General features: G+C 68.8%; 61 protein-coding genes, 1 tRNA gene and 2 pseudogenes (1 of these 64 only partly in view). 34 read left to right on the plus strand and 30 right to left on the minus strand.

Annotated features, from left to right (window positions below; translation table 11 throughout):
- Positions 1-117: 117 nt before the first annotated feature.
- Positions 118-1,608 carry a cryptochrome/photolyase family protein gene (locus tag AU195_RS02640; protein ID WP_082702944.1) on the minus strand — a complete coding sequence of 497 codons (1,491 nt, stop codon included), beginning with the start codon at positions 1,606-1,608 and terminating at the stop codon, positions 118-120.
- 313 nt (positions 1,609-1,921) lie between these two features.
- On the minus strand, positions 1,922-2,275 hold the full coding sequence (locus AU195_RS02645) for a hypothetical protein (protein WP_059157518.1): 354 nt from the start codon (positions 2,273-2,275) through the stop codon (positions 1,922-1,924).
- Positions 2,276-2,544: 269 nt separating this feature from the next.
- On the opposite strand from AU195_RS02645, the gene AU195_RS02650 reads away from it, so the two are divergent.
- From AU195_RS02650 to AU195_RS02660, 4 genes are all read left to right on the plus strand, one after another.
- Positions 2,545-2,618 (plus strand) — tRNA-Pro (locus AU195_RS02650).
- A gap of 226 nt (positions 2,619-2,844) precedes the next feature.
- A complete protein-coding gene (locus tag AU195_RS02655; protein WP_059157615.1) occupies positions 2,845-3,303 on the plus strand; it encodes a transglycosylase family protein in 459 nt (152 codons plus the stop codon).
- A gap of 73 nt (positions 3,304-3,376) precedes the next feature.
- Positions 3,377-3,580 carry a hypothetical protein gene (locus tag AU195_RS25575; RefSeq protein WP_157531003.1) on the plus strand — a complete coding sequence of 68 codons (204 nt, stop codon included), beginning with the start codon at positions 3,377-3,379 and terminating at the stop codon, positions 3,578-3,580.
- Positions 3,581-3,789: 209 nt separating this feature from the next.
- Positions 3,790-5,016, plus strand: a complete 1,227-nt coding sequence (locus AU195_RS02660) for a serine/threonine-protein kinase (protein ID WP_286149109.1) — start codon at positions 3,790-3,792, stop codon at positions 5,014-5,016.
- 16 nt (positions 5,017-5,032) lie between these two features.
- Here the strand turns inward: AU195_RS02660 and AU195_RS25580 are convergent, their stop codons facing one another.
- Positions 5,033-5,170, minus strand: a complete 138-nt coding sequence (locus tag AU195_RS25580) for a hypothetical protein (protein ID WP_157531004.1) — start codon at positions 5,168-5,170, stop codon at positions 5,033-5,035.
- 206 nt (positions 5,171-5,376) lie between these two features.
- Between AU195_RS25580 and AU195_RS02665 the strand changes: the two genes are divergently transcribed.
- Positions 5,377-6,054, plus strand: a complete 678-nt coding sequence (locus AU195_RS02665) for a DUF305 domain-containing protein (RefSeq protein WP_059157520.1) — start codon at positions 5,377-5,379, stop codon at positions 6,052-6,054.
- A 3-nt stretch (positions 6,055-6,057) separates the two neighbouring features.
- On the opposite strand, the gene AU195_RS02670 is transcribed toward AU195_RS02665, so the two are convergent.
- The 3 genes from AU195_RS02670 to AU195_RS02680 are packed head-to-tail and all read right to left on the minus strand — an operon-like array spanning position 6,058 to position 8,695.
- Positions 6,058-7,227 (minus strand): sensor histidine kinase, encoded by a 1,170-nt coding sequence (locus AU195_RS02670; RefSeq protein ID WP_059157521.1) that lies wholly within the window; start codon positions 7,225-7,227, stop codon positions 6,058-6,060.
- Entirely contained in the window at positions 7,224-7,967 is a 744-nt protein-coding gene (locus AU195_RS02675) for a response regulator (protein ID WP_172800453.1), read from the minus strand. Before AU195_RS02675 ends, AU195_RS02670 begins: the two co-directional genes overlap by 4 nt.
- Positions 7,968-8,020: 53 nt before the next feature.
- Positions 8,021-8,695 (minus strand): VldE C-terminal domain-containing protein, encoded by a 675-nt coding sequence (locus tag AU195_RS02680; protein WP_059157616.1) that lies wholly within the window; start codon positions 8,693-8,695, stop codon positions 8,021-8,023.
- A gap of 131 nt (positions 8,696-8,826) precedes the next feature.
- On the opposite strand from AU195_RS02680, the gene AU195_RS02685 reads away from it, so the two are divergent.
- The 5 genes from AU195_RS02685 (at position 8,827) to AU195_RS02705 (ending at position 12,478) form a co-directional block, all read left to right on the plus strand.
- The gene (locus AU195_RS02685) at positions 8,827-10,149 is read left to right on the plus strand and encodes an acyltransferase family protein (protein ID WP_059157523.1); all 1,323 of its coding nucleotides are present in this window, start codon (positions 8,827-8,829) and stop codon (positions 10,147-10,149) included.
- Complete coding sequence (locus AU195_RS02690) at positions 10,140-10,697, plus strand: SAM-dependent methyltransferase (RefSeq protein ID WP_502687308.1); 558 nt, start codon at positions 10,140-10,142, stop codon at positions 10,695-10,697. Before AU195_RS02685 ends, AU195_RS02690 begins: the two co-directional genes overlap by 10 nt.
- 29 nt (positions 10,698-10,726) lie before the next feature.
- Positions 10,727-11,338, plus strand: a complete 612-nt coding sequence (locus AU195_RS02695; RefSeq protein ID WP_059157524.1) for a hypothetical protein — start codon at positions 10,727-10,729, stop codon at positions 11,336-11,338.
- Between the two features lie 25 nt (positions 11,339-11,363).
- Positions 11,364-12,161 (plus strand): glutaminyl-peptide cyclotransferase, encoded by a 798-nt coding sequence (locus AU195_RS02700; RefSeq protein WP_059157525.1) that lies wholly within the window; start codon positions 11,364-11,366, stop codon positions 12,159-12,161.
- Positions 12,162-12,250: 89 nt separating this feature from the next.
- Complete coding sequence (locus tag AU195_RS02705; RefSeq protein WP_286149110.1) at positions 12,251-12,478, plus strand: hypothetical protein; 228 nt, start codon at positions 12,251-12,253, stop codon at positions 12,476-12,478.
- Between the two features lie 10 nt (positions 12,479-12,488).
- Here the strand turns inward: AU195_RS02705 and AU195_RS02710 are convergent, their stop codons facing one another.
- Entirely contained in the window at positions 12,489-12,935 is a 447-nt protein-coding gene (locus AU195_RS02710) for an STAS domain-containing protein (protein WP_059157527.1), read from the minus strand.
- A 548-nt stretch (positions 12,936-13,483) separates the two neighbouring features.
- Between AU195_RS02710 and AU195_RS02715 the strand changes: the two genes are divergently transcribed.
- Positions 13,484-14,293 carry an RNA polymerase sigma factor SigF gene (locus AU195_RS02715; RefSeq protein WP_059157528.1) on the plus strand — a complete coding sequence of 270 codons (810 nt, stop codon included), beginning with the start codon at positions 13,484-13,486 and terminating at the stop codon, positions 14,291-14,293.
- A 7-nt stretch (positions 14,294-14,300) separates the two neighbouring features.
- On the opposite strand, the gene AU195_RS02720 is transcribed toward AU195_RS02715, so the two are convergent.
- The gene (locus AU195_RS02720) at positions 14,301-14,939 is read right to left on the minus strand and encodes an SOUL family heme-binding protein (RefSeq protein ID WP_059157529.1); all 639 of its coding nucleotides are present in this window, start codon (positions 14,937-14,939) and stop codon (positions 14,301-14,303) included.
- Between the two features lie 181 nt (positions 14,940-15,120).
- Between AU195_RS02720 and mbp1 the strand changes: the two genes are divergently transcribed.
- On the plus strand, positions 15,121-15,375 hold the full coding sequence (mbp1, locus tag AU195_RS02725; RefSeq protein WP_059157530.1) for a microaggregate-binding protein 1: 255 nt from the start codon (positions 15,121-15,123) through the stop codon (positions 15,373-15,375).
- A 61-nt stretch (positions 15,376-15,436) separates the two neighbouring features.
- Here mbp1 and AU195_RS02730 read toward each other — a convergent pair whose 3' ends face one another.
- The 6 genes from AU195_RS02730 to AU195_RS02755 form a co-directional block, all read right to left on the minus strand.
- Positions 15,437-16,894 carry an AMP-binding protein gene (locus AU195_RS02730; RefSeq protein WP_286149111.1) on the minus strand — a complete coding sequence of 486 codons (1,458 nt, stop codon included), beginning with the start codon at positions 16,892-16,894 and terminating at the stop codon, positions 15,437-15,439.
- 20 nt (positions 16,895-16,914) lie between these two features.
- Positions 16,915-18,096, minus strand: a complete 1,182-nt coding sequence (locus tag AU195_RS02735; protein ID WP_059157532.1) for a PP2C family protein-serine/threonine phosphatase — start codon at positions 18,094-18,096, stop codon at positions 16,915-16,917.
- On the minus strand, positions 18,093-18,893 hold the full coding sequence (locus AU195_RS02740; protein ID WP_059157618.1) for an alpha/beta fold hydrolase: 801 nt from the start codon (positions 18,891-18,893) through the stop codon (positions 18,093-18,095). Before AU195_RS02740 ends, AU195_RS02735 begins: the two co-directional genes overlap by 4 nt.
- 197 nt (positions 18,894-19,090) lie before the next feature.
- The gene (locus AU195_RS02745) at positions 19,091-20,767 is read right to left on the minus strand and encodes an acyl-CoA synthetase (protein WP_059157533.1); all 1,677 of its coding nucleotides are present in this window, start codon (positions 20,765-20,767) and stop codon (positions 19,091-19,093) included.
- Positions 20,768-20,799: 32 nt separating this feature from the next.
- Positions 20,800-21,222, minus strand: a complete 423-nt coding sequence (locus AU195_RS02750) for a hypothetical protein (protein WP_059157534.1) — start codon at positions 21,220-21,222, stop codon at positions 20,800-20,802.
- A 76-nt stretch (positions 21,223-21,298) separates the two neighbouring features.
- Positions 21,299-21,676, minus strand: a complete 378-nt coding sequence (locus AU195_RS02755; RefSeq protein WP_059157535.1) for an Rv0313 family protein — start codon at positions 21,674-21,676, stop codon at positions 21,299-21,301.
- A gap of 74 nt (positions 21,677-21,750) precedes the next feature.
- Between AU195_RS02755 and AU195_RS02760 the strand changes: the two genes are divergently transcribed.
- The 3 genes from AU195_RS02760 to AU195_RS02770 are packed head-to-tail and all read left to right on the plus strand — an operon-like array spanning position 21,751 to position 23,396.
- Positions 21,751-22,569, plus strand: coding sequence for a nuclear transport factor 2 family protein (locus AU195_RS02760; RefSeq protein ID WP_059157536.1), 819 nt, complete (start codon positions 21,751-21,753; stop codon positions 22,567-22,569).
- 9 nt (positions 22,570-22,578) lie between these two features.
- On the plus strand, positions 22,579-22,770 hold the full coding sequence (locus AU195_RS02765; RefSeq protein WP_059157537.1) for a hypothetical protein: 192 nt from the start codon (positions 22,579-22,581) through the stop codon (positions 22,768-22,770).
- Between the two features lie 53 nt (positions 22,771-22,823).
- On the plus strand, positions 22,824-23,396 hold the full coding sequence (locus AU195_RS02770) for a hypothetical protein (protein WP_059157538.1): 573 nt from the start codon (positions 22,824-22,826) through the stop codon (positions 23,394-23,396).
- Positions 23,397-23,453: 57 nt separating this feature from the next.
- Here the strand turns inward: AU195_RS02770 and AU195_RS02775 are convergent, their stop codons facing one another.
- Both AU195_RS02775 and AU195_RS02780 read right to left on the minus strand, forming a co-directional pair.
- The gene (locus AU195_RS02775) at positions 23,454-24,224 is read right to left on the minus strand and encodes an SGNH/GDSL hydrolase family protein (protein ID WP_059157539.1); all 771 of its coding nucleotides are present in this window, start codon (positions 24,222-24,224) and stop codon (positions 23,454-23,456) included.
- A gap of 10 nt (positions 24,225-24,234) precedes the next feature.
- Positions 24,235-25,287: an alpha/beta hydrolase gene (locus AU195_RS02780; RefSeq protein WP_059157540.1), complete on the minus strand. Its 1,053-nt coding sequence runs from the start codon at positions 25,285-25,287 to the stop codon at positions 24,235-24,237.
- Positions 25,288-25,361: 74 nt separating this feature from the next.
- Between AU195_RS02780 and AU195_RS02785 the strand changes: the two genes are divergently transcribed.
- From AU195_RS02785 to AU195_RS02800, 4 genes are read left to right on the plus strand one after another with little or no spacing between them, the layout of a single operon-like run.
- A complete protein-coding gene (locus AU195_RS02785) occupies positions 25,362-25,919 on the plus strand; it encodes a type 1 glutamine amidotransferase domain-containing protein (protein WP_059157541.1) in 558 nt (185 codons plus the stop codon).
- A 3-nt stretch (positions 25,920-25,922) separates the two neighbouring features.
- Complete coding sequence (locus tag AU195_RS02790) at positions 25,923-27,245, plus strand: NAD(P)/FAD-dependent oxidoreductase (protein ID WP_059157542.1); 1,323 nt, start codon at positions 25,923-25,925, stop codon at positions 27,243-27,245.
- A gap of 32 nt (positions 27,246-27,277) precedes the next feature.
- Entirely contained in the window at positions 27,278-27,469 is a 192-nt protein-coding gene (locus AU195_RS02795) for a hypothetical protein (protein WP_059157543.1), read from the plus strand.
- A 21-nt stretch (positions 27,470-27,490) separates the two neighbouring features.
- Positions 27,491-27,964: an NUDIX hydrolase gene (locus AU195_RS02800; RefSeq protein WP_059157544.1), complete on the plus strand. Its 474-nt coding sequence runs from the start codon at positions 27,491-27,493 to the stop codon at positions 27,962-27,964.
- Between the two features lie 43 nt (positions 27,965-28,007).
- Here the strand turns inward: AU195_RS02800 and AU195_RS25015 are convergent.
- The 3 genes and pseudogenes from AU195_RS25015 to AU195_RS25020 all read right to left on the minus strand — a co-directional run.
- Positions 28,008-28,427: pseudogene (locus AU195_RS25015) on the minus strand (nuclear transport factor 2 family protein); the annotation flags it as partial.
- Positions 28,397-29,272 carry an LLM class F420-dependent oxidoreductase gene (locus AU195_RS02805; protein WP_059157545.1) on the minus strand — a complete coding sequence of 292 codons (876 nt, stop codon included), beginning with the start codon at positions 29,270-29,272 and terminating at the stop codon, positions 28,397-28,399. The gene AU195_RS02805 and the pseudogene AU195_RS25015, both read right to left, overlap by 31 nt.
- A 26-nt stretch (positions 29,273-29,298) precedes the next feature.
- A pseudogene (locus tag AU195_RS25020) lies at positions 29,299-29,516 on the minus strand (serine/threonine protein kinase); the annotation flags it as partial.
- Positions 29,517-29,585: 69 nt separating this feature from the next.
- On the opposite strand from AU195_RS25020, the gene AU195_RS02810 reads away from it, so the two are divergent.
- Positions 29,586-29,930 (plus strand): DUF7882 family protein, encoded by a 345-nt coding sequence (locus AU195_RS02810; RefSeq protein WP_059157546.1) that lies wholly within the window; start codon positions 29,586-29,588, stop codon positions 29,928-29,930.
- A gap of 3 nt (positions 29,931-29,933) precedes the next feature.
- Here AU195_RS02810 and AU195_RS02815 read toward each other — a convergent pair whose 3' ends face one another.
- Positions 29,934-31,040 (minus strand): PDR/VanB family oxidoreductase, encoded by a 1,107-nt coding sequence (locus tag AU195_RS02815; protein ID WP_059157547.1) that lies wholly within the window; start codon positions 31,038-31,040, stop codon positions 29,934-29,936.
- Positions 31,041-31,940, minus strand: coding sequence for a metal-dependent hydrolase (locus AU195_RS02820; RefSeq protein WP_059157548.1), 900 nt, complete (start codon positions 31,938-31,940; stop codon positions 31,041-31,043).
- A 94-nt stretch (positions 31,941-32,034) separates the two neighbouring features.
- On the opposite strand from AU195_RS02820, the gene AU195_RS02825 reads away from it, so the two are divergent.
- From AU195_RS02825 to AU195_RS02835, 3 genes are read left to right on the plus strand one after another with little or no spacing between them, the layout of a single operon-like run.
- Positions 32,035-32,880 (plus strand): lysophospholipid acyltransferase family protein, encoded by an 846-nt coding sequence (locus AU195_RS02825; protein WP_059157549.1) that lies wholly within the window; start codon positions 32,035-32,037, stop codon positions 32,878-32,880.
- A 10-nt stretch (positions 32,881-32,890) separates the two neighbouring features.
- The gene (locus AU195_RS02830; RefSeq protein ID WP_059157550.1) at positions 32,891-33,325 is read left to right on the plus strand and encodes an SRPBCC family protein; all 435 of its coding nucleotides are present in this window, start codon (positions 32,891-32,893) and stop codon (positions 33,323-33,325) included.
- A gap of 36 nt (positions 33,326-33,361) precedes the next feature.
- On the plus strand, positions 33,362-34,153 hold the full coding sequence (locus AU195_RS02835) for an SDR family NAD(P)-dependent oxidoreductase (protein WP_059157551.1): 792 nt from the start codon (positions 33,362-33,364) through the stop codon (positions 34,151-34,153).
- A 2-nt stretch (positions 34,154-34,155) separates the two neighbouring features.
- Here AU195_RS02835 and AU195_RS02840 read toward each other — a convergent pair whose 3' ends face one another.
- Together AU195_RS02840 and malQ are read right to left on the minus strand one after the other, a co-directional pair.
- Positions 34,156-34,566 carry a hypothetical protein gene (locus AU195_RS02840; protein ID WP_059157619.1) on the minus strand — a complete coding sequence of 137 codons (411 nt, stop codon included), beginning with the start codon at positions 34,564-34,566 and terminating at the stop codon, positions 34,156-34,158.
- A 92-nt stretch (positions 34,567-34,658) separates the two neighbouring features.
- Positions 34,659-36,809, minus strand: a complete 2,151-nt coding sequence (gene malQ, locus AU195_RS02845) for a 4-alpha-glucanotransferase (protein WP_059157552.1) — start codon at positions 36,807-36,809, stop codon at positions 34,659-34,661.
- Between the two features lie 127 nt (positions 36,810-36,936).
- On the opposite strand from malQ, the gene AU195_RS02850 reads away from it, so the two are divergent.
- Positions 36,937-38,136, plus strand: a complete 1,200-nt coding sequence (locus tag AU195_RS02850) for an MFS transporter (protein WP_059157553.1) — start codon at positions 36,937-36,939, stop codon at positions 38,134-38,136.
- Here the strand turns inward: AU195_RS02850 and AU195_RS02855 are convergent.
- Positions 38,105-38,428, minus strand: coding sequence for a DMT family transporter (locus tag AU195_RS02855; RefSeq protein WP_059157620.1), 324 nt, complete (start codon positions 38,426-38,428; stop codon positions 38,105-38,107). The genes AU195_RS02850 and AU195_RS02855 overlap by 32 nt on opposite strands.
- Complete coding sequence (locus AU195_RS02860; protein ID WP_059157554.1) at positions 38,428-38,772, minus strand: DMT family transporter; 345 nt, start codon at positions 38,770-38,772, stop codon at positions 38,428-38,430. The genes AU195_RS02855 and AU195_RS02860 overlap by 1 nt, the downstream gene beginning before the upstream one ends.
- Positions 38,773-38,841: 69 nt before the next feature.
- On the opposite strand from AU195_RS02860, the gene AU195_RS02865 reads away from it, so the two are divergent.
- From AU195_RS02865 to AU195_RS02890, 6 genes are all read left to right on the plus strand, one after another.
- A complete protein-coding gene (locus AU195_RS02865; protein ID WP_059157555.1) occupies positions 38,842-40,413 on the plus strand; it encodes a carboxylesterase/lipase family protein in 1,572 nt (523 codons plus the stop codon).
- 37 nt (positions 40,414-40,450) lie between these two features.
- Positions 40,451-41,389: a sterol desaturase family protein gene (locus AU195_RS02870; protein ID WP_059157556.1), complete on the plus strand. Its 939-nt coding sequence runs from the start codon at positions 40,451-40,453 to the stop codon at positions 41,387-41,389.
- A gap of 29 nt (positions 41,390-41,418) precedes the next feature.
- Positions 41,419-41,943: a cation:proton antiporter regulatory subunit gene (locus tag AU195_RS02875; protein ID WP_059157557.1), complete on the plus strand. Its 525-nt coding sequence runs from the start codon at positions 41,419-41,421 to the stop codon at positions 41,941-41,943.
- Between the two features lie 3 nt (positions 41,944-41,946).
- On the plus strand, positions 41,947-43,101 hold the full coding sequence (locus AU195_RS02880; RefSeq protein ID WP_059157558.1) for a cation:proton antiporter: 1,155 nt from the start codon (positions 41,947-41,949) through the stop codon (positions 43,099-43,101).
- A gap of 9 nt (positions 43,102-43,110) precedes the next feature.
- A complete protein-coding gene (locus AU195_RS02885; RefSeq protein ID WP_059157559.1) occupies positions 43,111-44,517 on the plus strand; it encodes an NAD(P)/FAD-dependent oxidoreductase in 1,407 nt (468 codons plus the stop codon).
- 119 nt (positions 44,518-44,636) lie between these two features.
- On the plus strand, positions 44,637-45,311 hold the full coding sequence (locus AU195_RS02890; protein ID WP_059157560.1) for an Rv1815 family serine proteinase: 675 nt from the start codon (positions 44,637-44,639) through the stop codon (positions 45,309-45,311).
- 3 nt (positions 45,312-45,314) lie between these two features.
- Here the strand turns inward: AU195_RS02890 and AU195_RS02895 are convergent, their stop codons facing one another.
- The gene (locus AU195_RS02895; RefSeq protein ID WP_059157561.1) at positions 45,315-45,755 is read right to left on the minus strand and encodes a nitroreductase/quinone reductase family protein; all 441 of its coding nucleotides are present in this window, start codon (positions 45,753-45,755) and stop codon (positions 45,315-45,317) included.
- A 104-nt stretch (positions 45,756-45,859) separates the two neighbouring features.
- On the opposite strand from AU195_RS02895, the gene AU195_RS02900 reads away from it, so the two are divergent.
- From AU195_RS02900 to AU195_RS02910, 3 genes are read left to right on the plus strand one after another with little or no spacing between them, the layout of a single operon-like run.
- The gene (locus AU195_RS02900) at positions 45,860-46,558 is read left to right on the plus strand and encodes a TetR/AcrR family transcriptional regulator (protein WP_059157562.1); all 699 of its coding nucleotides are present in this window, start codon (positions 45,860-45,862) and stop codon (positions 46,556-46,558) included.
- 45 nt (positions 46,559-46,603) lie between these two features.
- Entirely contained in the window at positions 46,604-47,101 is a 498-nt protein-coding gene (locus AU195_RS02905) for a VOC family protein (protein WP_059157563.1), read from the plus strand.
- On the plus strand, positions 47,098-48,579 hold the full coding sequence (locus AU195_RS02910; RefSeq protein WP_059157564.1) for an FAD-binding protein: 1,482 nt from the start codon (positions 47,098-47,100) through the stop codon (positions 48,577-48,579). Before AU195_RS02905 ends, AU195_RS02910 begins: the two co-directional genes overlap by 4 nt.
- Positions 48,580-48,633: 54 nt before the next feature.
- On the opposite strand, the gene AU195_RS02915 is transcribed toward AU195_RS02910, so the two are convergent.
- From AU195_RS02915 to AU195_RS02930, 4 genes are all read right to left on the minus strand, one after another.
- Positions 48,634-49,173: a universal stress protein gene (locus AU195_RS02915; RefSeq protein WP_059157565.1), complete on the minus strand. Its 540-nt coding sequence runs from the start codon at positions 49,171-49,173 to the stop codon at positions 48,634-48,636.
- Positions 49,174-49,341: 168 nt separating this feature from the next.
- Positions 49,342-51,249 (minus strand): ABC transporter ATP-binding protein/permease, encoded by a 1,908-nt coding sequence (locus AU195_RS02920; RefSeq protein WP_059157566.1) that lies wholly within the window; start codon positions 51,247-51,249, stop codon positions 49,342-49,344.
- Positions 51,250-51,294: 45 nt separating this feature from the next.
- Entirely contained in the window at positions 51,295-53,169 is a 1,875-nt protein-coding gene (locus AU195_RS02925; RefSeq protein ID WP_059157567.1) for an ABC transporter ATP-binding protein/permease, read from the minus strand.
- A 12-nt stretch (positions 53,170-53,181) separates the two neighbouring features.
- A complete protein-coding gene (locus tag AU195_RS02930) occupies positions 53,182-54,813 on the minus strand; it encodes an FAD-dependent monooxygenase (protein ID WP_059157568.1) in 1,632 nt (543 codons plus the stop codon).
- Positions 54,814-54,886: 73 nt separating this feature from the next.
- Here AU195_RS02930 and AU195_RS02935 point away from each other — a divergent pair, with 73 nt between their 5' ends.
- Positions 54,887-55,455: the 5' portion of a GNAT family N-acetyltransferase gene (locus AU195_RS02935; protein WP_059157569.1), read on the plus strand. Its footprint extends 283 nt past the window's final position; 569 of the gene's 852 nt are visible here — the first part of the coding sequence; it begins with the start codon at positions 54,887-54,889; the stop codon falls past the right edge of the window.

Here is a 55,455-nt window from a genome sequence, read left to right on the forward strand (position 1 = left end):
CCTCGACCGCAACACACGATTCGAACCCACAACACTCCTCAATCAGAAGGGTGTTGCATCGACCGCTTGAAACCGCCCGGCGATTTCCCGCAATGAGCGCACGTTGGGCGCGGGGGTTCAGAAGCGGGTTCGCGCCTTCTCCTGCGCGAGGACGTCCTCGAGGTCACCGAGCCGGTCCAGGCCCTGGACCGCCCGCCGGGTGCGCATGTTGCGCTCGAGCAGGTCGCGGTGACGGTGCACGAAGGCCCAGTAACCGGCGGTGAACGGGCACGCGTCCTCGCCCACGCGCTTCTTTGGGTCGTACGCGCAATCGCCGCAGTGATCGCTCATCTTGTTGATGTACGCGCCGCCGGAGGTGTACGGCTTGGTGGCGAGCTTGCCCCCGTCGGCGTGCTGGCTCATGCCGACGACGTTAGTGGGCATGACCCAGCGGAAGCCGTCCACGTAGGCGGTGGCGTACCACTCGGTGAGTTCGCGAGGGCGGTAACCCCGCTGAAGGGCGTGGCTGCCGAGGATCATCAGGCGCTGGATGTGGTGCGTCCAGCCGCGGTCGCGGAGGCCCATCAGCGCGTGGCGCAGGCACTCGGCGGTGACGGCGTCGGCGTCGAGGTCGGCCCACCAATCCGGAAGCGGCGTGTGGGCCGCGAGTTCGTTGTTGTCGACGTAGCGTTCGCCGAAATGCCAGTAGAGATGCCACATGTACTCGCGCCAGCCGAGGATCTGGCGGATGAAGCCCTCCACGGCGGCCAACGGCGCCTGCTCCCGGCGGTAGGCCTGTTCGGCGGCATACACGGCGTCGAGGGGGTGCAGGACGCCGAGGTTGAGCGGGACCGACAGCAGCGAGTGCGACATCGCCCAGTCCTCGCCCATCATGGCGTCCTCGTAGCGGCCGAAGGTCGGAAGGCGGTGCTCGATGAACCGGGTCAGGGCGCGTTTCGCCTCGGCCGGGGTGACGGCGAACAGGCGAGGGCCGTCGACGCCGACGGTGTCGAGATCCATGCGGTCGAGGTCGCGACGGACCTGCTCGTCGATATCGTCCTCGCGGGGTTTGTAGGGGGCGGGCACGTCGAGGGTGCGCTGCTTCTTCGGAGGGGACTCGCGGTTCTCCTCGTCGTAGTTCCATCGATTGCCGATCGGGTCGGCACCGTTCATCAGCACGTCGAAGCGCCGGCGTTGGTCGCGGTAGAAATCCTCCATGCGGAAGCGGGTGCGGTTGCCGGCCCACTGCTCGAAATCCTTGCGCGGCAACGCGAATGTCGGCGTGGGCAGGACCTCGGCGACCAGGCCCTGCTGTGCGAGGCGCTGCACGAATCTCTCGGCGGCGAAGGACGTCGGTTCGTGGACGAGCACGGGCCGGCCGAAGCGTTCCAGCGCGTCGGTGTAGGTCTCGGACCGGATGAGCGTGGCGCGATCGCCGAGATCGCGGTCGGCGTGGCGCAGGGCCGACAGCACGATGTGCAGCTTCTGGCGGTGGTAGCGGCGCTTGCGCAGCGCATGCTCGGCCTCGATGAGCAACACCTCGCGGTGGGCGTGCTCGCCGCCGTGGACGGCCGGGCCGAGCTGATCGGCGAACAGCCACAGTGGGGTGTCGTCACGCGTATCGGTCACCAACCCGAGGCTACGAGCGTTGTGGCGCCGCCACGTGCGACTTCCTGCAGCGTCAGCGATGCGTCACGCGCGAAGCACCCTCGACGGGCACGAATGATTTCCGCATGCAAGGGTATGCGGGTCATGACTGCGCGTGTGGAGAAGCGATGAGTGTTGTGTTGTTGGGACCGATGAGCCGATGTGGGAACTGCCGCCGTGTTCCCCCGGACGGGAACCGCTGGCCGTATGTGGCCGGCAGCGACCGTTTCTGCAGTCTGGACTGTCTGTACGGGTTGCACCCCGAACTGGAGGAACAGGCGCAGTAGCTCGCCGTTCAGTCGGCTTGTTCGACGACTTCCTGGTACTGGCTCATGACCTCGGCGAGTCCCTCGTCGACGAAGGCGTCGCAGACTCGCAGGTGTGACACGGCGAGTTGGACGCGGTTGATCAGTTGCCGGTACTCCTTGCTGCGGCGAATCCCGTCGAGGTTCGCAGCGCTGCCGCGCGCCAGGATGAACCCGTTCAGATCGCCGGTAGGCGTGAGGACGGTGATGTCGAAGCGCTCGATCTTCCCTTCTTTCTGGAGACGCCCCCAGTACTCCACCGTGTCGGCGTAGACCTTGAGGGCTTGCTTCTCCCGGCCGGGTACGGGCGGTCCGAACACTGTGCATAGTGCGGCCTCGGCCATGATTCCTTCCCTTCCTCTTGACCCCCCAGTGGTCGATTATCGGCGTCTCGAGTGCTGGTTATCGGGTTTCATCTGAGGCGCAGACGATGCGCTGTCCTGATCAATCAAATGTGGGACGACCACATGGTTTTCGCGTTCACCGGCCGGTGTGCGGCTGGGCGCCGCGGCCATCGGAAACGGGAGATCGCGGCAGGTGGCGCGGGCGGTTGGGATCGGCGGCCGTCGGTGCGGTAGGCTCACGTGCTGCCGCAGGAGCAATCCCGCGGCAACGGGCTGTGGCGCAGCTTGGTAGCGCACTTGACTGGGGGTCAAGTGGTCGCAGGTTCAAATCCTGTCAGCCCGACCGAGTTCCTCGAGGTAGAAGGCGGTTTCCGAGAAATCGGGAGCCGCCTTTCCACGTTGGGGGCGAGCAGCGGACACGGTGCGGGCCTATCTGAACCTTGTGAACAACTATCACCGTCTCCTCAATGTTCACAGTGATATCACGAGTAACAATGGCCGTCATCGAAGAACGACCACTACGTCGGGGCGCTTCTCAGCGTTCGGCGGAGAAGGGGATTCGAGTGCACATAGTCAAGGGATTGGGTGTGGCCCTGACCGCAGCAGCTCTGTCGGCGACGTCGATCGCGGTCGCGACGCCGAACGCTCAAGCCAGCACGGTGAATTGGGATGCGATCGCGCAATGCGAATCCAGCGGCAACTGGGCGATCAACACCGGCAACGGGTTCTACGGCGGCCTGCAGTTCCTGCCGGCGACATGGCGGGAACACGGCGGTGTCGGCTCTCCGGAGCGGACACCGCGCGAGTATCAGATCCTCATCGCCGAGCGTGTCCTGCGCACCCAGGGAATCGGGGCGTGGCCTGTCTGCGGCGCGTACGCGCTCTCCCCGAGATCTACGGCACCTCCCGGCACGGGCAGCGCATGCCGCGTCATGTCCGGAATGCTGCTGGGTGTCGTCAACCTCAACAGGATGTGCGTCGCGCTGACGAGCCAGGCCCGCACAGTCGCATCCGTTCTGGCAGGCTGATCGGCGCGTAAATCTGAGAAGTCGGATCGCGGGAGGCGTGATGTCGGCGAAGTCGCGGGCGTAACCTGCGGTCATGAGCGAAGCGGCGCTCGGTTGGGCCGTCACGGCCGTGCTCCTCGCGATGCTCGCCATCCCGTTCATCGTGGGCTTCAGGCGCAGTAGAGAAAAGCGCCTGGAACGACTGCGCCGGTGGGCGGGGGGCACCGGAAGTGCGTCCGAACCCTATGGCACAAGCGAAACGTATGACAGTGGTGACTGCGGCGGCGGCGCAGACTGATCCCCCTGCCGCAGTGCGCAAGGCCAGCGCGACGAAGCGCCTCAGCAGTTTGGCTGATTGAGCAGTCGGCCGACGTCGGCCCACGCCCTCCGCTGATAACGCGTCAGGGCGCCGAGGGGATACTCCTCGGAGGACCGAACAGCGTGATCGAGTGCGGAGTGCGCACCACCCGCTGTCACCGCGATGATGGGTTGGGCAAGGCTATGGACGTGACTGGGCACGATCTGTTCGCGGGGCGCTACGTGCTTCGCGGGCTGCTCGGCGCCGGCGGTATGGCCGAGGTGCGTGACGCCTGGGACACCCGACTCAACCGCGCCGTCGCGATCAAACTCCTGCACCCCGCGATGAAAGCGCAGCCGGAAACCCTCGACCGGTTCCGTGACGAAGCGCGGTCGGCGGCCATGCTGTCGCACCCGAACATCGTCGCTGTGCACGACTACGGCGAGCAGGACGGCACCCCGTTCATCGTCATGGAGAGATTGCCCGGCCAGACACTCGCCGACGTCACGGCCCACGGTCCGATGCCGCCTGATCGTGTGCGATCCATGCTCGACGAGGTCCTGGCCGCCCTGACCGTCGCGCACTCCGCAGGTGTGCTGCACCGCGACATCAAACCGGCGAACATCCTCGTGTCGGCCACGGGGGACAGCTTCACCGTCGCGGACTTCGGCATCGCGAAAGCCGGTGGGGCGGCCGCCCACACCATGACCGGCCACATCGTCGGCACGATGGCCTACATGAGCCCCGAGCGCGTCGGCGGGGCTGCGGCCTCGGCGGCCGACGACCTCTACGCGGTCGGCGTCGTGGGATATGAGGCGATCGTGGGTCACCGAGCGTTCCCGCAGGACACGCCGGTCGCCGTGGCACGTGCCATCATGGACGACCCGCCGCGGCCGCTGAGAGAGATACGGCCCGACCTCGACCCTTCACTGGCCGGCACGATCGACCGCGCCATGGCCCGCGACCCCGGCCGACGCTTCCGCGACGCCGCCCATATGCGCGCCGCGCTCAACGGCGATCCTCAGGCATTGTTCGCCGGTGCGGCACCCGCGACGGCGGCGCCGCCGCGGCCCGCGACCAGGGTCCTCGAGCAGCCGTTGCCCCCGTCGGCTCACTACGTCATGCCGCCACCCGCGCCGTCGCGTTGGCGCCGGTTGCCGGGGCGCACCCGCAAGGCGATCTTTGCGGCCGCGATCCTCGCCTGCCTGACCATCGCCGGTCTCGCGGTGGCCGCCGACCCGTTCTCCACCGCACCATCCACAGGTCCGGCCGGCACCAGCACAACTCCCGCGCCCACGTCGAGCAGCGCCCCCGCATCGTCGGCGCCGTCGTCCGTCGTCCAACAGCCGCCACAAGAGCCCGGTGGCAAGAAGGACAAGGAAGAGAAGAAGCGGGAGCAGGAGGAGAAGAAGCGCGGCGGCGGAAACGGCCCCTAGTCCTGCGGCGAGCTCCTCACGCTGCCGGGGTGAACCCCAGATCCAGGTACGGATCGCGGCCGGGATGCGCCGCCGCAGCGACCACGTCGTTCGCGCACAGCGCGCAGTACTTCACGTCCAACGTGGGATATCCGCACGCCCTGCACACAGCCATACGTGGTTTCTCGGCGAACCAGCCCGTACCCATGACGTCAATCCCTTCGTCGATGGGGCACGTTTACCCGCCGCGGGTCAAGATCACGCAACCGTCACGAATCGGTCTCCTCCACGCACCTTGACGAGATCTTTACGTCACCTCGAGCCAACCCACATCCGGCACGCCAAGAATCGGCATCGCTACGGACGACGAAAGGGCAGGCAATGCACAACAGGCGGTACGGCTACCTGGCAGCAGCAGCGGTGACATCGATGCTCACCCTCACCGCGTGCGGTGGCTCGGGGACCGATACCCAGCAGCCGGGGACGACGTCGCAGTCGGCCTCGCCCACCAGCAGCAGTGCCGCCGCTGCGTCCGCACACAACGATGCCGACGTGATGTTCGCGCAGATGATGATTCCGCATCATCAACAGGCCGTCGAGATGAGCGACATGCTGCTGGCCAAGCAGGGAATCGACCCGCAGGTGGTGGCACTCGCGAACGAGATCAAGGGCGCTCAGGCGCCCGAGATCGAACAGATGCGCGGTTGGCTGGATGAGTGGGGCGTCTCAGGCGCGCCTGCGTCGTCGGGTGCGACGACACCCGGTCATGACATGCCAGGGCACACCATGCCGGGCGGGGGCGACATGCCCGGAATGGGTGCAGGCGGCCACGGGATGATGTCGCAGCAAGATATGACGGACTTGCAGAACGCGCAGGGCGTGGAGGCCAGCAGGCTGTTCCTCACCCAGATGATCGAGCATCACAGGGGTGCGATCACGATGGCCCAGCAGGAGATCGATGGCGGGAAGTTCCCCCCGGCAGTGCAGATGGCACAGGCGATCGTCTCCTCGCAGCAGGAGGAGATCACCACCATGGAGCGAATCCTGAAGGAGCTGTGACCCTCAGGGGCGCGCCGCCGGTTCGGAGGGAGCAGTCCTGCGGGGTGCGGGTTGGCGGACGGGCATCGTCACCGTGAAGACCGTCCCGCCGCCGGGTCCGCTGCTGCTCGCGGTGATGGTGCCGCCATGGGCCTCGACGAGTGCTTTGGCGATGGCCAACCCGATTCCGGCGCCGCCGTTTCGCCGGGCCCTGGCGGCGTCGGCTCGGTAGAAACGCTCGAAGACGTGGGGTAGATGCTCGGCGGCGATGCCTTCTCCGTTGTCGGACACGCGGATCGCGACGCAGTGTCCGTCATGCCGGGCGCCGACCTCGACGCGTCCACCGGATGCGGTGTGGCGCAAGGAATTGTCGAGCAGATTGCCCAGCACCTGACTCAAGCGCAGCTCGTCGCCCCAGAGTCGAGGCACGTCGGCGTCCACTGCGGTGGTGAGCTCGACGCCCTTGCGGGCGTATCCGGTCTGCGCCGCCGCGACGCACCGCCGTATCAGCGACTCGGTTTCGATCAGCTCGCACTCCAAGGATGCCGAGCTTTCCTCGGCCCGTGCCAAGGCAGCGAAATCGTTGGCGAACCGCACGAGACGTTCGGTCTGGTCGCGCAGCATGGCGGCGGTCTGCGGTGTGAGGCTGCGGACCCCGTCCTCGATCGCCTCGACGTACGCCTCCAGCACAGCGACCGGTGTGCGGATCTCGTGGGCGAGGTCGCTGAACAGGCGGCGACGGGTGACCTCGACGGACTGCAGTTGCGACGCCATCTGATTGAACGCGTCCGCCAGGGCGTCGAAGTCCTCACCGAGGTGAGGAGGTGAGACTCGGATGTCGTACCTCCCGTCGGCGACCGCGGTCGCCGCCGAGGCGACCTCGGTGACCGACCGCTGAAGCCGGCGGCTCAGGTACCAGCTGACGGCCAGCGCGGCGAGGGCCGAGACGGCGAGCGCACCGCTGATGGCGATGGCGGTGGCGTATCCGTAGGCCTCCTCGGCGTGCATCTCCTCCAGTGAGTTCGGCGGCACACCGGCCTGGTGTAGGTGGTCGCGGAACAGAGGTGGTCCGACGATCGCGGCGGCCATCGCCGTGGTGGCAGCGCCCACGGTGAGAACGATGGCCTGTGCGGCGAACAGGCGCGCGCCGATCCCCGGGCGCAGCCCCCGTGCCGTATGCGGGCGCCCGGTCATCGGGCAGGTCCCATCCGGTAGCCCACACCTCGGACGGTGATGATGAAACGGGGGTTGGCCGCGTCGTCTCCGAGCTTGCGCCGCAGATGGCCGATGTGCACGTCGACGAGGTGCTCGTTGCCCACCCACGGCCCCTCGCGCACCAGGTCGAGGAGCTGGCGGCGGCTCAGCACCACCCCGGGCCGTGCGGACAGCGCATCGAGAAGGTCGAACTCCGTGCGGGTCAACAGGATTGCCTCCCCGTCCAGGCTGACCTCACGCGCGGCCACATCGATGCTCAGCGGGCCGAGCAGTCGTGGCGGCGGCCTGTCCGCGGGCAAACCGACGCCCGCCTCGGGAAGGGTGCGGGGTCGCCGGAGCATGGCTCTGATGCGGGCGACGAGTTCCCGAGGACTGAACGGTTTCGTGAGGTAGTCGTCCGCACCCACGGTCAATCCCAGAACCGTGTCGATCTCCGCGTTGCGGGCGGTGAGCATGACCACGTAGGCGTCGGAGAACGTGCGCAACTGCCGGCACACCTCCAGGCCGTCGATTCCCGGCAGACCGATGTCCAGGATGACGACGTCGGGATCGAGACCGCGGGCGACGGCGATGGCGTCGGCGCCGTTGCCGACGACGGAGGCCTCGAACTGCTCGCGCTCCAGATAACTGGCCACCACTTCGGCCAGCGCTGTCTCGTCGTCGACCACCAGAGCGCGGTAGCCGTGCCGATGAGCCGTTGACCCGGTCGACTGTTCCATGAAACTCATGGTGCCCGCTGTAGTCGGCGGGTGGACCGCACACCGAGCGGAAGTCAGGCCGGCGGCGCCGGGCGCATCGATTCGAGGTAGTAGGTCTCGCGCCCGGTGGGGAAACCGCCACCGTTGGTGGCGATGTGGACGTGGTCGTAGTGATTGGCCGTCTCGTTGCCGTAGTCGGCCGTCCAGCTCGGCGCCCCGATACCGGGGTAGAAGCCCTGCCGCCAGATGACGTGCAGCACTCCCCACCGGCGGGCGTTGGCCAACGCCAGCCCGGCGATCTGGTTGCCGAGCTCGATGCCCTCGTCACTGCCGTGGTCGGGAATCATCACGTCGATGGCCAACCCGTTCGGGTGCCACTTCAACGGATCCTGGCGATACCCACCGATGGTCTTGATCTCCGGGAACATCACGCTGATGGCGCGGGCCGCCCAGATCGTCTTCACCTGCAGGCCGCCCTCCGGCGCGACACCGCTGGGCAACTCGAACTTGAAATCCCGCGCGGCGACGGGTGCGCTCGCTGCCAGCAGTTCGGCCTCGGCGGGGGCCGCGATGGACAGTGGGGCCTCGGGCACGGACGTCGGGGCGGCCGCGGCCGCGGCCGGGGGAGTCTCGCCGGCGACCGCGGGCGCATCGGTGTCCTGGGCGTAGACCATCGCCGCGGAGACGGCCAGCGAGGCGGCGAGCGCCATCCAGCGGCCCGTCCCCTTCGCTGAGATCCTCCACCCCATGCGCAGCACTCTAGAGTCGCAAGCAGTGCGGCACGGGTATTCCGCGCCGATTCGGCGAATAGAAATCCTCGATCATGATTGCAGGTAGTCCTACGCATCCGCCGAACACGCTCGGCGGGGAAGCTGGAGTCATGCCGGAACTCGACATGCGTCCGACCGAGGACGCGGTGCGACGCCGCGACCGTGCCGTGGACGTCGCCCGCCTCGCGGCCCTGGTGGTCGTGATGTTCGGCCACTGCGCGCTGTTGCTGGCCACCATCGACTCCGGTGGAGTGAGGATCGGCAATCTGCTGGGCGAGGTGCCCGCCATCGCCCCGGTCACGTGGGTCGTCCAGGTGATGCCGCTGTTCTTCCTGGCAGGCGGGGCTGCCGGCGCCTACGGCTGGCACGCCGGTACGGCGTGGGGTACATGGCTTTTCACCAGGGCGCAGCGGCTGTGCCGGCCCGTGTTCTGGTATCTGGCGGCGTGGGTCGTCGGACTGCTCGTGGTTCGCATGTTCCTGGGCGCGGAGTCGGCGGACGCGCTCGGCCGCGAAAGCGTGGCGCTGCTGTGGTTCCTGGGCGTGTATGTGATCGCTCTTGCCTTCGTGCCCGTGCTGACCCGTCTGCGATCGGGCGCCGTGGTGGCCCTGGTGGTCACCGCCCTGCTCGCGGCCGCATGGGCCGTCGACGGCATCCGATCCGCCGTCGGCACACCCGAGGCCGGCGTCGTCAACTTCCTGGTGGTGTGGCTGATCCCGGTGGTGATCGGCGTTGCCTACGCACGCCGGTTGATCGGCCCGCTCGCCGCGTTCGCCGGCACGGTCGCCGCCTTCGCGGCGCAGTGTGTCCTCGCCGTCAGCGGCGCCTACGAGGTCGCGCTCGTGGTGACCGGTGTCGAGCAGGTGTCGAACACCTCACCGCCGACGTTGCTGCTCGGACTGCACTGCACGTGGATGTCGTGTGCATTCGTGGTCGTCGCGACGGGGCTGCGCCGGTGGGCGGAGCGGCCTCGGGTCTGGCACGTCGTGGCGGTGGGCAACGCGGGAGCCATGACGCTCTACCTGTGGCACATCCCCGCGATCGCGATCTCCGCTTTCTCGCTGCACGCCGTCGGCCTGGACGCCTACGACGTGGATGCGCCGAATTTATGGGGGCTGCTCGCGCTTCGGGCGGTCGTGTTCGCCGGCGTCATGGCGCTGCTGTTCCGGTTCCTCGCACCGTTGGAGCACCGCCCGCTCCCGTGGTGGGACGATCCGGCCGCGGCCACCGGCGTCCGGGCGGGCTGCGCGGGCGTACTGGTCTGCGTCGCCGGCGTCGCCTCGGTGCTGATGGCCAAGCAGGGGCTCGCCGGTGCCGACGGATGGGCCGCGCTCGGCGGTTTCCTGGCCGCGGCGGTGGCCGCCCGGTTGTGCGCCGGTTCCGCGGCCGGGGATCGCAAGCGCGTGGAGCCGGAGGCCCGCGGGTGGCGGTGACCGACAGCGCCCACTGGGACCGCAGGTGGGCAGAACTCGGCCCCTCGGCGGCCGCGTCGATCGGCCCGCCGGATGCCTTCGCCGCTCACGCTGAACTCTTCCCGACTGCAGGGTTCGCGCTCGACATCGCGTGCGGGCCGGGTCGCACCGCGGTGTGGCTGGCCCAGCGCGGCCTTTCCGTGAGGGGACTCGACATCTCCGCGGTCGCGATCGACCACGCCAGGGCCGCCGCACGGCAGCACGATGTGGCCGACCGCTGCCGGTTCGAGGTGGTGGACCTCGACGGCGGGCTGCCTTCAGGGCCACCCGTCGATGTCGTCGTCTGTCACCTGTTCCGCGACGAGCGTCTGGACCGGGCCGTGGTGGCGCGCCTGGTGCCCGGCGGTCTGCTCGCCGTCGCCGCGCTGAGCGAGGTCGGCGCCGCGCCGGGCCGTCACCGGGTGCCACCCGGTGCGCTCATCGATGCGTTCTCCGACCTCGACATCCTCGCGGCGGACGAACGGTCCGGTACGGCGTGGTTGCTCGGCCGCCGGACCGCGTCATATTGAGATTCGCCGAGCGTGGGTAGTCAGCCCGTATGTCTGAGACTCTGGGGACGCTGCCGTCCGCTGTGCGCTCGACCGTCTCCGGGGTGCTCGGCGACCCGTTGCGGCTGTTCGCCGAGCCCGGCCCGGTGTACGAGGCCGACGTGACCTTCGACGACGAGGCACAGACGCCCGGGCTGACGCAGTTGCTGCGCCCCGGCCGGCGGTACACGACCTTCGTGCGTGTCGCGCCGACGAGTACCGACGCGGTGGTCCGCACCGTCTGCGTCAAGTTCCCCGACGCCTACGGCCCCGGACGCGACCAGGACTTCCTGTTCGCGTCCTCTGGCGACGGCGCCCCGCTGCACCACTTCACGTTCCCGAGATCGCGCGCCGACGACCAGCTCTACTCCTCGCTGTGGCTCTACCTCGCCGGCGTGCGTCCCGTCGTCTTCGGCGCCTCCGCCCCGGCCGGTTCGCGGTCAGGGGTGCTGGGCCGCGGCGATCGGCTCGACTTCCTCGTCGGCGGCGTGATCGGCCGCTTCCGTCGGGTGGGCGACATCCAGCTCGGCAGCGAGATCCCGCAGGCGGCGGTGTCTTTTGCGGCGGCCAACAGCGGGGGAGGACTGCGCCCCCTGCCGCCGGCGATGTTCTACCGCGGCTGAACACCGTTGCGGGGGATGGGGCACGATGTCGGTGATGAGCGGGTTACGTGTGCTGACCGGGTTGGGCCTCACCGCTGCGCTGGTGGCGGCGGGTTGTGCCGACGCCCACGATGCCGTCGCGGCGCCGGACGCCCAGTCGGGACTCCGCATCACCGTCCTCGGCGAAATACCCCATGACACCTCGGCATTCACCCAGGGTCTCGAATTCGACGGCGCCGCGCTGTTCGAGACCACCGGACTCGTCGGGCAGTCACAGTTGCGGGAACTCGATCCCGCCACCGGCGCGGTCCGCCGTTCGACGCCGCTTCCCGGCGGGTACTTCGGTGAGGGTATGACCGCGGTGGGCAACCGCATCTGGCAGGTCACCTACCGCGATGGTGTCGCCATCGAATGGGACACAACGACTTTCGAGCCGGCGCGCGAGGTGCCCATCGACGGCGAGGGGTGGGGTGTCTGCTTCGACGGTGACCGGATCGTCCGCAGCGACGGCACCGACCGGTTGCGGTTCGTCGCGCCCGCCGACTTCACCGAGACCGGCGGCGTCAGCGTCACCCGACCCGACGGCGCGGCGGTCACCGGTCTGAACGAGCTGGAATGCGTTGACGGCCAGGTGTGGGCGAATGTGTGGCCGACCGACGAGATCATCCGGATCGACCCCGGCACCGGCGCGGTGACTGCCTCGGCCGACGCTTCGACTCTGCGACGAGGAGAGTCAGATGCCAATGTGCTCAATGGAATTGCCTATGCCGGTGACGGGCAGTACCTGGTCACCGGAAAGAACTGGTCGACGATGTACCGCGTGCGCTTCGACGCGGCCCAGTAGTCTGTGACCAAGGTCACTAAACGGTATCGATCTGAGACACGACGGCGTGAGGTCCCGGCGAACGGCCGTGGGCACGTGAGACTTTTCGCATGCGGGTTGAGGAAACCATGTGGGATGTGCTGCTTCCGAAGGACGTTGACGATCGCTGCGGGTATGCACCGCGCGCCGCGCTGGCCGAGTTGGTGGCCAAGCGACTGCCGTCATACAAACGCCTGCTGCGGGTGGTGACGTGGTCACCGGACGCGGGACATCTTTTCCGGCCCACGCCGAACTTCCGCCGGTATGCGGTGTGCTACGAGGTCGAACTCGCGACCTGAAGAAGTCGGGTCAGCCTGCCCATGAGATGGGTTGGCGCCGGCGCGTGACCCGGTCGAGTCGCGCGCGAGCCGACTCGACACTGTCGGCGAGTGGCAATTCCCCCTGCGGGTCGCAGATCCGCAGCAGTCGGCGCACCTCCCCGCCCGGCACGATCACCCAGTCGACGTCGATCCTCGTGCAGCTGACGCTCATGTAGTGCAGCGCGCTGAAACCCTGCGAGCCGAAGAACGTGACCCGGCTCAGATCGACGATCAGCTGTGTCGCCGAGGCGGTGTGGCGTTCGACGTAGCGCCCGAGCTCACGGCCGTTGGTGGCATCGACCTCCCCGGCCGCGGTGATCACCGCGAGGGTCGGAGAGAGTGCCGTGATCGAGAAGACGGCGCGCCCGCGCTGCTGTGGCGCTTCGGTTGCGGAGGGGTCGGGACGGAAAACCCGAACGGTTCCGACGTCAATCATGGGTGGAACTCCCTCGATTGTGTTGCCCCGACAGGTTGTGCGGTCACCCCTGCAATGGACCCGCACGCCGCCAGGGGATAGCCGGCATGCCCTGCGCGAATGACCTCGCCGCTGGCTGCTCTTCTCAACCTGTGACGCAGATTACTACGGAATGCGTCGTATTACTACAAGCTTAAGGAGGTTCTCAGGTACGCCTCTACCTGCATGTTTGCCCGCGCGTTTCGCATCGCGTCGTCGAATTAGCTGCGGACGCAGCTTCGCCACGACTGATTACGTAGTTATTCGGATTGGTTGCGTCGCAACAACGACGGAGCCGGTTCGGAGGAGTAGAGTGAACCTCATCCCGTTCGGGAGGCGTCACCGTTTAGTTCAAAGCGGACCGCTGCAGGCGGTAGTCCGATCGAGCCAACGGTCTCATTCCGCCGATCTCCCGCTGCCAGGTGAAAAACCCTCGGCCGCAGCAGCCCCGCCGTCCCCCGGATAAGCAGGCACGCGTCGCCTTAGTTGGCGTTGTCTTCGCGTCCGCACCGAGTCCGGAAGGACCCGCGATGACGATCATTGATGACACTCTCCAGACCTCGGTCAGAAGGCCGTCGACCCGTACCCAGGACGACTACTCAGACGTCCCCGACATGTTCCGGCTCCTGGCAGCGCTGTCCGCCGATGCTCCCGAGCACGGACGGCAGCGTGAACGCATCGTGACGCGATGCCTTCCGCTGGCCGACCACATCGCGTTCCGCTATCACCGCAAGGGGGAGAACCTCGACGATCTCGTGCAGATCGCCCGGGTGGGACTGATGCATGCGGTCAACCGCTTCGACCCGGAAAACGGCGCCAACTTCCTGTCGTTCGCGGTACCCACGATGCTCGGTGAGATCCGGCGCCACTTCCGGGACAACGGGTGGGCGATGCATGTCCCGCGCCGACTCAAGGACCTGCACGTGCAGATCACCCGGGCCACCCCGCGTCTGACGCAGTCGCTGGGCCGTGCGCCCACCGCCACCGATCTGGCCGCCGAGCTGGGGGCCGACCGGCAGGAAGTGGTGGAGTGCCTGGTGGCCGGCGATGCCTACAGCCTGCGGTCCATCGACAGTCCCATCTCGTCGGCGGACGATACGACCCGTTCGCTCGCCGACACCCTCGGCGAGGTCGACGCCGACATGGAACACATCACCGATCGCGAATCACTGCGTCCGTTGCTGGCGGCGCTCAGTGAACGCGAGCGGACCGTGATCAGCCTCAGGTTCTTCGCCTCGATGACGCAGACACAGATCGCCGAGCAAATCGGTGTGTCGCAGATGCAGGTCTCACGCATCCTGGCCAAGACACTGCAGCAGTTGCGGGACGGGATGAGCTGACGCCCGGTCAGCCCGCGGTGCGCTCCCGTACGGCGATCGCGATCTCGTTGCGACGCCGGAACGGCAGCGTCCACGGCGGATCGTAGAACCACGCCGCCGGTTCGCCGACAGGATCGAAATCGCTGTCGCGCAATGCGTTTCGAAGTTCTTCGGTGCGTCCAGCGACGGCCCCCGGCCCGCGGTCGCCGGTGAAGGTGAGCACTGCGACCGTTTCGGGGGGCACCACCGTCAACCGCACGCGTTCGTCGTTCGGGGTGGGAAGCGTGTCCATGGTCCACTTGGACGGCATGAAGAACCGGATCGTCCACTCACCGGCGGCGCCCGCCGACTGCGCCACCGGAGCAGTCATGGCGATGGTGGTTCCGCGCTGCTGGGTGACGGGCGCCGTCATCGCGATCTCGGTGTCGTGACGGTTGCCCCCGAAGATGTACCCCGCGAGGCGACGGAATCCTTCGTTGCGCGAGGCTTCCTCGTCGGCCGAGACCGTGGTCTCCGCGGCGATGCGCTGGTCGTAGCGACGGATCTCGACCGACGCCGAGAGGCGCTGCGTCGTGTGCGCAGGCTCCTCGGTGCCGTGCCGGATCCCCACGAGAGCCCCCACACCTTCGGCCACCTGGCCGGCAACCCGAAACACTGAATCGAACACGGTGACCGTCCCTTCGTCGGGGGACGGTTAGCCGGTGGCGATCGGCGGCAAACGGAGCCGGGCGGGGTGTCACGAACGCGACACCATCGGCGGGATCACACCAGGTTTGACACATGATCACTTCTGGGAACAGAGGTCCCGACGCCTCGACGTGAGGCTGTGACCAGGAAGGACCAGCGCAATGGCTGACGACAACAGCGGCAACACCGGACCCGAGGAAGCCGTCAAGGGTGCGGTCGAAGGGGTGAAGGGCAAGGCCAAGGAGGTCGCGGGCGCAGTGCTCGGCCGTGACGACCTCTACCGGGAGGGGCAGGCGCAGCAGGACAAGGCCGACGCCCAGCGCGACGCCGCCAAGAAGGAGGCCGAAGCCGAGGCCGCGCGCGGATCGGCCAAGGTCGCCGAGGAGCGGCAGAAGTCGGAACAGACTGAGAACTGACCGACGCGCACAGACGGCCGGCCCGCACCCGCGCACGGTGCGGGCCGTTCGTGTCCGCGGGTCATGTCAAGGCCGTGCGAGCCAGGTGACGGACCCGGTTCTTGTCCACCTTGCCGTTCGTCGTCAGTGGCAGTGCGTCGACGAACAGCACGTGGCGGGGCCGCTTGAACCCGGTGAGCCGGGCCCGAACATGCTCGATGAGCGCGGATTCGCTGGGCCGTCGACCCTCGACCGCGACGACGACCGCGCACACCGCCTCGCCCCAGTACTCGTCCGGCACACCGACCACGGTGGCCGAAGCCACGTCCGGGTGGCGGCTCAGGACGTCCTCCACCTCGCGGGAGGACACGTTCTCCCCACCGGTGACGACGATGTCCTTGCGGCGGTCCACCACGTACAACCCACCGTCGGCGTCGAGGCGTCCGATGTCGCCGGTGGCCAGCCACCCGTCAGCATCCACCGCGGGGCGATCGGGCCAGTAGCGGGTGGCCACTTGCTCTCCGCGGATCAGAATCTCGCCGTCGCCACCGATCCGGACCTCGACATGCGGATGGGGCCGTCCCGCGCCGGCCAGGATCGCGGGTCGCCCGGCGAGTCCGCGCCGGTGGTCGTCGGGGCCCAGGAAGGCGACGTTGCCCCCGGTCTCGGTCATGCCGTAGCCCTGGTGGAAGTCGACGTCGAGGCGATCCAGCGCGGTGCGCAGCAGGTCGGCCGGGATGGCGGCGGAGCCGTAGGCGATCGACCGCAGTGTCGGCAGAGTGACACCGGTGGCCTGCAGGTGGTCCAGCAGTGCGTGCAACATGGTCGGCGCCAGCGAACAGGCGGTCACCGCATGCCGGTTGATGGTCGCGGCGATGGCGTCGGCCCGGAATTGCGCCGCGAGCACCACGGTCGCGGCGACGGCGTGCTGCACGAGCATGTTGTAGCCGGCGACGTGGCACATCGGGAACGGCAACAGATACACCCCGCCACGGGGCACGGCCCGGCCGATGACCGATCCGTGGACCGCGGCCAGGATCGAACGGTGGCTGTGCACAACACCTTTCGGGACCCCGGTCGACCCGCTGGTGAACAGCAGCCAGGCCGGATCCTCGGGTGCGCACCGCGCGTCGACGACGGCGTCGGCCGGTGCGGCGACGAGCTCCGGTGACTCGGCCGCCACCACATGCCGCACCGAGGGGACCAGCGTGGGCAGTTCGGTGAGTTGTTCCAGGTAGGGCCGGTCGCCGATGACCACGGTGGGTTCGGTGACGGCCAACTGGGTGTACTGCTCGGCGGCCTTCAACCGCTGGTTGATCAACGTCAGCACGCGGCCGGCGCGCGGCACCCCGTAGTACAGCCGTGCGTAGGCGGTGCTGTTGTCGGCGATGACCGCGATGCGGTCACCAGGTCGGCTGTGGGCCGCGACCCATCCGGTGACCGAGCGGATCTGCCGGTCGAACTGTGCGAACGACGTGATGGCGCCGTCGGGTCCGATGACGGCCGGGCGGTCCGGATCCGCGGCGGCCGCGGTGGTCACGAGGTGGTGCAGGAGCGTGCTCAGCGCGGTACTCCGAGCGCGAGCACCGCCGCATCGTCTTCGACGCCTGCGCCCAGGTCGGCCAGCAGGTTCCGCAACGTCTCGACGATTCCGGTCGCGGTGGTGGGCGCGTGCGCGCGGGCCAGTTCCATCAGCGCGTCGTGGTCGTCGTAGCGCTCGGCGCCGCTGCCGATCCGGGCCTCGGTGACGCCGTCGGTGTACATCACCAGCGTGTCACCGGCGCCGAGGTGTACGCGCGCCGAGGCGAATCGGGCGTTGGCGAAGATGCCGACGGCCTGACCGCCCTCGGTGTTGACCTTGTGAACGCTGCCGTCGGCCCGCAGGAGCAGCGCCGGTGGATGGCCACCGCTGGCCAGGTGCACGTCGAAGCCACTTCCCTGGTGGATGAGCACTCCGAAGATCACGGTGCAGAAATGCGAACGGTCCGAACCGAATTCGTTGAGCAGGACAGTGTCGAGATTGTGAAGCACCGCGACCGGATCGTCGTCGAACACCGCGGCAGCCCGCAGCGTGTAGCGGGTCAGCGACGCGACGGTCGCCGCGGTGACACCCTTGCCGCAGACATCGCCCAGAAAGAACGCCGACCGGCCGTCGGCCAGCGCGAACAGATCGTAGAAGTCGCCGCCGACCTCGTCGTGCGATGCCGCATGCAGGTGGGCGCAGGCTTCCAGACCCGCCGGCGCAAGGAGGGCGGGCGGCAGCAGCGACTGCTTGAGCGTGCGGGCCAGCGTGGTCGCCCTGGCCCGTTCCTGTTCGGCGCGTTGCCGCTCGGCCAGGAGTTCGCGTTCGTAGGCCCGCCGGTCGCTCGCGTCCTGAAGTGCGAACCGGATCGTCGTCGGCTTCCCCGACGCGTCGGTCTTGACGTTCGCGGCGATCAGGGCGGGCAGCCGGGTTCCGCCTTCGGCGACGAGATCGACTGCGACGCCTTGTAATTCACCCGTCAGGTGCAGCAGGGGCGCGAAGTGGGTCTCGAAGTGGATCCGGCTCCCGACGGTCAGTAGTTCGGTGAACGGTGTGCCGATCAGCTCGCCCCGGGAGCGGCCGAGCCAGCGGGCCAGCGTCTCGTTCACCGCGGTGATACGCCGGTCGGGCCCCGTCGCGAACTGGCCGCACGGCGCGAGCTCGTAGAGGTCCTCGACAGACTGCTCCGGTGCGGGTGCCGCACCCTCGGGGCCGGTCACGTCGACCGGGCGAATGCCGCGATGGCCTCGGCAGTCTCCTGCGGGGCGCTCAGATGAGGGCAGTGGCCGGTGGTCTCCAGGGTGACCAGTGTGCTGCCCGCGATGTGTCCGTGCACGAACGCGCCGACGCCCCGGGGAGCGATCGCGTCGTATGCGCACTCGATGACCAACGTGGGCACACACACGCCGTCGAGATCGGCACGGTTGTCCGACAGAAAGGTCGCGCGCGCAAAAACACGTGCGCGGGTCGGGTCGGTGCGACAGAAGCTCTCGGCCAGCTCCTCGGACAGTTCGGGCTGCTCCGGTGCGCCCATGATGGTCGGGGCGATCGCGCGCGACCACCCGAGGTAGTTGCTCTCCAGGGATTCGAGGAGCTCGTCGATGTCGGCCCGGGAGAAGCCGCCCCGGTAGTCGCCGTCGTCGACGTAACACGGTGACGGTGTGAGCAGGACGAGTTTGGCGAACCGGCCGGGATCGGAGCAGACGGCGAGAACACCCATCATCGCCGCGACCGAATGCCCGACGAACACGACGTCGCGCAGGTCGAGTTCGCGGACGAGTTCGAGGATGTCGTCGGCGTATCCGCGCAGTGACGAGTAGCGATCGGCGTCCCATGCGCCGGGGTCCGACGCTCCTGAGCCCACGTGGTCGAACAGGACCACCCGGAACTCCGGGGCCAACCGCGCGGTCACCAGACGCCACAGATTCTGGTCGCACCCGAACCCGTGCGCGAGCATGACTGTGGGCCCGTGGTCGGCCCCGACGATCCGGACGTTGTTCCGTGAGCGCACATCCATCGAGACGATCATTTCATCCCCGGCAGGTGCGGGAGGGACTCAGAGCGGAATTTCAGCACTCGACGTGGTGCCGGTGATGACGTCGAGGCGTCCCGACACGGCCCCGATGCGGTCCCCGAGGCCGGCCGGGGAGCAGGTTCGGGACCGATTGCGTCCGGCCGGTCACACTCACGGGCCAACGGTAGAACGCCCAGCCGTCAGTTGCTGACGCTCTCCGTGGCAAGAGATTTGGCCCACCGGTAGTCGGCCTTGCCCGCGGGTGAACGAACGACCTTCTCGGTCCGGATGAACACCTTGGGCAGCTTGTACCGGGCGATCGAACGGGAACACACCTCGGCGAGTTCCTCGTCGGTCGCCGAAGCGCCCTCGGCGAACTGCACGACTGCCACGACCTCGCTGCCCCACCGTTCGGAGGGTCGGCCGACCACCACGACGTCGTATACCGCCGGATGCGCGGCGACCGCCCGTTCCACCTCCTCGGCGAAGATCTTCTCGCCGCCGGAGTTGATCGTCACCGAATCACGGCCCAGCAGCTGAATTCGACCGTCTGGCAGAACATTCGCCCGGTCACCCGGTACCGACCAGCGGACCCCGTCGATGGTCGGGAACGTCTTCGCGGTCTTGGCCGCGTCTCCGAGGTAGCCGAGCGGGACGAGGTCGCGCCGTGCCAGCCAGCCCTGACCCTCGCCGGGTTGCAGCACCCGGGTGAAGTCGGCGGACACGACCGCGGTGTCGTTCTGCGGGGTGAACGTCGCGGCCTCGACCTCGGCGCCCGCGCTGGCGTAGGTGCTCATCTGCGCGCCGGACTCCGACGACCCCACCGCGTCCATGACGATGACGTGCGGCAGCGCGGTGAGGATGCGGTCGCGCACCGTCGGCGACAGCGGTGCACCGCCGTTGGTCAGCGTCACCAGGCCAGACAGGTCGTAGTCACCCCGTTCGATCTCGTCGAGCAGGGGGCGGGCGACCGCGTCGCCGACCATCGGGATGCTCAGCACCCGCTCGCGGGCGGCGACACGGAGCGCATCGTCGGGGTGGAGGCGGTCGACGTGGTCGGGGATGGCCAGCCGGCCGCCCATCGTCACCGCGTTGAAGGCGGCCCACTGCGCAGCGCCGTGCATGAAGGGCGGGATCATCAACAGCCCCATCGCTCCTGCGCCGGAGCGCGCCCGTTCGGCGAGTTCCCCGTACGAGGCCAGAAACGTGTCGCTGCCGAACGGCCGCCCGCCCATCGAGGACAGGAAGATGTCGTGCTGGCGCCACAAGACACCCTTGGGCATCCCGGTCGTGCCACCGGTGTAGAGGATGTAGAGATCGTCACCGGTCGGCACGGGCATCCCGGCCGCGGGCGCGGGCGTCGTGACGATCGATTCGTAATCGACTGCGCCGGGGAGCAACTCATTATCCGAGTCGTCGGCGACCTGGATCAGCACGCGCAGGTTCGGCAGCCGGTCCCGGACCGCGGCCACCTGAGGTGCGAACTCCGCGGCGTAGACGAGTGCCTTCGCGTCGGCGTCGGTGAGCAGGTAGGTGAGCTCTTCGTCGACGTAGCGGTAGTTCACGTTGAACGGAGCGACCCGCGCACGGTAGCTGCCGATCATGGCCTCGAGATACTCGTTGCCGTTGCGCAGGTAGATCCCGAGATGGTCCTGCCCGGATTCGTGGCCCTCCAGCCGGTCGCGTTCGGTGTGGCAGCCCAACCCGACGGAGGCCAGATAGTGCGCGACGCCGTCCACCCGGGCGTTGGTCTCGGCGTAGCTGAGCCGACGGTCCCGCCACACCAGGAACGTGTTGTCCGGAACCGCTTCGGCGACCGTCTTGAACACGGTCGACAGATCGAAACTCACACCACCGTGGGTCATGCGCTTGACCATACAGCCATCAGATATCCGTATGGTCGGAGGTCTCAGGCCGGGTGCAGACCGCTGCCGGTCAACACGGTCGGCTGCCATCCGCGCGGGCCGACGCACAGCAGTGGCCTGCCGTCGGGGGCCTGGGCGGTCGACTGTGGTCCGGGGCACGGTGCGCCGATGTCCTGGACGCCGTGGAGTGCGTAAGTCGTCGTCCAGAAGCCGGTGTACACCGGTGGCCACTGGTTGGGGATCCACTTGCACTGCAGCGGCTCACCGCCACGGCCGCGGCCGAACACGTTGCGCTCCCAGCTGTAGCAGGGCGCCCCGAGCTTGGCCTCGTAACTCATCCCCGGTACGTCGGTCGGATACCGGCCCGGATCGTCGTGGTAGTCGGTGGACGGGTCTGCCACGGCGCCCGGCGCCAATCCGACAGCGGCTCCCGCGATCGTCGCGGCGACGAAGAGTTCACGAAACATGTCCCACCCTCACGGCTGACTCGATGGCCTCGCGGCAAAGCGTAACCGGTGGCCCACGGGCGCGACCGCTTTCCGCCTACTCCGCGGAGTCGTCGGGCGTGTTCGCGTCGAGCACGCTGACCGCGATCCCGTACGGCAGGAACCGCACCTTGCGGGTCGGGTCGGTGTTGTTCTTGTTGGCCCGCAGCGCGTCGAGCTCGGTGGGGTACACCTGCTCGATGTGGGCGCCGCCGTCGGCGTCGACGGTGAAGATCGCCCACACGCCGTCGCCGGTCTCACCGGTGGTCTCCGGTTCGGTCCGCGGACGGCTGAACCGCCCCAACTCGTCGAGCAGCGCGCTCCATCCGGCACGCTCACCCGAGGTGGTGAAGAACCGGCCGACACCTTCCAACGCCTCGCGGGCGACCCGGTCGAAGTCGTCGGGGTCGAAACCGAATGGTCCGTTGTTGCTCATTGCCGTCCTCCTCAAGTACCGCAACACTCACGGTACTCACAGTTCGATCCCGGGCGCGACAGAGAGGCGACCATATGCCCTTCACCCAGTCCGACCTGCTGTCCGCCGTCGAACGCTCACCGCGCCTGGCGGCCGCCCACGACCGTGCCGGATGGGTGGGCCTGTACACGCCCGACGCCCAGATCGAGGATCCGGTCGGCAGCCGGCCGCACCGCGGCACCGATCGCATCGACCGCTTCTACGCGACGTTCATCGCTCCGCGCGACATCACCTTCCACGTCCGGACCGACGTGGTGGTCGACGACACGGTCATCCGCGACGTCGATCTGGAGGTCCGGATGTCCCCGCACGTGACGATGCACATCCCCGCCGTCCTGCGTTACGACCTCGCCGGGGTGGGCGGGGATCTCAAGATCACCCGTCTGCGGGCGTACTGGGAGTTGCCGGTCATGGTCGGCCAGTTCCTGCGCAGTGGACCTCGGGCGGTCCCGGTCGGCGGCGCACTCGGCGTCGCGCTGCTGCGCAACCAGGGGTTCGCCGGTGCGGCGGGGTTTCTCGCGGGGCTGCGCGGTGCGGGTGCGGCAGGCAAGGGCGAGGTCGACCGGTTGCTGCGCGACGCCGCGGCCGGGGACGAGGTCGCGGTGCGACGCAGGCTCGGCAGGGGTACGCGGGTCACCGTCGGCGATCACGCCCCGATGAGCGGTGCAGAGCTGCTCGCCATGCTGGCCGGCGCGCGGTGCGACAAACTCCTCGCCGCTGGACGCCACGTGGTGGCCGCTCTGCGTAGGCCGGACGGCGAACCCGCGGTGGTCATCGCCGACGTCGAGGCCCGGCCGGTCACGATCACACGCCTCCGTGTCTTCGCGCGGTTAACCGGGCAGGACCGCGGGTAGACCTGCCCCGTGAGCACACCCAGCGATGAAGCCGACAAGAACGAGACCGACGTCGGCGAGGACCAGAAGGTCGCCTCCTCCCGAGCGGGGAAACAGGACGACGACGAGGCCGGCACCTACGTCGGCCGCACCGGCAGCGACGACGCTCTCGATGACGAGCAGACCGGCGCGGAGGCCCGCGCGCAACAGCAGGGCAACTGAATCGGGGCGGGACGGCCCGGTTGCACCTCACCTGAACTCGGACATGAGACGGTATGACGACCATGTCTGACCGCCAACACATGACCTACGAGGACTTCGGACGCAGGTTCTTCGAAGTCGCCGTCACCGAGGAACGGGTCGGCGCGGCGATCGGCGAGATCGCCGGCGACGCGTTCGAGATGGGCCCGATGGGTCAGGGGCCGGGCGGTATCGCCAAGGTCACCGCCCGGGTGAAGATCCAGCAGCCCCGGGTCACCCGCCACGTCGGTGAGATGATCACGTTCGCGATCCGAATACCGCTCGAGATCGACATGACCGTCGATCTACGCATCGACAAGCCGAAATTCGTTGTGTACGGAGAGATCTCGTTACGGGCGTCGGCGCTGGCGGCGCATCCGCTGTTGCTCATCCTCGACGTCAAGAAGCCGCGGCCGTCCGACATCTCGATCCACGTGACGTCCAAATCGCTGCGCGCCGAGGTGGTCCGCGTGATCGGCGGTATCGACTCCGAGATCAAACGCTTCATCGCCGCCCACGTCGCAGGGGAGATCGAGAGCCCCGAGTCCAAACAGGCGCAGGTCATCAACGTCGCCGAGATGATCGACGAGTCGTGGACCGGTATCTGAGGCGCCCTGTTTCCGGAGCGTGAACCGTTTCGACGTCGAGGTGGCCGACGTGGAGGCTCACGGTTTCACCGGCGCCAGATGCGGCCGCCGCGGCGCGAGCCCCTCGCCGCTGGACACGCCCCGCAAGTGTCCCCACAGGTGCGGCACGAACATGTTCCGCGTCCATGACACCTGGGAGGCCGCGCGTGTCCGGAACGACGGCTGCTCGGCACACGCGCCCGCGGCCGCCCAGCTGTGGTCGCTGCCGGGCAGGGCGAGCGCTTCGGCCGCGGCTGCGGCGAACAGCCGGTGTCCCTTGGCCGAACCGTGCACCCGGTCGGCGCTCCAGGTGTCGGGTTCGCGCATCGACTCGGCGTGAAAAAGGTCGACGAGCCGGAACCCGTGCCGGTGCGCGGCGGTGCGGATGACACCGTTGATCCGGCGCACCCGCCCGGCGATCAGCCTGCCCACCGGGAGGATCGCGGTGATGTCGGGGAACATCGTGGTGACGACCGTGGCGCCGGTGGCGGCCAACCTCGCGTAGACGGCGTCGAGATCGGCCAGCGCCGCGCCGAACGACCGGCCGGGCCGCGTCACGTCGTTCATCCCGATGCAGACGGTGACCAGGTCGGGCCGCATCGACAGCGCCAGGGGCAGCTGGTCGTCGAGGACGTCGGCGATCCGGCGGCCACGTACGGCCAGGTTGGCGTACGCGAGCCCGGGGTAGAGCGTGTTCAGATGAGCGGCCAGCCGGTCGGCGAATCCGATCAAGCCACCGTCGTCGTCGCGGTCCCACAGCCCCTCGGTCTGACTGTCACCGATCGCGACGTAGCGTGCATATCCGGTCACGGTCAAACCCTCAGCGGCGGAACGGTTCTGCGAGCGTCTCGGCGACGATCCCGTAGGCGACGTCTTCTTCGGCATGCACACCGGGGAAGAAGTAGTAGCCGTGCGGCATCCCCTCGGGGAAGTACTCGACGGTCCGGCCCCCGACGGCCCGGATCCGCTCTCCGAACGCTCTGGCGGAGTCGACGATCGGGTCGTGGGTGCCGGCCGTTATCACCGTGAGCGGGTATCCCGTCAGGTCGCCCTCGATGGGGCTGACCCACGGATGGTCCCACGGCGTCGGGCCGACGTAGGCGCCGCGGATGAATCCCGCGAAGGCCATGTCGTAGACGATCCCGCGAGGGGCCTGGGTGCGGAAGGAGTCCCAGCGTTCGAAGTGGAAGTCGGGCATGGCGCCGAGCATCACCACCGCGTCGGGCACCCGAACGTTCTCGTCGCGGGCTCGCAACGCCAGTGCCGCAGCGAAATTCGAGCCCGCCGAGTCGCCGGCCACCGCGATTCGACCGGTGTCGCCGCCGAGGAGTCCGGCATCGGCCGCCACCCAGCGGTACACGTCGAACGCGTCGTCGAGCGGAGTGGGGAACATGAACTCGGGTGCGGACCGGTAGTTCGCCGAGACGACCAGCGCGCAGTTGGTGAACGCCAGCTTGCGGGCGAGGAAGTCGCAGTCCTCGGACACGCCGACGGTGAACCCGCCGCCGTGGTAGTAGACGATCACCGGCAGCCGCTCGTCGGACGCAGCCGACCTCGGCCGGTACAGCTGGCACCGGGCCACCCCGTCGCGCACCGGCAGATACACCTGGTCGACGTCGACGTCCGGCACCGCCTGCGCCCCGCTGGGCGGGACCAGGGCCGGGTCGGGCTGATGTCCGTCGCCGATGTAGCCGCTGCGCACCGGTTGGATCATCAGGTCCCGCAACGCGACCGGTCGCCGGTTGTTGGCGATCACCCGGTACATGGGCATCGCCGGATCGTCGGGTGCGATGTAGCTCAGGCCGTCGACGGTCACGGGTGCGGTGACGTCCACCTGACCGGCGGGCACGCGGCGCAGTGCGGCGGGGATCACGCCCGGAAGCCTACGGAGGTGTTCGATCCCGTTCACGCGGGTACGCCTGAAATGCCTCCGAGAAAGGACCGCATATGCCTAACGAACTACAGGGCCGCAAGATCGCCATCCTCGCCGCGGACGGTGTGGAGAAGGTCGAACTCGAACAGCCACGCGCCGCGGTGGAGACGGCGGGCGGACAGGTCGAACTGCTGTCGGTCAAGACCGGTGAGATCGAGGCGCGCAATCACGACCTCGAACCCGCGGGCTCGTTCTCCGTCGACCGCGCGGTCGGCGAGGCGAAGGTCGACGAATTCGACGCGCTCGTCCTGCCCGGCGGCACCGTCAATCCCGACAAGCTGCGCCTCGACGAGTCGGCCGTGGCGTTCGTGCGCGACTTCGTGCGTTCCGGTAAGCCGGTCGCCGCGATCTGCCATGGCCCGTGGACTCTGGTGGAGGCCGACGTTGTGCGGGACCGCACACTCACGTCGTACCCCAGCATCCGCACCGACCTGCGCAACGCCGGGGCGACCGTCGTCGATCAGCAGGTCTGCATCGACGGGAACCTGATCACCAGCCGGTCGCCGAAGGATCTGCCCGCCTTCTGTCAGGCGATCACCGATCAGTTCGCCAACACTCCCGCGCACACCTGATCGATGGCCTCCGTCGTCATCGTCGGCAGCGGGTTCACCGGCTTCGAGTGCGCCCGCCACCTGGCCCGCAAGCTGCGCAAGAGTGAGACACCCGGTTCCGAACCGGTCGAGATCACGATCATCTCGCCCGTCGACTACATGCTCTACACACCGCTGCTGCCGGATGTGGCAGGCGGTCTGGTGGACGCCCGGTTCGTCACGATCCCGTTGGCCAACAGCCTGCGCGGTGTGCGGGTCGTGCGCGGGCGCGTCGACGAGGTGGACTTCGACGGGCACACCCTGACGTTCACCGACCCCGAGGAGCGGGTCCGCAGCATGCCGTGGGACCGCCTGGTCCTCACGCCGGGATCGGTGACGCGGCTGTTCGACGTCCCCGGCCTGGCCGAACACGCCCGCGGGCTCAAATCGACCGCGGAGGCGCTGTACCTGCGCGACCACGTCCTCGAACAACTCGAGCTGGCCAACATCGACGAAGACCCCGCGCAGGCCGCGTCACGGCGGACGATCGTCGTGGTGGGCGCGTCCTACTCCGGGACGGAACTGGCCGTCCAACTGAGGGCGCTCGCCGACGCGGCGGCCCAGCAGATGGGCTTCGATCCCGACAGCGTGCGGTTCGTGCTCCTGGACCTCGCCGAGCAGGTGATGCCGGAGGTCGGGGAGAAGCTCGGCGCCGCGGCCCAACGCGTGTTGCGCGGCCGGGGTGTCGACGTGCGACTGGGCGTGACGCTCAAGGAGGTGCACGACGACCACGTCCTGCTCACCGACGACACCCGGATCGACACCCGCACCGTCGCGTGGGTCACCGGCGTCACCGGCGCACCCCTGATCGAGACGCTCGGACTGCCCACCGAGAAGGGGCGGCTGAAGGTGGACGCGGACCTGCAGGTCCCCGGCCACCCCGACGTCTTCGCGGCCGGTGACGCGGCCGCCGTGCCGGATCTGACCCAGTCGGGCGCGATCACGCCGCCCACGGCGCAGCACGCCACCCGGCAGGGAAAGGTGTTGGCGCGCAACGTCGCGGCGAGTCTGGGACACGGCACCAAGAAGCTCTACAAACACCGCAACATGGGTCTGGTGGTCGATCTGGGCCCGCGGTACGCGGTGGCCAATCCGCTCGGCGTGCGATTGTCCGGGCTGCCGGCCAAGGCCGTGACCCGGGCCTACCACCTGTACGCCATCCCTCGGTTCGTCAACCGCTGGGCGGTGTCGCTGGCCTATCTGACCGATGTGTTCTTCGCCCGGTCGGTGGTCTCGATCGGCCTCTCGTCCGCCGAGGACGCCCGCTTCTCCGCGAGCGAGGGCATACCGATGCCGAAAGGCGACTGATTCAAACTGCCCCGAGCGGGAACAGTAGAGCCATGGCTACCTATCGCGTGTTGAATCCGAAGGGTGAGGTCGTCTCGACCACGGACATCGAGAGCGCCGACGACGCGCATGCCTGGTTCGTCGAGCAGGTTCCTGGCAACGAACTGGGCTACCGGATGGAGGTCAAGGTCGAAGAGGACCGCTGGGACTTCGTCGACGACAGCGAGGGTGACCGCTCGTACTGATCAGCGGCGTACCGTGGCACGGTGCCGAAACTCAGTGCCGGACTGCTGCTCTACCGCATCGTCGACGGCGTCGTCGAGGTCCTGCTCGGCCACCCGGGGGGACCGTTCTGGGCGCGCCGCGACGACGGCGTCTGGTCGATTCCCAAGGGGGAGTACACCCCCGACGAAGATCCGTGGGTTGCCGCGCAACGGGAGTTCGCCGAGGAACTCGGCTCACCGGTCCCCGCGGGCGAACCGCTGCGTCTGCGACCGGTGAAGCAGGCCGGGGGCAAGGTCGTCACGGTCTTCGCCGTCCGCGGTGACCTGGACCCGCAGGCAGCGGTGAGCAACACGTTCACCCTCGAGTGGCCGAAGGGCTCGGGCACGCTCAGGGAGTTTCCCGAAATCGACCGGGTGGCATGGTTTCCGGTGGAGGCGGCGCGGACGAAGCTGCTCGCTGGTCAGCGCCCGGTGCTCGATGAGCTGTCGGCCGTTGTCGGCGCAGAACGCGGGTAGGGCGGACGTCGATCGCGTTGACGGTGAGCGCCCGACCGTGGATGCGCCAGCCCGCCGGTGTGCGCTGGTATTCGTCGTCGTAACGCAGGTGCCACACCACGTCGGTGGCCTCTTCGTCGGACATGCTCCAGTGATGGGCCATGCAGGTGATGCGGCCCAGCGCGTATCCGCGCTCGGCCGTCTCGGCGTACACCTCGCCGACGATCGCGTGCTCGGTGCGCTCCACGCCCGACAGACCCGCCATCGCCGCACGGACACCGTCATGCCCGTGCAGATGCCGTGTCGGGGTGAGGACGCGAGGCGGGTCGGGCAGCCGCATCTCCGCGGTCTCGGTGAACAACTGCACCACGTCGTCGAACCGGCGGTCGTCGACGGCGGCGGCGTACAGGTGGACGAGGTCGGTCAGTGCGAGCCGATCGGCCACGCTGAGCGTCACGAGATCAGCCCGAGTCGCAGGGCGCACGCCGACACCGCGTCGGTCGCCTCGTCGAGCGAGGTGACCGGCGGCATCGCCAGCACCACCCGGTCGGCTCCGAGTGCGGCGAGCTTCTCGGCGCGGGCCGCGTCGATCTTGGTCACGAGGTGTCCGAGAGACAGTTCGAGCGCATCGGGGTTTCGGCCTGAATCGCTTGCAGCGCGACGCATTTCGGTGACGAGCTCGCCGAGCTCGGCGCCGGCCACGCCCAGGGGTTGAAACCCGTCACCCAGGCGTCCGGCGCGTCGGGCTGCCGCCCGGCTGTGTCCGCCGATGTGGATGGGCACGCGCGCGGACGGCTTCGGGTAGCACATCGCGTGGTCGAAGTCGAAGAAGCGGCCGTGGAAACTGGCCCCGTGCGGATTGTCGTCCCACAGCGTGCGCAACACCTGGATCTGCTCGTCGGAGCGCCTACCGCGCGTGGTGAAGTCGGCGCCGCACGCGCTGAGTTCCTCGGCCAGCCACCCGGTGCCGACGGCGAGGCGCACCCGGCCGCGCGACAGCGCGTCGACGGTGGCCACCCGCTTGGCCAGCACCACCGGGTGGTGGTTGGGCAACACCAGAACTCCGGTCGCCAGCCCCAGCCGCTCGGTGTGCGCGGCGAGAAAGGCCAGCAGGTCCAACGGATCGGGCACCGGCGTGTCGGCGGCGAGTTCGGCGCGTCCGGACGGGTCGTAGGGATAGACGCTGGTGTACTGCGTCATCAGCACGGTGTGCTCGACCACGACGATCGACTCGAAACCGCACGCCTCGAGGTGCCGCGCGAATGCCGCCATCCAGGTCGGGTCGGCGGTGACCCCGGCGGCGACCGGCGCGACGACGGCGTATTTCACGGGACCGGCAGCCCGTTGCTGCGCCGGATCGCCTCGGAATGCCAGAGCGTCGCGGCGACATCGGCTTCCCGGTTGAACCGCTCTCGGTACTCGCCGTCCGCTGATACGGTCGCGGGCAGCACCTTCAGCGCGTCGCGCCGGGGCAGTCGGGGATGTCGGGCGAGGTAGACCTCGCCCTTACCGCCGGTTCCCAGCAGTCGCAGAAGGTGTAGCCCGCGAACGTCGCCCCCTCGGCCAACGGCATGGCGCGATAGTACAGATCGGCGTTCGTGGGTGGGCGAAGGTCGACGAGGACACGACGAAGGGCGAATCCGTGGCAACGCTTCACGTGGGCGGGCAACCGCTACCCGGCACGTTCACCAACCGTTTCCTGGCGCACCTGCAGGTGGCCGCGGGCGCGCGGTTCGCGTCGGGCAAGGGGTTCTTCCTGACGATCGCGCACACCGGTGAGGGCGGCGCCGAGCAGACCGTGAGCCACTGGATCCATCCCGGTCTGCCGGTCAGCTTCGGCTATGACGTCACCGACGGCGACGGCGGACGGGTAGCACCGGAATCGTTGCAGGACAGCGAGATCGAGGAGATCACCGCCGCCATGGACACCCCGTACGGCGTTCGCGGCAGCGACGGCCTGTGGTGGCCGTTCACCGACGGGGCGTAGCGCCTACAGGTCCAGCGTCAGCTGCTGCCCGTGCGGCGCGCGCGACACACACGTCAGCATCATCCCGGCGGCGCGTTCCGGATCGGTCAGGAGTGTGTCGCGGTGGTCGACGGTGCCGCCGAGCACCCGGGTCCGGCATGTTCCGCAGAACCCCTGTCTGCAGGAGTACGCGGTGTGCACACCCGACCGGTTCAGAGCGCTGAGCAGGGTTTCGTCGGCGGCCACCGCGACCACCGCCCCTGTCGAGGCGACCGACACCGAGAACGGCGCGCCGTCGACGACGGGCGGGGCGGCGAACCGCTCGAAGTGCAGTTCGACCTGGGCGCGTCCGGCGAGTGCGGACCGCACGGCGCTCAGCATCGGCGCCGGCCCGCAGGCGTACACGGTGGTGCCGTCCGGGCACTCACCGAGGAGATCCTCGGCTGTCGGCACACCCCCGATCTCGTCGGTGTGGATGCGCACGTGGTCGCCGTAGCCGGCGACCTCGTCGAGGAACGGCAGGCTGGCGCGACTGCGGCCGGCGTAGGTCATGGTCCACGGCACGCCGAGTCGCTGCGCCGCCGCGAGCATCGGCAGGATCGGGGTGATGCCGATACCTCCGGCGACGAAGTGCAGCCGTCGGGCGGGGGATCCGTAACCGGGCAGCGTGAGCGGAAAGGCGTTGCGGGGCCCGTACGTTCCCACGGTGGCGCCGGGGCGCAGCTGCCCGTGCACCTCGACCGACCCGCCACCGCCGTCGGCGATGCGCCGTACCGCGATCCGGTAGCTGTTCCGTACCGAGGGATCGCCGCACAGCGAGTACTGCCGGATTCGCCCGCTGGGCAGGTGCACGTCGAGGTGTGCGCCGGGGTGCCAAGGCGGCAGTGCGCCGCCGTCGGCCGCAGTGAGCGTGAGCGCGACGACGTCCTCGTCGTGTGCGACCACCCGGCGGTCGGTGACGGCGAGCGTGATCAGGTGTTCGTGCGATTGCGGTTCGGAGATGTCGCGGACGCGGCCCGACAGGGCCCAGAGCGCGGAGATGGCGGCATCGGCGACGCCGATGGACAGATCGTGGCGCAACCGGCCGAATGCGCTCGGCGGCGCCTGCCGGAACCGGTTGAGTGGCTGCATCTACAGGTGCGCGGCCCGCGCCGCCGGGGAACTGGCGAGGTAGGCGACGGCCTGCGCCGTCGACCCCATCTCCTCGGGGGAGAACCCCGGCCGGAAGTACATCAACGTGTTGCCGCCGAACAGCTTCCGATAGCGGGGCAGCAGACCCAGCTTGGAGTCGCGCATCCGCAGCCGGTTGAAGCGCCACCAGCCGATGTCGGTGTTCGGGTCACACTTCACCAGATACCAGGCCGCGCGCTGGAAGAACACGAAGATCATCGCCACCGCGATGGACATCGCCCTGATCCGGTCGAGGTAGCTGTCGTGGAAGTGGACCGCGACGTCGTGGGCGACGCTGCGGTGCTCGACCTCCTCGCTGCCGTGCCAGCGGAACAGGTCGACCATGGTCGGGTCGGCGCCGAAGTCGTCCCATGCGCAGTTGAGGGCGAAGTCGCCCATGACCGCGGTGTAGTGCTCGATGGCCGCGATCAGCCACAGCCGGTCGCACAGGTGGTTGAGCCGCCGCTTCGGATCGGTGGACGTGCTCGGCGCCAGCATGCGGCCGAACACGTACTCGATCTGGTCGAGGATCGGCTTGGGGTCGATGCCGTGGGTTTCGAGGAAGTCGTGCAGAACCTGCTCGTGCACGTCGGCGTGGGTGGCCTCCTGGCCGATGAAACCGCGCATGTCCTCGGCCAGCCGGGGATCCCGCACCAGCGGCAGCGCCTCGTTGAAGGTGTCGACGAACCAGCGTTCGGCCGCGGGCAGCACGATGTTGAGCAGGCTGACGACGTTGGACGCCACCGGATGGCCGGGAATCCAGTGCAGGTGGCTGCCGGTGACGTCGAAGGCCACCCGCCTGGCCTGGATCTGCACGGGACCCGGATCGATCTCCACGTCGAAGCGGCGCGGTCGCAGCATCGCACACCTCCTCCTGCCGGTGACGCCCGCAGTCTACGACGGTTAGGTGGGAACGCAGGTTTCGGCTAACGCCGGGCTGTCAATACGTCGTGCCATGGCGGGGATCAGCGACGTTCTCGACTGGGCCAAGCACCAGGTGTCGTCCAGGGTGCCGAAGGCGGACCTGGACCAGCGCGACGCGGACTACATCCGCGAGCAGCTGCCCGGCACCTGGCTGCTCGCGTCGCTGTACTTCCGGGCCGACGTGCGGGGCCTGGACCGCATCCCGGCCGACGGGCCCGTGCTGCTGGTCGGCAATCACAGCGGCGGCAACCTACCGCCCGACACCTTCGTGTTCACGCTGGCCTTCTGCTCGTATTTCGGTGTCGAGCGGCCGTTCTACCAGTTGGCGCACAATCTGGTGGTGTCGGTCCCGGGCCTGGGGTGGCTGCGCAAATTCGGCACGGTGGCAGCCAATCCCGACAACGCCCGGCTGGCGCTGGAATCCGGGGCGGCGCTCCTGGTCTATCCCGGCGGTGACTACGAGGTGTTCCGTCCGTCGTGGGAGCGGCACCGGGTCGACTTCGGCGGCCGGAAGGGTTACGTGAAACTGGCCCGTGATGCGGGTGTGCCGATCGTGCCGGTGGCCAGTGTGGGCGGCCAGGAGGCGGCGCTGTTCCTCGACCGCGGCCAGTGGCTGGCGCGGTTGTTGATGGTGGACAAGATGGCGCGGTTGAAGAGCGTGCCGATTTTGCTGGCGCCACCGTGGGGACTGGTGGTCAGCGACCTCATCCCGCGACTGCCGTTGCCGACGAAGATCGTCATCGAGGTGCAGGAGCCGATCGCGGCCGCCGACATCGCCGACGCCGACGACGACGTCATCAACGACAAGGTGGTGGCGAGCCTGCAGGGCGGGGTGGACCGGCTGGCGGCGGAGCGACGATTCCCGGTGCTGGGCTAGGGGTGACGCGATGAGGCTCGAACGGCGATGTGTGCTCGACGCCGACCGCGACACGGTGTGGAAGGTGGTCAGCAACCCGGACTGCTATCCGGAGTTCATGGCGAGCCTGGAGCGCTGGGAGACGGTGACCGAGGGTCCGCCCGACGTCGGATCCCGGTTCACCGTGCACTGGAAGGTGGGCTCGGTGCCGATCGGCGGCATCGTCGAACTCGTGGAATTCGATCCGCAGCGCGACCTGGCGTGGATCGGCATCACCGGGGTGACGCTGCGCGGCCGCTTCCGGTTGCGCGACGGCAACGACGGCCGCACCAAGGTGACGTTCCGGCTGTCCTACGAGGCGCCGGGCGGGGTGCTCGGCCTGATCGCCGACCGGGTCGCGGCCCGGCAGGTCGGGCGAACCATGTCCGAGACGCTCAAGCGGCTCAAGGCCATGGTGGAGAGCTGACCGTTTCGGGCGGTGCGCGGCGGGTAGTCCCGGCCCATGGCTGAAGCGACGAAGCGGGCACTGGTCACCGGCGCATCCACGGGTATCGGGTTCGAACTGGCCGAACTGTTCGCCCGGGATGGTTACGAGCTGGTAATCGCGGCCGACGAGGCGCAGATTCACGTTGCCGCACAGGAACTTTCGCGAATCGGTCGCCAGGTGACGCCGGTCGAGGTGGATCTGCGCACCGAGGAGGGCGTGGCCTCGCTGTACGCGAAGGCCACGGCGGACGGCCGACCATTGGACGCGGCGGCGATCAACGCCGGGATCGGACGGGCCGGGCGGTTCGTCGACGGCGACCTCGCCGAAGACCTCTCGATCGTCGACCTCAACGTGCGCTCCACGGTGCACCTGGCCAGGCTGGTGCTGGGCGACATGGCCGAACGGGGCAGTGGCCGGGTGCTGTTCACCTCGTCGACCGTCGCCGCGATGCCCGGGTCCAACCAGAGCATCTACAACGCGTCGAAGTCGTTCGTGCAGAGCTTCGCCGAGGCACTGCACGACGAGATGCGCGACAGCGGGGTGACGGTCACCGCGCTGATGCCCGGTCCCGTCGACACCGAGTTCTTCACCCGCGCGAAGATGCGCAACACCCCGGTCGGCGGTCCGCTGCCCAAGGACGATCCGGCGGACGTGGCCCGGCAGGGTTACGAGGCGATGATGCGCGGCGATCGGAAGGTGGTCGCGGCGTCGCTGATGTCGAAGGCGCTGGGTGCGGCCAACATGGTGCTGCCCGACGCGATCAAGGCACGGATGAACCGGCTGATCGCCAAGCCGATGGGTCGCTGAGGTCAGCCGACGGGGGGCGGAGTCCCCGCGCCCGGCGCACCCTGGATCGGCACGATCGGGGTGGGCGTCACCGTCGTGATGCCGTTGGACCCCACCCGGGGTCCGCCTGCCGGCTGCAACGCCTTGAGGCGGTCGGCGGCGGCCTGGCTGCAGTCCAACATCAACAGCATCTTGCCGCCGGACGTCAGCTTCTGGGTGTCGACCAGGCAACTCGACTGCGGCAGCACGCTGCCGAACGAGCCGCCGAAGGTGGCCTTCACACCCTGGGCGCGCAGGATCTGCAGCGCCTTGGTGTAGGGCTCCCCGACGACGTTGTAGCTGCCACCCGGCTGGGACGCGGCCACACCCGTGCCGATCACGGCTGCGGCTCCGGCGGCCAGCACTCCGGCGCCGAGCGTCACGAGCTTCTTCAACATGGCCTCCGTCGGTTGTGGTGCGGTGCGAACATATCGCAGCGGTGACGAATGTGAAACCGGAGAACGGCACTCCGGCGTTACAGCCCGCCCTACACCGCAGGCTGCACCAGCGAACCCATCACCGCGCCGAGCGCCGCCGCGCGGGGGTCGGTGAAGACGTCCTCGACCAGGCGTTGGCGTCCGTCCGGACCCCGGAGCGGCACCCGCCAGTTGGGGTACTCGTCACTGGTGCCGGGCTGATTCTGGGTCTTCAGGTCGCCCACCGCGTCGGCGAGGGACAGCGAGAGCAACCGCGACGGGGTCCGGCCCAGATACCGGTGCAGGGCCAGTATCACGGCGTCGGAATCCGGTTCCGTGTCGCCGTCGTGGGCGGGGAGCAGGCCGACCCGGCGCAGTTCGGACAGCCATGCGGCCTGCGCCGCCCGGTCGTCGGCGAGTTCCTCGGCCGCCGGACGCGTGAGCAGCCCCAACTCATCGCGCAAGCGGACGTGTTCCCCGGCGAGGTATCCGGCGGTGGGCGGCAGGTCGTGGGTCGTCACCGCCGAGAGGCAGAACTCCCGCCACCGCTCGGCGGGCAGCGGTCCGCCGTCCCCGTCGCGGTCCTGTTCGAACCACAGGATCGACGTGCCGAACAGCCCGCGGTCGTGCAGGTAGTCGCGCACCCACGGTTCGACGGTGCCGAGGTCTTCACCGACCACCACCGCCCCCGCCCGGTGCGCCTCGAGCGCGACGATGCCGATCATCGCCTCGTGGTCGTAGCGGACGTAGGTGCCGTCGGTCGGAGCGGCGCCGCGTGGGATCCACCACAGCCGGAACAGGCCGATGATGTGATCGATCCGGACGCCGCCCGCATGCCGCAGCACCCCGCTGACCAGCGCGCGGAACGGTTCGTAGGCCCGCTCGACGAGCTGGTCCGGGCGCCACGGCGGCTGCGACCAATCCTGGCCGAGCTGGTTGAACTCGTCGGGCGGGGCGCCCGCGGTGACGCCGAGGGCCAGTACCTCCTGCAGTGCCCACGCGTCGGCGCCGTCGGGATCGACCCCGACCGCGAGGTCGTGCATGACCCCGATGTCCATCCCGGCGCCGATCGCGGTGGCGTGCGCCGCGGTGAGCTGCTCGTCGAGCTGCCACTGCAGCCAGCGGTGGAAGTCGACATCGTCGGCGTGCTCGGCGGCGTACGCGGCCACCGCCTCGTTGCGTGGATGCTGCAGTTCGGCCGGCCAGTCGTGCCAGTCGTTGCCGTACTTCTCCGCCAGTGCGCACCAGACCGCGAAGTCGTCGAGGGCACGGCCTTCACGCGTTCGGTACCCCGCGTAGGAGAGCTCCCGTCCGGCCGACCGCTCGACGAGGTAGATGGCCGCCAGTGCCGCCCGCTTGGCCCGCCAGGCCGAATCGCGATCGACGAGTTCCTTGCGGCGGGCGCGGGCCTGCACTTCGGTCCGCGAGCGCCGCAATCGGCCCCGGTGGCGCAGTTCGCCGTACTCCGGGATCGCCTCCGGCCGCAGATACAGCGGGTTGACGAACCGGCGGGAGGTCGGCAGGTACGGCGACGGTTCCATCGGCACGGCGGGCGCTGCCGCATGAAGGGGGTTGACCAGGATGAACCCGGCGCTGTGCCGCGTCGCCGACCACACCGCGAGGTCGGTGAGGTCGGTCAGGTCGCCGACTCCCCACGAACGCTGGGAGCGGACGCTGTAGAGCTGGGTGGCCAGTCCCCAGCTGCGCCGGGCCCCGAGTCGCGGCGGCACCGGAAGGGTCGCGGGGGAGACGATGAGCGGCGCATCCGCCTCCAACGTCCCGCTCCGCATGTGCACCCGGTGGTAACCCAGCGGCAGATCGGCCGGCAGCTCGAAGCTCGCCTCACCGACCTGTCGCCCGTCGAGGTCGAAAGGCGGTGTGTCATTGCGTAACTGGTGAAGCGCCGTGCGGGTCGACCCGTCTTCGAGCGCGACCCAGACCTCGACCGGGTCACCGTGGGTGACATGCACCCAGAACGACGACGTGCTCCCGGTGCGGCCCAGGATCGTGGGCGGCAGGGACCGCTGCCAGTGATCGCGGTCGTGCTCGGCGAGCGCGGCGGCGCGTTGCTCGTCGTCCGCCGCGGCGACGCCCAGCGCGGCGAGCACTGCGATCAGCGTCGACTCGGGCACCGCGACCTGTGTGCCGGCCCAGTCCTCGTAGTGGGTGGCGACGCCGTAGCGGGCGGCGAGTTCGACCAGGGACGGGGACAGTTCGGTCATACCTGACCATCCTGCCGGTAGCGGCGCGTGAGCGCGGGACGGGTGACGGGAGGAAGTGTCATACCTGGCACGGGCGCAAGCATTCCCGTTCGGGGTGAAAGTAACCGGCGTGGGTATCGTCGCGCCCATGGCCTCTGGAGTGCTCGACGTATCGGCGGTGCGCGTGCGTCGTGCCCGGGTCGCGGTGGCCGCGCAGTTCCTCACCAACGGTGCGTTGTTCGCGAATCTGCTGCCGCGCTATCCGGAGATCAAAGCCGACCTGGCGCTCACCAACGCCGTCTACGGCATCACGATCGCCGCCTTCTCCGCGGGGGCGTTCGTCGCCGGTCTCGCGGCAGCCGGCCTCATCCGCCGGTTCAGTTCGGCCCGGGTCGCCGTGGCGGGGACGGTCACCATCGCGGTGTTCGTGTTCACGGCCGGGCTCGCGCCGTCGGCGGTACTGGTGGCCGGTGCGCTGTTCCTGGCCGGCGCGGCCGACGCGGTCACCGATGTGGCGCAGAACGCCCATGCCCTCCGGGTGCAGCGCGGCTACGGCCGGTCGATCATCAACTCCGTGCACGCCGTGTGGGCCGGCGGTGCGGTCCTCGGCGGACTCATGGGTGCGGGCGCGATAGCCCTGGACATCCCGCGTCCGGTGCACCTGGGGGTCGCCGCGGTGTTGTTCTCCGCTGTGGTGTTGGTCGCCTATCACTTCATGCTGCCGGGCGCCGACCACGACGACCATCCGGCGTCGGCCTACGCCAACGGAGAGCGCGCCGGCCGGAAGGTGTACCTCGTGCTGGTCGCGCTGGCCGTCATCGCCATCGCCGGGGCGATGGTCGAGGACGCCGGAAGTTCGTGGGCGACGCTGTATCTGCGCGACAGCGTCGGCGCTCCGGGCGCGATCGCGGCGTTCGGGTACATCGCGCTCACCGCGTTCATGTTCGTCGGCCGGCTCATCGGTGACCGGTTGGTCGACCGGTTCGGCGAGACCGCGGTGGCCCGCGCCGGGGGAGCGTTGGCCGCGGTGGGCATGGGCGCGGCGCTGGCCTTTCCGAGCGTGCCGACGACGATCGCCGGATTCGCCGCCGCCGGGCTCGGTGTGGCCACGGCGATCCCGGCGGCCATGCACGGCGCCGATCAGCTCCCCGGACTGCGACCGGGCACCGGTCTGACCATCGTCACCTGGCTGTTGCGCATCGGCTTCCTGGCCTCACCGCCGGTCGTCGGCCTGATCGCCGACTCCACCAGTTTGCGGATCGGATTGCTGACGGTCCCGCTCGCGGGGCTGGTGATCGTGGCGCTCGCCGGCGCGCTCAATGTGAGAGGCCGGCCAGTTCGATCGTGAGCACACCGGCCACGATGAGGGCGATTCCCGCGCCCATCGTCGGCGTGAGGCGTTCGCCGAACAGGAAGCGGGCGAGCACGGCGACGAGCGCGACGCCGCAGGCCGTCCACACGCCGTAGGCGATACCGACCGGCAGGCCGAGCGACAGCGTCAGCCACAGCAGGGTGAACGACGCCAGGTAGCCGATCACCACCGGCGCGATCCACACCTTCCTGCGGAACCCGTCCGATGCGCGCAGGCACAGCGTCGCGAGCACCTCCAGCGCGATGGCCGCGCCGAGCGCGAGGTACATCACAGGGCGCCACCTGTTTCCGCCCTCGGGTGCGAGCCGACCTCCACCAGCAACACCCCGCCGATGATCAACCCGATGCCGGCGGCGATGGGCCAGGTGAACGGCTCGCCGAAGATCCCTGCGGCCAGGACCGCGGTCGCCGCGGTACCCGAGGCGCCCCAGATGCCGTACGCCACACCGACGGCCATCCCGGCCCGCAGTACGGCGGTCAGGAGTACGAACGCGCCGAGATACCCGGCGACCACGACCACCAGCCACCACGACTCGTCCTGGGAGGCCCGCAGCGCGAGGGTGGCGGTGACCTCGGTGGCGATGGCTGCGATCAACAGCACTGACTTTCGCACCGCGTCAACCTATCCGACGTGATGAGTAGCCTGGTCGGGTCGAGGCTTACCGCAGGGAGGTGCTGCCGCGTGACGACAGAATCAACCGGGGCATCGGGCCGCGCCGGTGCCGCCGAACCCGTGGTCGACACCCAGTACGGGCCCGTGCGCGGCGCCGACGACGGTGTGGTGAAGGTCTGGAAGGGGGTTCGCTACGCCGCGGCGCCGGTCGGCGAACTGCGCTGGCGCGCCCCCGAACCGCCCCAACCGTGGCGGGAGGTCGCCGACGCGCGTCGCGTCGGCCCGGTCTGCCCCCAGTCGACCGATCCCCGGATCCCCCTCGACCTCGGTGGCGTACAGGACGAGGACAGCCTGCGGCTCAACGTGTGGGCCCCGTCCGGCACGGCCGCCGGTGACGGGAAACCCGTGATGGTGTGGGTGCACGGCGGCGCCTACGTCCTCGGCTCGGCGAATCAGCCGCTCTACCACGGCAAGGCGCTGGCCTCAGGTGGCGACGTCGTCGTCGTGACGTTCAACTACCGCGTCGGCGCCTTCGGTTTCCTCGACCTGTCCGCGTTCACCACACCACGGGGCAGGTTCGACACGAATCCCGGTCTGCGTGACGTGCTGGCCGCCCTGCACTGGGTGCAGAACAACATCGCGGCGTTCGGCGGTGACCCGACGCGGGTCACGCTGTTCGGCGAATCCGCCGGCGGCGGCATCGTCACCACGCTGATGACGAGCCCGGCGGCGCGCGGGCTGTTCTCAGCGGCCATCGCGCAGAGTTCGCCGGCGACGTCGGTCTACAGCGCCGAGCGCGGGCGGCGCACCGCCGAACAGTTCCTCGACAAGGTGGGCGTCTCACCCGCCGACAGCCACCGTCTCGTCGAGACGCCGCTGCCCACCCTGCTCGCCGCCTCCAAACGCCTCTTCGACGAGGTTCCGGTGCGGACGCCGGGCACACTGGCCTTCGCGCCGATCGTCGACGGCGACCTGGTCCCCGACCTTCCGGTCAGAGTGGCCCGCAACGGTGGTTCCCTGCCGGTGCCGCTGATCATCGGCACCAACAAACACGAGGCCGCGCTGTTCCGGTGGATGAAATCACCGCTGATGCCGATCACGCCGCACGCCATCAGTTCGATGTTCGCCGAGATCGCCGCCGAACAACCGGGGCTGCAACTCCCGTCGGAGGCCGAGCTGGTGGGCGCCTACTCCGGGCTGCGCGGGAAGGCCAGGGGGTTGGGCGTGGCCCGCGACATCGGCTTCCGGATGCCGTCGGTGTGGTTCGCCGAGGGTCACAGTGCCGTCGCGCCGGTCTACCTGTACCGCTTCGACTTCGCCACCCCGATGCTCCGGCTGCTGCGCCTCGGCGCGGCTCATGCAACCGAATTGCCGTATGTCTGGGGCAATCTCGTGGCCGGCCCGAGGGATCCGACGTTCAAGCTGGGTGGGTTGAGGGCCGGTACCGCCGTCTCCGAACGGCTGCGGGGGCGGTGGACGCGGTTCGCCGCGTCCGGTGAACCCGGCGGTGCGCCGCCGTGGCGTCCGTATCGGGCCGGTGATCGGGCCACACTGGTGATCGACGGTGAGGACACGGTGGTCGACGACCTCGACGGTGACCTGCGCGCCGCCTGGGGTGACGAGGTGCTCAGTTTCCGATAGGGCGGACGGATAGACTTCCGTCCGGAGGTGTCGTGTGATGGGCGCAATGGGCGACGCGATCGGAGCGTTCCTCGAGTTCCTGCCGCCGCAGATGCGCGAGCCGGTGCTCTTCGCCATCCCGTTCTTCCTGCTGCTGCTGATCCTCGAGTGGACCGCCGCGCGCAAGCTCGAACACCTCGAGTCGGCGGACCAACCGCCCGCCGGTGCGTACGTCGCGCGTGACGCCTGGACCAGCCTCTCGATGGGCCTGGTGTCGGTCGGCACGATGGCGGTCTGGAAGCTCGGCGCGTTGATCGGCTACGCGGCGCTCTACACCTACGTCGCCCCGTGGCAGCTGCCGTCGAACCAGTGGTACACGTGGGTGATCGCGATCGTCGGTGTCGACCTGCTGTTCTACGCCTATCACCGCACCGCGCACCGGGTCCGGCTGGTGTGGGCCACCCACCAGGCACACCACTCCAGCGAGTACTACAACTTCGCCACCGCGCTGCGCCAGAAGTGGAACAACAGTGGCGAGATCGTGATGTGGCTACCGCTGCCGTTGTTGGGTGTGCCGCCGTGGATGGTGTTCGCGGCGTTCTCGATCAGCCTCATCTACCAGTTCTGGATCCACACCGAGCGCATCGGCACCCTGTGGCGGCCCATCGAGTTCATGTTCAACACACCGTCACACCACCGCGTGCACCACGGCAGGGACCCGGAGTACCTGGACAAGAACTACGGCGGGATCCTCATCATCTGGGATCGCCTCTTCGGCACGTTCCAGCCCGAGTTGTTCCGCCCGCACTACGGGCTGACCAAACCCGTCGACACCTACAACATCTGGCGGCTGCAGACCCACGAATACGCCGCCATCGCCCGCGACGTGCGCCGCGCGCGGGGCTGGCGGGACCGCGTCGGCTACGCATTCGGTCCGCCGGGTTGGAAACCGGCCGGGAACCGACACGTCCAGGACAAGGCCGCCGTTCGCGCCTGATTTCGGCTCCGGCGCAGCAAGATGGACATATGGATGTCAAAGAGGTCCTGCTGCCCGGTGTCGGGCTGCGGTTCGAGTTCGACAACCGCGACGGCGACCGGATCGGTGTGGTCGCCCGGCGCACAGGCGATTTCGAGGTGGTGGTCTACCCGAAGGAAGACCCCGACCAGGCTCAGCAGGTGTTCCGGCTGACCGGTGACGAGGCCGAGGCGCTGGCGCAGATCCTCGGCGCCCCACGCATCGCCGAGCGGTTCGCCGATCTCACCCGCGAGGTGCCCGGTCTCAACGCCGGCCAGGTCTCGGTGCGGGCGGGCAGCCCGTTCGTCGACCGGCCGCTCGGAGACACTCGGGCGCGCACGCGCACCGGGGCCTCGATCGTCGCGATCGTCCGGGACGAGGAGGTCCTGGCGTCGCCGGGACCGTCGGATCTGCTGCGCGCCGGGGACGTGCTGGTGGTGATCGGCACCGAGGAGGGGCTGGCGGGTGTCGAGGTCATCGTGACCCAAGGGCACGGACACGAGTCGCACCAGCCCGGTCCGCCCGGCCGAGGCTGATCCGTGGAGGTATCCGCGACGCTGTTGCTCGAGCTCGGCGTCATCCTCGCGGTGCTCACGGTGCTCGGCACCATCGCCCGCCGCTTCGCGCTCTCCCCGATTCCGCTGTACCTGGTCGCCGGGCTGGCGCTCGGGGAGGGTGGGTTGGCGCCGGTGCCCGCCGCGGGGGACTTCGTGGAGACCGGCGCGACGATCGGTGTGGTGCTGCTCCTGCTCACCCTCGGCCTGGAGTTCTCGATCGGGGAGTTCGCCACCAGCCTGCGCAGGCACCTGCCCTCGGCAGGAGTCGATCTCGTGCTCAACGCGGCGCCCGGAGCCATCGCCGGATGGCTGATCGGCATGGACGGTGTCGGCATCCTGGCGCTCGCGGGTGTCACCTGGATCTCGTCGTCGGGCGTCATCGCCCGGCTGCTGTCCGACCTGCGCCGGCTCGGTAACCGCGAGACGCCCGCGGTGTTGTCGATTCTGGTGCTCGAGGACTTCGCGATGGCGGCGTATCTGCCGCTGCTCGCGGTGCTCGCCGCCGGCGGCACGTTCCTGCAGGCGGTGTTCGGGATGGCGATCGCGATCAGCGCGCTGGTGCTGGCGTTCGTCGTCTCCTACCGTTGGGGCCACCACGTCGGCCGACTCGTCGCCCACCCGGACAACGAACAACTGCTGCTGCGCATCCTCGGGCTCACACTGATCGTCGCGGCGCTCGCGGAGTTCATCCACGCCTCGGCCGCGGTCGGGGCGTTCCTGGTCGGCCTGACCCTGACCGGTGAGGCCGCCGAGCGGGCCCGCACGGTGCTCACCCCGCTGCGGGATCTGTTCGCGGCCATCTTCTTTCTCGCGATCGGGGTCTCGGTGGACCCCGTTGCGCTGCTCCCCATGCTTCCGATCGCGCTGGCTTTGGCAGTGGTGACCTCGGGTACGAAGGTGCTCACCGGTCAGTTCGCGGCGCGACGCGATGGTGTGGGCCGGCCCGGTCAGCTGCGTGCCGGGACGGCGCTGATCGCCCGCGGTGAGTTCTCGCTGGTGATCATCGGACTGGTCGGTGCGAGCGTGGAGGCGCTCGAGGCGGTGGCGACGCCGTACGTGTTCATCCTGGCGATGGTGGGGCCGGTGCTGGCCCGCTTCACCGGTGCACGGGCGCCCGCGCGGCGGCGGCCCGGATAGTCTCCGGCTGTGCAGACGGTATTCGACGCGCAGGTCGACACGACGCTGATCGACACGGCGCTGGCGCCCAGCGTCCCGAGGTCGATGTGGCTGGACGTGCCGCGGCCGCACCACCCGCGGCTGACCGGCGCGGTGACCGCGGACCTGGTCGTCGTCGGCGCGGGATACGCGGGACTGTGGACCGCGCTGCACGCCGCCGAACGCCGGCCCGGCCGACGCATCGTGGTGGTGGAGTCCGACCGCGTCGCGTGGGCCGCGTCGGGCCGCAACGGCGGTTTCGTCGACGCCAGCCTCACGCACGGTCTGGAGAACGGAAAGTCGCGCTGGCCCAACGAGATCGAGATCCTCGAACGCCTCGGCATGGAGAACCTCGACGGGATGCAGGCCGACATCGAGCGGCTGCGTCTCGACGTCGACTGGCAGCGCACCGGGATGCTGACGGTGGCGACCGAGCCGCATCAGGTGTCGTGGCTGCAGGAGGCGGCCGAGGCCGGTACGGGCCGCTTTCTCGACGAGAGCGAGGTGCGCGGCGAGGTCTGTTCTCCGACCTACCGCGCCGGACTGTTCGAACCGGACACCTGCGCGATAGTGCACCCGGCCAAGCTGGCGCTCGAACTCGCGCGGGCGTGCACGGAGGCCGGTGTGCAGATCCACGAGCAGACACCCGCCACCGCGCTGGAGACCCGTGGATCCACGGTGTGTGTCCACACCTCCGCCGGCCGGGTGACCGCGCGGCAGGCGGTGCTCGCCACCAACGTCTTTCCGAGCCTGCTGCGGCGCAACCGGCTGCACACGGTGCCGGTGTACGACTACGTCCTGGCCACCGAGCCGCTCACCGGGGAACAGTTGGCGCGGATCGGCTGGCGTAACCGGCAAGGTGTGGGCGACTCCGCCAATCAGTTCCACTACTACCGGCTGAGCGCCGACAACCGGATCGTGTGGGGCGGCTACGACGCGATCTACCACTTCGGTCGCAAGGTCAGGTCCGCCTACGAGGACCGCCCCCGGAGCTACCGGCGGCTCGCCGCGCACTTCTTCCTCACTTTTCCGCAGTTGCGGGACGTCCGGTTCGACTACCGCTGGGCGGGCGCCATCGACACCAACACCCGGTTCTGCGCGCACTGGGGGCTCGCCCGCGGTGGGCGCGTCGCGTATGTCAACGGGTTCACCGGCCTGGGCGTCGGCGCGGCGCGGTTCGGCGCCGACGTGTGCCTCGACCTGCTCGACGGCGCCGACACCACGCGCACCCGCCTGGAGATGGTGCGCGCGAAACCGCTGCCGTTCCCGCCGGAGCCGCTGGCGAGTATCGGCATCAACGCGACCCGGTGGTCACTCGACCGCGCCGACCACTCCGCCGGTCGGCGCAACCTCCTCTTGCGGACCCTCGACGCAATGGGCCTCGGCTTCGATTCGTGACATCTTCTGCGCTGACCGTGATGCTTCCGTAACGTGAACGCACGAGGCCCCGATAGAGAGCACACAAGCGGCCGCTCACACGGGGTCGCACTCGCTGTAACCGTCGGGAGGGAGCAGACGTGCGCCGACACCTGCTGAGCGTGCTGGCCGCCGTGGCGGCACCGTTGGCGGCCCTGCTGTCGCCGGTGGCTCCGGCCAGTGCCGACCCGGGCGTACTCGTCTTCCCCGGTATGGAGGTCCGTCAGGACACCAACGTGTGCACGTTGGGGTTCGTCGACCTGCAGCAGCGGGTGGCCTACACCGCAGGCCACTGCCGCGGAAGCGGCCCGGTCAACGACCGCAACGGCAATGTGATCGGCGTGCAGACCGCCTTCCAGGACAACACGCCCGACGGCACGACCATCGACATCAACCATCAGATCTCCGACTGGCAGACCATCGCACTGGCGCCGGAGGTCCAGGTCAACAACCTTCTCCCGAGTGGCCGTGCACTGGTCGCCGACGCGTCAGTGGTTCCCACCAAGGGGATGCCCGTGTGCCACTTCGGTGTGGTCACCGGGGAGAGCTGCGGGATCGTCGAGGCCGTCAACAACGGATGGTTCACCATGGCCAACGGTGTGGTGAGCAAGAAGGGCGACTCGGGTGGCCCGGTCTACACCAACACCCCGGACGGCCGTGCGGTGATCATCGGGATGTTCAACAGCACCTGGGGTCAGTTTCCGGCGGCGGTGTCGTGGCAGGCGGCCACGCAGCAGGCCGGACAGGGTGTCGTCATCACCGCCGGTGCTGCCTGACGCTCAGCTGAGCAGTTCGAACACCGGGATCGACGGGGCCGCGGCGCGGATCTCGTCGTCGCTCGATCGGGGCGTCAGCCCGCCCATGTGGCCCTTGACCTCCCAGTACCAGCGGTCCAGATAGCGCTTGAGCAGCGCCGGCTTGTCGGCGTCGGCGATCTCGGCGATGCGCGCGGTGCGACGCCGCCAGCGCGGACCGGTCTGGACCTCGGCGGCGGCGCGGGCGTTGCGGGCCCACTGGGTGTTTCCGCGGGGTGAGACCACGTAGCGACGGCCGCCGACCGACAGCACGTTGACCACGACGCTGCGCGTCCTGCCGGTCTTGCGTCCGCGCACCCGAAGGGCGTGCGTGCCCGCGATGCTGATGCCCGCTTCGGCGAGCCAGCGGATGATCTCGTTGCCGGCCCGTGCCAGGGTGCCGGGTTGGTCGTAGCGGATGGTCATGGTTACCCCTTTCGATTGAGTGAGCAGTGCTCTCTTCAACGAGAATGCACCGCCTGTGCGGAGAATGCAAGAGCAGTGATCTCGTTTTGTGCGAGACTCGGCACATGGGGATACGCCAGGACAGCCGGGCCCGGATGGAGATGCAGATCGTCGAGGTCGGCCGTCGGCACCTGATCACCGACGGCCCCTCCGGTCTCTCACTGCGTGCGATCGCCCGAGACCTGGGCGTCGTGTCGTCTGCGGTGTACCGGTACGTCAGCAGCCGCGACGACCTGTTGACGCTGCTCCTGGTCGATGCCTATTCCGAACTGGCGTCGACGGTGGACGCGGCCGCCGCGGGCGAGGCCGGCTGGCGCGACCAGATTCTGCGGATGGCCCATGCCGCCCGGGACTGGGCGGTGTCTCAGCCGGCACGATGGGCGCTGCTCTACGGCAGTCCGGTCCCCGGCTATCGCGCACCTGCCGAGCGCACCACGGGTCCGGGCACCCGGGTGGTGGCGGCCCTGTTCCGCGCCATGGCGGACGGTATCGCCGCCGGCGAGATACGTGAGGTCGAAGACGTTGTGCCGCAGGCTCTTTCCGTGGACTTCGAGGGGTTGCGGCAGGAGTTCGACTTCGCCGGTGGGGACGGCGCGGTGGCCAAGACCCTCACCCTGTGGGCGGGGTTGATCGGGGCGATCAGTCTCGAGGTCTTCGGTCAGTACGGTCCGGACACGTTCACCGATCCGGGGGCCGTCTTCGATGTGCACATCCGGGCACTGATCGATCTGGTGGCCGCCGCGCCCATCGAGAGGCGAAACTAGAACACGTTCTAGCGCGTCGGGCAGGCGGGCGATATCCTCGCACCGATGGTCAATCAGACACCTGTCCAGATCGCGTGGGTGACCCGCGACATGGATGCCACGGAGCGGGCGCTCTCGGCGCTGCTCGGTGCGCGCAAGTGGGTGCGCATGCCGGGCGTGCACTTCGGCCCCGACTCGTGCCGGTTCCGCGGCCGGCCGGCCGACTTCGTGGCCGACGTCTCGTTGAGCTACGCCGGGGACACCCAACTGGAGATCATCGCGCCCGTGCGTGGTGAGAGCCTCTACACCGAGTTCCTCGACCGGTGTGGCCCCGGTCTTCACCATGTCTGCAGGGAAGCGGCCGACCCGGACGACTTCGACGCCGCGGTTCGTGACGCCGAACGGCACGGCGCCACCGTCGTCGCCGACGGCGTGATGGCCGGCGGTATGCGCTTCGCCTATGTCACCGCCGAGGACGCCGGTGTGCCCTACATCGAAATCGCTTGTCTGACAGACGATATTCGCACGTTCTTCGACTACGTCAAACAGGAGCAGCAGCCATGAGCACCGAGATTCCCGAAACCGTCGAGGCCGCCTCGGTCCACGAGTGGTCGGACGAGGTGGACGTGGTGGTGGTCGGATTCGGCATCGCGGGCGGCTGCGCCGCGGTGAGCGCTGCGGCCGCCGGTGCGCGGGTGATGGTGCTGGAGAAGGCGGCCGCGGCGGGCGGGACCACCTCGATGGCGGGCGGACATTTCTACCTGGGCGGCGGCACCGCGGTGCAACAAGCCACCGGCTTCGACGACAGCGCCGAAGAGATGTACAAGTACCTGGTCGCGATGTCGCGAGATCCGGAGCACGACAAGATCCGTGCGTACTGCGAGGGCAGTGTCGAACACTTCGAGTGGCTCGAGAACCTCGGATTCCAGTTCGAACGCAGCTACTACCCGGGCAAAGTCGTCGTGCCGCCGGGAACCGAAGGCCTGTCCTACACTGGGAACGAGAAGGTGTGGCCGTTCTGCGAGCAGGCGAAGCCGGCGCCGCGGGGGCACTCCGTGCCCGTCCCGGGTGAACTGGGCGGCGCGGCGATGGTGATCGACCTGCTGCTCAAGCGGGCCGCCGACCTGGGTGTGCAGATCCGCTATGAGACCGGCGTGACGAACCTCGTCGTCGCGGACGGCCGTGTGGTCGGCGTCAAGTGGAAGCACTTCGGCGACACCGGAACCATCAAGGCCGACGCGGTGATCATCGCCGCGGGCGGGTTCGCGATGAACCCCGATATGGTCGCCGAGCACACACCGGCGCTGGGACACAAGCGCAAGACCAAGCACCACGGCGAGGTCGAGCCGTACATCCTCGGCAACACCAACGACGATGGCCTCGGTATCCGCATGGGAATCTCTGCGGGCGGTGTCGCCAAGAATCTGGACCAGTTGTTCATCACCGCCGCCGCGTATCCGCCGGAGATCCTGCTGACCGGGGTGATCGTGAACAAGGACGGCCAGCGGTTCGTCGCCGAGGACTCCTACCATTCGCGCACCTCGGCTTTCGTGCTGGAGCAGCCGGATCAGACCGCGTATCTGATCGTCGACGAGGCGCACATGCAGATGCCGGAGATGCCGCTGATCAAATTCATCGACGGGTGGGAGACGGTCGCCGAGATGGAGACGGCGCTCGGTATCCCGGAGGGCAAGCTCGCCGCCACACTCGAGCGGTACAACGAGCACGCGGCGCGCGGCGAGGACCCGGATTTCCACAAACAGCCGGAATACGTTGCGGCGCAGGACAAGGGACCGTGGGCCGCCTTCGACCTCTCGCTGGGCCGGGCGATGTACTCGGGCTTCACCATGGGCGGGCTCGCGGTGTCGATCGACGGTGAGGTGCTGCGTGAGGACGGCTCGCCGATTCCGGGCCTGTACGCGGCGGGGGCCTGCGCGTCGAACATCGCCCAGGACGGCAAGGGCTATGCCAGCGGCACCCAACTGGGGGAAGGGTCGTTCTTCGGCAGGCGTGCCGGAACGCATGCGGCCGGGAGAGAGTAGACGCAGGCCACGTCGCACTTCACCTGAGACTGGATGCGCGTACCGAACTGCTCGTCAACGATGCCTCAGTCGGTGGCGGTGCGGACGATCGGATTCGGAGGTGTGGACGACCAGCACATCCGTCTTGGACCTGCGCAGAACGTTGCCGGGTACCGACCCGAGCCACTTGTCGATGCGCGTGCCCACGCCCTCGTTGCCGACCACCAACAAGTCGGCCTTCACCTCCTTGGCGAGGCGTGACAGCGCTTGTGCCGGACCACCGAGGAGAGGATCCGGAATCGGTCGTGCGTCGATATCTCGTGCGCCGGCCGCCCTGGCTCGGTCGCGGGCCTCGCCCAGGATGGCGAATGCGGGGGCTCTTCCGTGCACTTTGTAGTCCCCCTCGCCACCGAGGCTGACCTCGGCGCGGGGATCGATCACACGATCCGGCCGGGCTGGTCTTGCCCAGCCGCCCTTGTCCGCATTGGGCAAATACACCGTCGCGATGATCAACTTCGCATGAGTTTCCGCCGCTACCGCGGCTGCGTGCTCCACCGCGCGCAACGACGTATCCGAGCCATCGGTGCCGACCACCACGGTCTCATAAGCGCCCATACACCACCCCCAGCCGCCCACCCAAGACCTTGTGAACGGCGACGATCACTTCGTCGTGTGGGACCGTGGCCGATCACGCGCAGCTGAGGTCCATTCTGCGCTCCCGTTTTGACTCGCGGGGCATATCGTTCGAACGAGTCGACGGCGCCAGCCATCCTCGCAGCTTCGCTACGACCTCGCGGCGACCTCGCCGAGTTGCCACTGCCCGTCACCGAGGAGATGCAGCTGTCGGGTGTGGTGCTGTTCGACGGTGCTGCGATGGCTCACGCTGACCAGGATCGTCTCCGGTAGCTCGCTGCGCACCAGCCGGTAGAGCATGAGCTCCAGCCCCTCGTCGAGCGCCGAGGTGGACTCGTCGAGGAACACCGCCTTCGGCTTCGTCAGCAGGATGCGGGCGAACGCCACCCGCTGCTGCTCACCGGGTGAGAGCACCTTCGCCCAGTCCTGGACCTCGTCGAGACGGTCCATCAGGTGCGGCAGCGCGACCCGCTCCAACACGGAGCGCAGATCCGAATCCTCCAGCGTGCCACTGTTCTTCGGATAGGAGACCACCGTTCGCAGATCGCCCAGCGGAACATAGGGCAGCTGCGACAGGAACATCGTGGACTCGTCGCCGGGATACGTGATCGTGCCCGACGCGTACGGCCACAACCGGCCCAGGCTGCGCAGCAGCGTCGTCTTTCCGCTGCCGGACTGGCCGGTGATCACGAGCGCGTCGCCGGGTTCCAGCGTGAGATCGAGGGGTTCGATCAGTCGCTTGCCCGTCGGGGTACGCACTTCGATGTCGTCGAGTTCCACGCGGCCATCGACCGAGCTCTGGACATCGATCGACGGCAGCGCTCTGGCCTGTTCGTCGGCGATCACCAGGCCGTGGAGACGGATGATCGCCGCGCGATAGCCCGCGAACTGGTCATAGGCGTTACGGAAGAACGACAGGCCGGACAGGATCTCGCGGAAGGCGCTCGCGGTCTGGGTGAGCTGGCCCAGGGTCAACTCACCGTTGAAGAACCGCGGGAACTGCACCAGGTAGGGGATGAGCTCCTGAGCCTGTGTGATCGACAGGTTCCAACCCAGAAACCCGGCCATCCGGTTCACGTACTTCTTGTAGTTGTCGACGATCGGGGTGAAGCGACGCCGTAGGCCGGTCCGCTCCGCGATCTCTCCCCGATAGAAGGCCACCGCCTCCGACGCGTCGCGCAGACGTACCAGCGCGTACCGGAACACGGCGTTGAACTTCTCGTTGTTGAAGGACAGGGTGATGATCGGCCGGCCGATCCAGAACGCCACCACGGTCGCGAACAGGATGTAGACGATCCCGATCCAGAACATCGCCTTGGGCAGTTCGACTCCGACGAACGGCAACGTCACCGGCCCCGACAGGTTCCACAGAATCGCGGTGAAGGCGTACATCGACGCGATCGAGGAGATGGCGCCGAAGAGCAGGGTGCTCGTCGAAGTGTTGTTCGGCGTGTTCGGCAGTGATCCGACGCCCGCGGTGAAGATGTCGATGTCGGTCTGGATGCGTTGGTCGGGGTTGTCGATCGTGGCGTCGATGAAGCGCGCCCGGTAGTACGCCTTACCGTCGAGCCAGTCGCCGGTGAGCCGGTCGGTCAGCCAGGTCCGCCATCTGAGCATGAATCGTTGGGTGACGAACAGGTCGAACATGATGATGGCGACGTTGAGGACGGCCAGGATGGTGAAGACGGCCATCGACATCCAGAAGCCGTCCCTGCCGGAATCCTTGACGGCGTCGTCACCCGCGCCCACCCCGGATGCGATGACCTGGAAGCTGGTCATCATGTCGTTGCCCTGGAAGCTGAACAGCACCGACAGGCGGACGCTGACGATGACCAACAGCAGTATGCCCGCCAGCCACGCCCACACCAGCACGCTCTCCGGTCCGGTGAAGTAGCCGCGGGTGACCCGCCAGAACTGGCTTCCCCACGTCGTGAACCGGACGATGAGGGCGACGATCACCAGCGTGACGACGGCCGCGACCACCCAGGCTCTGCCGATCCAGAACAGAGAGGTCCACAGCTCGCTGCTCCAGTCGAGCGACGGGGCGAACATTTCCATTCGGGCAAGGTACCGCGAGCCACTGCCCGTAGCCGGTCGAGACGCTCAACCCGGTTGGGCGAGTCTGACCAGCCGCCAGTCCCCGTCGCCGAGCAGCCTCAGTTCGTGACCGTGGAACTGCTCGACGGTGTCGCGGTGGCTGACGCTCACCACGACGGTCGAGGGGAGTTCGGCCCGCAGCAGCGCGTAGAGCATCGCCTCCAGGCCCTCGTCCAGCGCCGAGGTGGACTCGTCGAGGAACACCGCCTCCGGCCGGGCCAGCAGTAGGCGGGCGAACGCGATCCGCTGCTGCTCGCCGACGGACAGCACCTGCGTCCAGTCGCGGACCTCGCCGAGCCGGATCACCAGATGCGGCAACGCGACCGCCACGAGCGCCTCCTGGATCCGGCGGTCGCCGACCGCGCCGTCGTGCTGCGGATACGACACCGCGGAGCGCAGATCGCCGAGCGGTAGGTAGGGCAGCTGGGGGACGAACATCGGCGTCGGCAGTTCCACCCGGCCGGAGGCGAACGGCCACAGGCCGGCCACGGTCTGCAAAAGCACCGTCTTACCCACCCCGGACCCGCCGCGGATCACCAGAGCTTCCCCGACGGGCAGGGCGAGGTCGAGCCCGTCCACCAACACCCGGCCGTCGGGTGCGCACACGTCGAGACCGTCGATGCGCAGCGCGCCGGTCGGTGAGGCCTCGGTGGTGATGCGATTCGTGGCGCGGGCCCGGGCGTTCTCGGTCACCAGGCCGTCGAGCCGGATGGTGGCCGCACGGTAGCCGGCGAACTCGTCATAGGCGTTGCGGAAGAACGACAGTGAATCGTGGATGACCCCGAACGCGGTGGCGGACTGCATGACCCCGCCCAACGAGACCTGCCCGGCGAACAGGCGCTGCGCCTGCACGAGGAACGGCAGCGGGTTGATCGCCTGGCTCATCGACACGTTCCACCCGATGAACAGCATCGTGCGGTTGAGCCAGCGACGGTAGTTGGCCATCACCGCCGAGAGCCTGCCGTCGAGCAGCTCGTTCTCGGCCCGCTCACCCCTGTACATCCCTACGGCGGCGCCGGCGTCGCGCAGCCGCACCAGCGCGTACCGGAAACCCGCGTTGCGCACTTCGTCGAGGTAGCTCAACCGGATCAGCGGGCGGCCGACGACGACCGCGACGTACGTCACCACCGCCACATAGCCGATCACGATCCAGAACAGTGCCCGCGGCAGCGTGACACCGAAGAGCGTCAGCGGACCCGAGAGCTGCCAGAGGATCACGCCGAACGCACCCGTCGACAACGCCGCCTGCACCGCCCCGAAGAGCAGGACCCGGTCGGAGGTGTAGGCCGGATTGTTGGGCTGGCGCCCGACACCGGTGGTGAACACGTCGATGTCCTGTTGGATGCGCTGGTCCGGATTGTCGACCGGCCGGCGCGAGAAGCGGCCCCGGTAGTACGCGTGGCGGTCGAGCCAGTCGTCGATCAGCCTGCGGCTCAACCAGATTCGCCAGCGCATGATGAAGCGCTGCGTGAGGTAGAGGTCGGCCAGCAGCCGCACCACGAAGCATCCGGCCAGCACGACGAACACCAGCATGGTGGCCCAGAAGCCCTGCTCTCCGCTGCGGCCGTCGCCGGGCCCACTCTGAAAGGCGACCTGCAACGACGTGAACAGGTCGTTGGCGTAGTAGCTCAGCAGCACGCTGATCCGCACCAACACGATCGACGAGAGCAGCAGCGCCGCGAGCCCCGCCCATACCGGGACGCTCTGCCTCCCGGTGAAGTACGGGCCGGTGATCCGCCGGAACTGGCGGCCCCACTCGGTGAACCGTCCGACGGCGGCCAGCACCAGCAGCAGGCACGGTGCGGTGATCAGGAAGCACCCGAGCACCCACACAGCCGAGTTCAGGACTTCGGAGCCCCAGTCGAGCGACGGTCTGAACATCGGTGGCGGCCGTCAGCCAAACGTGTTGTGCAGGAAGCCCTCGAGCGCCTCGGTGTCGAGCCGGTGGGCGGCGAACCCCAGATATCCGTCGGGGCGGATGACGAACACCGACGTGCCCGCCGTGGAGTAGCTGCGGGCGAAATCGCCGTCGTCGTCGCGCAGTAACGGCAACACGGTGGCATCCACCTCCGCGGACGGTGCGGCCACCAGGTACACGTCGAGAGCGCCGTGCGCGGCGGCGACGGCGGCTTCGGCGGCCGCTTCGAACCGGGCCACATCTACGGCCGTGGCGTCGCCGTCGGCGTAGAACAGCGCGGTGTGGTCGCGGCCCAGCAGCGAGTACAGGCGAATCGGTCCGGCGACGGCGGCCCGGGCGAGTCCCGTCGCGTCCGGGGCGCGGCCACCCGGCAGCGGTTCGGACACCGGACCCGCCGACGACACGATCGGGCTGTCCGCGTAGTCGATGAGCAGTTGCGCCTCGCGGAGCATGACGCGGTCGAGGTCGCCGGAGTCGGCGCCGATGCCGTGGCGGGCGCTGCGCACCGTGCGGCCCACCACCTCCTCACCGACCGGTCGCCGCTCGAGGTCGTAACTGTCGAGCAGTGTGGGCGCGGCGTTCCCGGACACGGCGAGCGCCAGCTTCCACGCCAGATTGTGGGCGTCCTGGATTCCGGTGTTCATCCCCTGTGCGCCGGTCGGCGGATGGATGTGGGCGGCGTCGCCCGCGACGAACACCCGCCCGCGGCCGTAGGCGTCGACGATGCGGTGGCTGATCCGGAAGACCGACGACCAGCGCAGGTTCCGGGCCGTGGCGGGTTGCGGTGACAACCGGTCCAGCACGGCCTGGATGTGGTGCAGTTCCGGGGACCGGCTCCCTTCGAAGCCGTGTTCCACGCCGCCGTGCGCCTGGGTCGACAGTTCGTCGGGCACCAGCATCGACATCCGGTACCGGTTTCGCCCGGGCAGCGGGATGCACACCAGCAGGTCGTCGGTCGCGCCGTCGGTCTGGTGCATGGAGCGGATGGCGTACCCGCGCGGCTGTGTCCAGTCCACCTCGACGTCGCCGAGCATGTACTGCTCCTCGAACGCCGCGCCCTCGAAGGTCAGCCCGAGCGACTTGCGCACCACGCTGTGCGCCCCGTCGGCGCCGACGAGATACCGGGCGTGCACGGTGCGCTCGTCGGCGTCGGTCTCCGGGTTGGTTCCGGTGGAGATCGTCGCGGTCACGCCGTCGTCGTCCTGGACGAATCCAGTCAGCCGCCAACCGCGCTGTATCGACCCGCCGCGTGCGGCGAGCTCCTCGCGCAGGATGCGCTCGGTCTCGTACTGGGGGATGCAGAGGAACCGGAACGGGACGGTGGCGGGCAGTGAGAGGTCCAGCCGTGTCACCGGTTCGCCGTTGACGTAGACACACTGCCCGTTCATCTCGACGCCGGCGTCGAGGACGGCGCGCAGCACCCCCATGTTCTCGAAGACTTCGAGTGTGCGGGGTTGCACGCCAACGGCTTTCGCATACTGCGGGGGCTGGGGCAGTGGGTCCACGACGATGCAGTCGACGCCGCGCCTTCTCAGTTCGATCGCCGCGGTGAGCCCGACCGGGCCTGCGCCGGCGATGAGGACGGAGGTGTTCGCGGTGTCGGGCACAGCGATGAGTATGTCCTGCAGGCGGCGGCCCGGCGGGGTTTCAAGATCTTCCGCCCACCGCCATGCTGAACGAATGACGTTGCGCTTCCATGCAGACGTCGACGACTTCGTGTCGTCGGCGGCGGCCTGGTACGCGCGCCGGCCGATGGTGCACACCGTCGAACTCACATTGCTGCGGGAACGGGTGCCCTCAGAGGAGACGCCGGTGTTGATGACGGTGTGGGACGGCGGGGGCGCCCGCGCCGAACTGCTCGGCGCCGCCATCCGCACCCCGCCGCTGCCGCTGCTGTGCGGCGGGCTGTCCGCGGCGCCGGTGGCGGAGGTGGTCGGTGACATGGTCGCCGCCGGGATGACCCTGCCCGGGGTGCGCGGTCCCCGCGCGGTCGCCGAGGAGTTCGCCCAGCAGTGGTGCACGGTCACCGGCACGGCCCGCGCCGCGGGCACCGCGGAACGGTTGTACCGGCTGGGAACGCTGACGGCTCCCACCGGTGTGCCCGGTGTGCACCGCATCGCCCGCCGAGCCGACGAACCGGTGCTGATCAAGTACCAGTGCGAATTCGCCGCCGAGGTGTTCGGTCACCAGCCCGACCCCAGCCGGGCGCGCGCCATGCTGGCCACCGCACGGGAGGTCGGCAACGTCTA

It is taken from the genome of Mycobacterium sp. IS-1496 (genome assembly GCF_001499995.1).
Lineage (GTDB): Bacteria > Actinomycetota > Actinomycetes > Mycobacteriales > Mycobacteriaceae > Mycobacterium.

Coding starts and splice junctions, on each gene's coding strand:
- AU195_RS02645 (WP_059157518.1), bottom strand. CDS start 2,275: ATGGCCGAGGCCGCACTATGCACAGTGTTCGGACCGCCCGTACCCGGC.
- AU195_RS25575 (WP_157531003.1), top strand. CDS start 3,377: ATGAGCGAAGCGGCGCTCGGTTGGGCCGTCACGGCCGTGCTCCTCGCG.
- AU195_RS25580 (WP_157531004.1), bottom strand. CDS start 5,170: ATGGCTGTGTGCAGGGCGTGCGGATATCCCACGTTGGACGTGAAGTAC.
- AU195_RS02665 (WP_059157520.1), top strand. CDS start 5,377: ATGCACAACAGGCGGTACGGCTACCTGGCAGCAGCAGCGGTGACATCG.
- AU195_RS02670 (WP_059157521.1), bottom strand. CDS start 7,227: ATGACCGGGCGCCCGCATACGGCACGGGGGCTGCGCCCGGGGATCGGC.
- AU195_RS02675 (WP_172800453.1), bottom strand. CDS start 7,967: ATGGAACAGTCGACCGGGTCAACGGCTCATCGGCACGGCTACCGCGCT.
- AU195_RS02680 (WP_059157616.1), bottom strand. CDS start 8,695: ATGGGGTGGAGGATCTCAGCGAAGGGGACGGGCCGCTGGATGGCGCTC.
- AU195_RS02685 (WP_059157523.1), top strand. CDS start 8,827: ATGCCGGAACTCGACATGCGTCCGACCGAGGACGCGGTGCGACGCCGC.
- AU195_RS02695 (WP_059157524.1), top strand. CDS start 10,727: ATGTCTGAGACTCTGGGGACGCTGCCGTCCGCTGTGCGCTCGACCGTC.
- AU195_RS02700 (WP_059157525.1), top strand. CDS start 11,364: ATGTCGGTGATGAGCGGGTTACGTGTGCTGACCGGGTTGGGCCTCACC.
- AU195_RS02705 (WP_286149110.1), top strand. CDS start 12,251: ATGCGGGTTGAGGAAACCATGTGGGATGTGCTGCTTCCGAAGGACGTT.
- AU195_RS02710 (WP_059157527.1), bottom strand. CDS start 12,935: ATGATTGACGTCGGAACCGTTCGGGTTTTCCGTCCCGACCCCTCCGCA.
- AU195_RS02715 (WP_059157528.1), top strand. CDS start 13,484: ATGACGATCATTGATGACACTCTCCAGACCTCGGTCAGAAGGCCGTCG.
- mbp1 (WP_059157530.1), top strand. CDS start 15,121: ATGGCTGACGACAACAGCGGCAACACCGGACCCGAGGAAGCCGTCAAG.
- AU195_RS02740 (WP_059157618.1), bottom strand. CDS start 18,893: ATGGATGTGCGCTCACGGAACAACGTCCGGATCGTCGGGGCCGACCAC.
- AU195_RS02745 (WP_059157533.1), bottom strand. CDS start 20,767: ATGGTCAAGCGCATGACCCACGGTGGTGTGAGTTTCGATCTGTCGACC.
- AU195_RS02750 (WP_059157534.1), bottom strand. CDS start 21,222: ATGTTTCGTGAACTCTTCGTCGCCGCGACGATCGCGGGAGCCGCTGTC.
- AU195_RS02755 (WP_059157535.1), bottom strand. CDS start 21,676: ATGAGCAACAACGGACCATTCGGTTTCGACCCCGACGACTTCGACCGG.
- AU195_RS02760 (WP_059157536.1), top strand. CDS start 21,751: ATGCCCTTCACCCAGTCCGACCTGCTGTCCGCCGTCGAACGCTCACCG.
- AU195_RS02770 (WP_059157538.1), top strand. CDS start 22,824: ATGACGACCATGTCTGACCGCCAACACATGACCTACGAGGACTTCGGA.
- AU195_RS02785 (WP_059157541.1), top strand. CDS start 25,362: ATGCCTAACGAACTACAGGGCCGCAAGATCGCCATCCTCGCCGCGGAC.
- AU195_RS02790 (WP_059157542.1), top strand. CDS start 25,923: ATGGCCTCCGTCGTCATCGTCGGCAGCGGGTTCACCGGCTTCGAGTGC.
- AU195_RS02795 (WP_059157543.1), top strand. CDS start 27,278: ATGGCTACCTATCGCGTGTTGAATCCGAAGGGTGAGGTCGTCTCGACC.
- AU195_RS02815 (WP_059157547.1), bottom strand. CDS start 31,040: ATGCAGCCACTCAACCGGTTCCGGCAGGCGCCGCCGAGCGCATTCGGC.
- AU195_RS02820 (WP_059157548.1), bottom strand. CDS start 31,940: ATGCTGCGACCGCGCCGCTTCGACGTGGAGATCGATCCGGGTCCCGTG.
- AU195_RS02825 (WP_059157549.1), top strand. CDS start 32,035: ATGGCGGGGATCAGCGACGTTCTCGACTGGGCCAAGCACCAGGTGTCG.
- AU195_RS02830 (WP_059157550.1), top strand. CDS start 32,891: ATGAGGCTCGAACGGCGATGTGTGCTCGACGCCGACCGCGACACGGTG.
- AU195_RS02835 (WP_059157551.1), top strand. CDS start 33,362: ATGGCTGAAGCGACGAAGCGGGCACTGGTCACCGGCGCATCCACGGGT.
- malQ (WP_059157552.1), bottom strand. CDS start 36,809: ATGACCGAACTGTCCCCGTCCCTGGTCGAACTCGCCGCCCGCTACGGC.
- AU195_RS02850 (WP_059157553.1), top strand. CDS start 36,937: ATGGCCTCTGGAGTGCTCGACGTATCGGCGGTGCGCGTGCGTCGTGCC.
- AU195_RS02855 (WP_059157620.1), bottom strand. CDS start 38,428: ATGTACCTCGCGCTCGGCGCGGCCATCGCGCTGGAGGTGCTCGCGACG.
- AU195_RS02870 (WP_059157556.1), top strand. CDS start 40,451: ATGGGCGCAATGGGCGACGCGATCGGAGCGTTCCTCGAGTTCCTGCCG.
- AU195_RS02875 (WP_059157557.1), top strand. CDS start 41,419: ATGGATGTCAAAGAGGTCCTGCTGCCCGGTGTCGGGCTGCGGTTCGAG.
- AU195_RS02895 (WP_059157561.1), bottom strand. CDS start 45,755: ATGACCATCCGCTACGACCAACCCGGCACCCTGGCACGGGCCGGCAAC.
- AU195_RS02900 (WP_059157562.1), top strand. CDS start 45,860: ATGGGGATACGCCAGGACAGCCGGGCCCGGATGGAGATGCAGATCGTC.
- AU195_RS02905 (WP_059157563.1), top strand. CDS start 46,604: ATGGTCAATCAGACACCTGTCCAGATCGCGTGGGTGACCCGCGACATG.
- AU195_RS02910 (WP_059157564.1), top strand. CDS start 47,098: ATGAGCACCGAGATTCCCGAAACCGTCGAGGCCGCCTCGGTCCACGAG.
- AU195_RS02915 (WP_059157565.1), bottom strand. CDS start 49,173: ATGGGCGCTTATGAGACCGTGGTGGTCGGCACCGATGGCTCGGATACG.
- AU195_RS02920 (WP_059157566.1), bottom strand. CDS start 51,249: ATGGAAATGTTCGCCCCGTCGCTCGACTGGAGCAGCGAGCTGTGGACC.
- AU195_RS02925 (WP_059157567.1), bottom strand. CDS start 53,169: ATGTTCAGACCGTCGCTCGACTGGGGCTCCGAAGTCCTGAACTCGGCT.